Below are 47,261 nucleotides of genomic sequence, written 5' to 3' on the forward strand. Positions count from 1 at the left end.
CCGGCTGCTTGCATGGGCACGAGCCCATGCNAGCGCATCCGAAGCATCCACTCATCCCGATTGCACTCCAATGCGATCTCCAAAAAGACTTTGAACAGGTTCTAAGAAAAAGGGCCGCCGGTTGCCCGGCGGCCTCTGCGCTGCAGAGCGGCTCGGACGCGGGTCAGTGGCTGACCTGGCCCAGAAAAGCGCGGATGCGGTCGTTGGCCGGGTTGCCGAAGAACTCCTGTGGCGGCGCGTCGTGCGCAATGCTGCCCTGGTCGAAGAACATCACCCGGTCGGCCACCTCGCGGGCAAAGCCCATCTCGTGGGTGACCACAATCATGGTCATGCCGCCTCGCGCCAGGCCGCGCATCACGTCCAGCACTTCCTTGACCATCTCGGGGTCCAGCGCAGAGGTGGGCTCGTCAAACAACATCACCTTGGGCTGCATGGCCAGGGCCCGCGCAATGGCCACCCGCTGCTGCTGCCCGCCCGACAGTTGCCAGGGGTACTTGTGCGCGTGGTCCTGCATGCCCACGCGGCGCAGCAGTTGCATGGCTTCGTCGTTGGCCTGGGTGCGTGGGGTGCGGCGAATGCGACGGGGCGCCAGGGTCACGTTGTCCAGCACGCACATGTGGCCGAACAGGTTGAACTGCTGGAACACCATGCCCACTTCGCAGCGCTGGCGCTGCAGCGTGCTGAGGTCGTCGCAGACCTCCACGCCGTCGATGGTGATGCGCCCGCTGTCGTGGGGCTCCAGTCGGTTGATGGCGCGCAGCAGGGTGCTCTTGCCCGAGCCCGATGCGCCAATGATCACCGTCACCTCGCCAGTGTGGAACACGGTAGAGACGTCCTTGAGCACCTGGTGTGCGCCAAAAGACTTGCACACCCGCTCGGCCACGATGTAGGGCTTGGGTTGAACGTTCGGGTTCACAGATTGCGCCCTTCCACGTCAAAGCGGTACTCGACGGCATTGGAAATTTGCGTGACCAGCGTGGTCAACAGCAGGTAGGTGATGGCCACCGTGGTCAGCGTGGCAATGGGCTGGAATGTGGCCGACTGGATGCGGTTACCCACGTTGGTCAGTTCCACCACACCAATCGCATAGGCCAGCGAGGAGTCTTTGAGCAGCGCCACAAAGTTGCTCACCAGCGGTGGCAGCGAGATCTTGAACGCCTGCGGAAACACCACGTCCAGAAACACATGCACCCGTCCCAGGCCCAGCGCCCTGGCCGCCTCGGTCTGCCCGCGGGGCACGGCCAGCAGGCCTGCGCGCAGTGCTTCGGCGTTATAGGCGCCCACGTTCAGCCCCAGGGCCACCACGGCCGCGGCAAAGTCGGGCAAATTCAGCCCCGGCACCAGCACCGGAAGGGCAAAGTACACAAACAAAATCTGCACCAGCAGTGGCGTGCCGCGGATGGCCCAGATGTACACGCCAGCAACCCAGCGCACGGCAGTCCAGCGGGCCGTGCGGGCGAGCGCCGCCGCCGTGCCCAGGGCCAAGCCCACGGTACCGCTGACCAGCGTGAGCCACAGCGTGGTGCGAGCACCCTCAGAGAACGCCTGGGCGTTGGGGCCGATGGGGTCAGGGAAGAACGACAACACGTGGCCGAGCAGCGAGAGGGCCAGCACCATCAGCACCAGCGCTGCGACCAGCGTGGCATTGCTGCGCTGATGTCGGGACCAGCTTTGTGGCCAAAGAGCGAGAAGCATGGATCAGACGACCGGAAGGTCTTGGTTGGAATCGGGCCAGCGGCAGGACCAGGGTGACGCCGCTAGAAACAGCAAAGGGTGCGCCAAGGGCCAGGCCCTGCGCACCCCATCACGTATTTTTAACTCAGTTGCAGCGCACGTCTTCTTTGAAGTACTTCTTGGAAACCGTGGCGTAGCTGCCGTCGGCCAGCACTTCGGCAAACGCCTTGTTCCAGGCATCGGCCAGGTCGGTGTTGCCCTTCGCCATTGCGGGGGCGATGCGTTCGATGAACAGCATGTCGCCCAGCTTGAAACCGGCCTTGGCGTTCTTGGCGGCGGCTTCCTTGGCCACGAACTTGTCGCTGACCCACGCGTCCACGCGCTTGGAAATCAGGGCGCGCTGGGCGTCGGTGTCCTGCGGAAAGTTCTTCACTTCCTTCACGCCGCTGACCTTTTTCACTTGCTCGAGGTAGCTGGTGCCGGTCTGCACGGCCACCACCTTGCCCGAAAGGTCCTGGGCGTTGCGGATCTTTGCGTCCATCGCCACGATGATGCCGCCCGAGCAGTAGTGGGGGTTGGCAAACGTGACAGCCTTGGAGCGCTCTTCGGTCACGCCGTGCGATGCGATCACGGCGTCCCAGCGGCTTTGGCCCAGGCCGGTCAGCAGCGCGTCAAACCCCAGGGTCTTCCATTCGAGCTTCAGGCCCATCTTCTTGACCACCAGCTCGGCCACTTCCACCTCGAAACCCGTGAGCTTGGTGCCTTCAAAGAAGTTGAACGGCGCGAACTGGCCTTCGGTGGCCACGATGATCTTGCCGTCTTTCTTGATTTCATCCAGCGTGCGGGCCTGGACGGCGAGGGCGGCGCACAGCGCCACGGCGGTGACAACGGCAGACTTGAAAAACTTCATGGCAGGGTTCCTGTGGGGGTGGTTCAGGTACAAAAAATCCGGCATGCGGGTAGGCAGGCCGGAGCGGGTGAATGCAGGCATCGCCAACAGCGATGGGCCTCGTCATCAAACGGAAATGCGCAGAAATTATAGGACGGGCGTTCGCATTCGGGCCATGCAGGGCAACCCCGATGACCTCGGGGCGCCCTGGTGGTAGGCCTGCCCAGCTTAGCAAGCATGATGCCATCCGGGGGCACGAGCCCCTTCGGGCCTCCGCTAGCGCAGGAACGCGTCGTAACCCGTCTTGAGGATCAGCGTGCTCACCACCACGATGAAGATGCCACGCACGAAACCCGTGCCGTGCTTGAGCGCCAGGTGTGTGCCCAGCAGGCTGCCCACCACATTGGCGATGGCCAATGTCACCGCAAAGTGCCACCACACATGGCCCTTGGCGGCAAACAGCGCAATGGCGGCGACGTTCGTGGCGCAGTTGAGCAGCTTGGCCGAGGCCGAGGCGTTGAGGAAGTCATAGCCTAGCAGCCGCACGAACAGGAAGACAAAAAAGCTGCCGGTGCCCGGGCCGAAGAAGCCGTCATAAAAGCCGATGAGCACGCCGATCAGGCTGGCCACGAGCACTTCGGTGCCGCCCGCAAAACGTGGGGTGTGGTGCCGCCCCAACTCCTTCTTGGCCAGCGTGTAGACCAGCACCCCCAGCAGCACCAGGGGCAGCAGCTTGCGGAGGAAATCGGCCGACATCACCGTGACAGCCCAGGCGCCGGAAAACGAGCCCGCAAAACCCGCAGCGGCGGCAGGCAGCATGGCCGACCAGCGGACCTGCACGCGGCGGCTGTACTGCCAGGTGGCCATGGCCGTGCCCCACACCGAGGCGGCCTTGTTGGTGCCCAGTAGCGTGGCCGGGGGTGCCCCGGGAAAAGCCGCAAACAGCGCCGGCACCATCACCAGCCCGCCCCCACCCACGATCGCATCCACAAAACCTGCCAGCAGCGAGGCCAGGGTAATAAAAATCCATTCCATCGCAGGATTTTCGCAGCTTGTCTGCTATGGATTCAGGACCTCCCAAGGCATTGGCGAAAGGGAGGCCAGCGTGGAACAGGCAAGAAAAAGGCGCTGGGATCGCCAGCGCCTGGAAAAAAAACCGCACCTCGTTGGGTGCTTGAAATTTGATTATTGGTAGAAAGGATGTCTCCTCGGGCCCCTCGCTTGGCACACCGAAGCGCGCTTTCGAGTGCCGCAACTGTAACGACTGCACTTCGCTGGTGCATTGGGGGTTTCCCGCCCCCGTTGTGGGGCGGTGAACGCGCCGCAGGGGGGCGAAAACAGGGTGTTTGGGTTGGCACGGCTCGTGCAATTGCGCTTGTAACAATTTGCGAAAGGGAGCCGCCATGCGGGCAGTCAACCACCGGTTCTTTGTGGTCGTGTCGTTGTGTCTGGGCCTGTGCGCCAGCGCATTGGCCCAGACGGCGCTCGATGCAGCGGGTGCGGTGGCGGCAGTGCCATCCCCGCCCCTGACCCGCCCCGGGCTGGTGGCGCAGACCACCATCAGCGCGGCAGGTACCGCGTGGATGATGACCTCCACGGCGCTGGTCCTGCTGATGACGCTGCCGGGCATTGCCCTGTTCTACGCGGGCATGGTGCGCAAGAAGAACGTGCTCAACACCATGGCCAGTGTGGTCGCCATTGCGGCGCTGGTCAGCCTGCTGTGGTTTGGGGCGGGCTACTCGCTGGCCTTCACCCCGGGCAGCCCTTGGCTGGGGGGATGGGAGCGCATCGGCTTTGCGGGCCTGGACTTTCAGCTCGCTGGCGGCAAGCTGGCCGTGAGCCATGTGGCACCGCACATCCCCGAGTCGGTGTACGCCATGTTCCAGCTCACGTTTGCCATCATCACCGCCGCGCTGCTGGTAGGGGCGTTTGTCGAGCGCATGCGGTTTTCCGCCATGCTGATCTTCATCAGCCTGTGGACCCTGCTGGTCTACGCCCCGGTGGCGCATTGGGTGTGGGAGCCAGGGGGCTGGCTGGCCCAGATGGGCGCGCTGGACTTTGCCGGGGGCTCGGTGGTGCACGTGAATGCGGGCGTGGCCGGGCTGGTGTGTGCGTGGTTCCTCGGGCGGCGCACTGGCTACGGGCGTGAGCCGTTCGAGCCCTACAACCTGGGGCTCACCATGGCCGGTGCGGGCCTGCTGTGGGTGGGCTGGTTCGGCTTCAACGCGGGCTCTGCTGTGGCCGCCGACGGGCGCGCCGGGCTGGCGATGGCGGTGACGCACCTGGCCGCAGCGGCCGGGGCCTTGTCGTGGATGCTGGGCGAATGGGTGGTGCGCGGGCGGCCGTCCCTGCTGGGGCTGTGCTCTGGCCTGGTGGCGGGGCTGGTGGCCATCACGCCGGCGGCGGGGTTTGTCACGCTGCGCTCGGCGGTGGCGATTGGCCTGGTGGCCGGGCTGGCATGCTACTGGGGCGCCACGGGGCTCAAGCGCCTGCTGCGCGCCGACGATTCGCTCGATGTGTTTGGGGTGCATGGCATCGGCGGCATCGTGGGCTCGCTGCTCACCGGCGTGCTGGCCAGCCGCACCGTGGGGGGCGTGTCTGGCAGCCTGCTCACCCAGGCCATTGGCGTGGGGGCGGTGATGGCCTACAGCCTCGTTGCGACCGCCGTGCTGTTGTGGATCACCAATTTCGCCGTGGGCCTGCGGGTGGATGAGCAGAGCGAGCAGACCGGGCTCGACATCGCACAGCACCGTGAGCGCCTGGGGAGTTAATGAAGTCCACCCCCCTGAGGCCCTGCGGGCCTTCCCCCCGCTCTCGCATTGCTGCGCAATGCGGGCAGGGGGACGCAGCCAGCGCGGCGGGGCGGCCCTTGCGCGGCTGCCCGCGCTTGGGCCGCGCCGGTTTCATACGCTGCGGGTGGTGCGCAGCGCCATGGATGACTGAAATGCCATAAGGAGCCGACCATGCCCGATTCCGACAAGCTCGCCATTGCCGCCCATTTGCATGTGCTGCTGCGCCGCAAGACGGGGCGCGTGACCGACACCGAATGGATGGCGGCCAACGCCGAATATGCGCTGGAGATCGTGCGTTTCGCACGCCGGCGTGCCCAGGAGGACAACGTTCCAGAGCTGGTCGAGTGGGCCGACCGCCTGGACCTGGCCATCCATGCCGCCCCACCCGCTGCGCCGCGCCGTCCCTTGCTGGATGTGGCCACGCAGGCCGTGCGCCAGCGCATGGCGCCGCCGCCCGCACCTGAGCCAGCGCCCGAAGTGCCTCGGTATGTGGGGGGAATCCGCTGACCGCGCTGCGGCCGTGTGGCCGGGGTATGACCGGGGCTGGGCGGGATCAGTGCGCTGCCGCGCCCTGCACGAACAGGCCCGCCGTGGGCAGCAGCCCGACCAGCTTGTCGTCGCCATAGGTGCGCATCACCTGCGAGATGACGACCTGGTAGCCGTTGAGCCACTGCGCTTGCGCCGCCTTGGCCTTCAGGTGGGTGGGGTGTTGCATCAGGGCCTGCAGGGCCTCGAGCGATTGCCAGTAATACACGTTGGACACGAGGCCCTTGCCCGTGTCCTCCCACGATTCCTCGCCCAGGTAGCCGTCGATGGAGCGGGCGGCGGTGGCAATCGCCTCGTCCAGGCGGTGGAAGGCGTCGTCGAACTGTTTGGTGGCAAAGATGAAGGTGGAGGAGTACATGGGCGCGATGGTACCCACGCTTATGCCGCGCGCCGCGCCTGGATGATCCACTCCGCTGCCTTCTCGGCCAGCATCAGGGTGGGCGAGTTGGTGTTGCCGCTGGTGATGGTGGGCATCGCCCCTGCATCCACCACCCGCAGGCCCGCAATGCCGCGCACGCGCAGTTGGGAGTCCAGCACCGCCATCGGGTCTTCATCCCGCCCCATCTTCGTCGTGCCCACGGGGTGGAAGATCGTGGTGGCAATGTCACCGGCCAGGCGCGACAGGTCTTCGTCGCTTTCAAACTGCACGCCGGGCTTCCACTCCTCGGGCTGGTACTTGGTCAGTGCGGGCTGGGCCACGATGCGGCGCGTGACACGCAGGCTGTCGGCGGCCACCTGGCGGTCTTCGGCGGTGCTCAGGTAGTTGGGCGCAATGGCGGGGGCGGCCTTGAAGTCGGCGTTCTTGATGTTCACCGTGCCCCGGCTTGTGGGGTTGAGGTTGCACACGCTGGCCGTGAAGGCCGGAAAGCTGTGCAGCGGCTCGCCAAACGCGTCAAGCGACAGCGGCTGCACGTGGTACTCGATGTTCGGGTAGGGCTGGTCCGCGCTGCTGCGCGTGAAGGCTCCCAGCTGCGAGGGCGCCATGCTCATGGGGCCACTGCGTTTGGTCGCGTATTCGAGCCCGATCTTGGCCTTGCCCCAGAGCGAGCTGGCCATGGTGTTGAGCGTGGCCACGCCGTTGACCTTGAACACCGCGCGGATCTGCAGATGGTCTTGCAGGTTGGCGCCCACGCCGGGCAGGTCGTGCACCACGTCGATGCCGTGCTGGCGCAGCAGCGCGGCGGGGCCGATGCCCGACAGCTGCAGCAGCTGCGGTGAGTTGACCGCGCCCGCGCTCAGGATGACCTCGCCTGAGGCATGCGCCGTGACCATCTCCTGGCCGTCCCACACCAACACGCCGGTGCAGCGCTTGCTGCCGTCGGGCTGCGTCTCGATGACGAGCTTGGCGGCCTGCGCGCTGGTCCACATCTCGAAGTTGGGGCGGCCGTAGCACGTGGGCCGCAAAAAGGCCTTGGCCGTGTTCCAGCGCCAGCCGCTTTTCTGGTTGACCTCGAAGTAGCCCACGCCTTCGTTGCTGCCGCCGTTGAAGTCGTCGGTGGCGGGGATGCCGGCCTGCTGCGCTGCCTGGGAAAACGCGTCGAGCACATCCCAGCGCAGGCGCTGCTTTTCGACCCGCCACTCGCCGGTGCTGCCGGTGACCTTGTTGCCGTGCAGGCGTTTGAAATTTTCATTCACGCCGCCGGGCTGGTCCAGGCGCCAGTGGTCCTCGTGGCGGCGGAAGTAGGGCAGGGCGTTGTCCCAGCGCCAGCTGGCGTCGCCGGTCAGCTCGGCCCACTGGTCGTAGTCGCGGGCCTGGCCGCGCATGTAGATCATGCCGTTGATGCTGCTGCAGCCGCCCAGCGTCTTGCCGCGCGGGTAGCGCAGCGTGCGGCCGTTCAGGCCCGCGTCGGGTTCGGTGTTGTAGAGCCAGTCGGTGCGCGGGTTGCCGATGCAGTACAGATAGCCCACGGGGATGTGGATCCAGTGGTAGTCGTCCTTGCGGCCGGCTTCGATCAACAGCACCCGGTAGCGGCCGTCGGCGCTCAGGCGGTTGGCGAGCAGGGCGCCGGCCGTGCCGCCGCCAATGATGATGGTGTCAAACGTGGTGTGGTCGCTCATGGGCAGGGGGCGGTGGCAATGTGTGGAAGGAGACGGAGGGCCATTGTGCGGACGGCGCCGGGTGTGTCGAGAGGGTCAGTGCCTATTGCTATTAAATGTATAGCTATCAGCGCTTATTGATAAAGCGCTGGCGGCCTGTTTGATATTAATTTCACGCATTCTTGGCCCACCTGTGCTTGGCGCACGGCCTGTGCGGGCATAAATCCTACGCGCCGCCTGCCGCTGGCTCCGCTACCATGCACCCTCCCTTTCATTCTTGGCGGCCCGCGCTGCCCAGTTCATGACCGACCCCGCTCCTCGCATTGTTAGCGCCGATACGCCCCAGGGGCCTTGTGCGCAGCTGCATGGGCGCTGGGGCGCGGCCGAGCTGGGAACCGGGGCGCAGTGGGAGGCCGTGTCGGGCCAACTGCGCAGCCACCCGGCCGCACCCACGCTGGGCTGGGACCTGACGCAGCTGCAGTGGCTGGACCACGTGGGCGCCCAGTTGCTGTGGAACCACTGGCAGCATGCCTGGCCCGAGCGCCTGGCCTGCACCGACGCACAGCGCGACATGCTTGCGCGCGTGGCGCAGTTCACCTGCACCGCGCCGCCGACCGAGCCCTGGCGGCTGGGCGAGCAGGTGGACCACCTCGGGGTGCTGGTGCTGCACGGCGTGGACCATGCCCGCCACATGCTCGAAATGGTCGGCCGGCTGGTACTGGACCTGGGTCGCCTGGCGCGTGCCCCGCGCCGGGGTCCGTGGCGCGACGTCTCTGGCCACCTGTACCGCATGGGGGCCACGGCCCTGCCCATCACGGCGCTGGTAGGCTTTCTCATCGGCGTGGTGCTGGCCTACCTGATGAGTCTGCAGCTGCGGCAGTTTGGTGCTGAGTCGTTCATCGTCAACATTCTGGGCATCTCGCTCATCCGCGAGCTGGGGCCGATGCTGGCCGCCATCCTGGTGGCAGGGCGCTCGGGCTCGTCGATCACCGCGCAGATCGGCGTGATGCGCGTGACCGAAGAGCTCGATGCCATGCGCGTGATGGGCATTCCCCACGGCTTTCGGCTGGTGATGCCACGCACCATTGCGCTGGCGCTGGCGATGCCGCTCATCAGCGTGTGGACCACGCTGGCCGCGCTGGCGGGCGGCATGCTGGCGGCCGACGTGGCCATGGACATCTCGCCGGGCTACTTCGTGCAGGCCCTGCCCGCCGCCGTCAAGATCGGCAACCTGGGCCTGGCCATGGCCAAGTCGGTGGTGTTTGGAGCGTTCATCGCGCTCATCGGCTGCCACTGGGGCCTGCGCGTGAAGCCCAACACCCAGAGCCTGGGCGAAGGCACCACGGCCTCGGTGGTCACGTCGATCACCATGGTCATCATCGTGGACGCTTTGTTTGCGGTGGCTTTCAAAAACATCGGCATATGACTGAGCGCATCGCCAAGCCCGAACACATCGCCGTCGCGCCCGGCGAGCCGCCCATCGTGGACGTGCAAGGCCTGTGGACGGTGTTCGGCAAGGGCGACGAAGCCTTCACCGTGCACCAGGACCTGAACTTCACCGTGCAGCGTGGCGAGATGCTGTCGCTGGTGGGGGGCTCGGGCACGGGCAAGACGGTGCTGCTGCGTCAGATTTTGGGCTTGGCCCGGCCCACGCGCGGGCAGGTCACGGTGCTGGGCCGCCCTGCATCGGAGATGGGGCGCGAAGGCGCGGCCAGCCGTGTGGGCATGTTGTTCCAGCACGGCGCGCTGTTCTCGGCCTTCAACGTGCTCGACAACGTGGCATTTGCGTTGCGTGAACAAGGCACCTTGCCCGACGATCTGGTGCGCGATGCCGCGCTGGTCAAGCTGCAGATGGTGGGCCTCAAACCCGAGCACGCCAGCCGCATGCCGGCGGACCTGTCGGGGGGCATGGTCAAGCGCGTGGCGCTGGCGCGCGCGCTCATCATGGACCCGCCGCTGCTGCTGCTCGACGAACCCACGGCCGGGCTCGACCCGAGCAGCTCCGACGACTTCTGTGCCTTGCTGCGCGAGCTGCGGGCCGCACTGGGGCTCACGGTGGTCATGGTCACGCACGACCTGGATACGCTGTTTGCGCTGAGCACCCGCGTGGCCGTGCTGGCCGATAAAAAGGTCATCGTCACCGGACCGCCGCACGAGGTGGCGCATTTCCAGCACCCGTTCATCGAACACTTCTTCCTGGGTGAACGTGGCCAGCGCGCCATGGCCCCGGTGCAATCCGTGGAGCACGCCGTGGCACAGACCGCCGTCGCGCCCACGCCCGACAAGGAACCCACCTGATGGAAAACAAATCCCACGCCCTCGCCGCAGGCATCTTTGTGCTGGTGGTGGCCGCCATGCTGGCGGGCCTGGCCATCTGGCTCACGCGCGACAGCGCCAACTACGAGCAGTACGAGCTGTCCACCAAGGACGGCGTGAGCGGGCTGCAGCCCCAGGCCGCCGTGCGCTACAAGGGCGTGGCCGTGGGCAAGGTCACGCGCATCGGCTTCGACCCGCAGGTGACGGGCAACGTGCTCATCCGCATTGCGGTCAACGAGCAGGCGCCCATCAGCCCCACCACCTTCGCCGTGCTGGGCTACCAGGGCGTGACGGGCCTGGCCCACGTCCTGCTGGACGACGCAGACAAGCCCTACCCCGAGCTGCCTCCGGGCCCCAGCGGCCTGCCGCGCCTGCCCATCAAGCCGTCGCCGTTTGGCAAGCTCGCCGAGCAGGCACCCGCCATCCTCGCCCAGGTGGACGAAGCCACGCGCCGCATCAACCAGCTGCTGGGCGACACCAACCAGCAGAAGCTGACGGAGGCCCTGGGCAACATTGCCCAGGCGGCAGGCAGCGTGAACACATTGACCCAGCGGCTCGATGCCACCGTGGCCCAGCGCCTGGACCCGGCCCTGGCCGCGCTGCCCCCGCTGGCCAGCGATGCCCGCAAGACCCTGCAGTCGCTGCAGCAGGCCGGCGCCAGCGTGTCGGTGCTGGCGGCCGACGTCAGCAAGACCACGCAGCGCCTGGGGGCCGAGGGCGGCCCCATCGACCAGATCACCATCGGCACGCAGTCCCTCGCCCGCGCGGCCGACCAGTTCAGCACCACCACGCTGCCGCGCCTGAACCGTGCCGCCGACGACACCTCGCGCGCGGCGCGCCAGCTCAGCCGCACAGCGGGCGGCGTCACCGACAACCCGCAGCTGTTCATCTATGGGTCTGGCCGCATCCCGCCCGGCCCGGGTGAACAGGGCTTTGCCGCACCGTGAGGAGCGTTTATGACCAATACTATTAAAAACATAGCTGCTAACGCATATCAGTCAAGCGCTAGAGGTCTGTTTGCCTCTATTTTTTCTGTGGTGGTGCTCGGCATCGCAGGCTGCTCGGCGCTGCCCAGCCCGCCATCGCGCCCCGCACTGTATGACTTTGGCCCCGGCGCACTTGCCCCGGTGCCCACCGACCGCCGCGCGCCCCTGCCACCCCTGGCGCTGGCCGATGTGGAGGCCCCCGGCCTGCCCGAAGGGAGCAATGCCGTGCTCTACCGCCTGGCCTATTCCGACACCCAGCAGCTGCGCCCGTACAGCCAGGCCCGCTGGAGCCAGCCGCCTGCGCAGTTGCTGCAGCAGCGCCTGCGTGAACACCTGGGCCAGCGGCGTGCGGTGCTCAAGGCCGACGATGCTGCGGCCCAGGCACGCGATACGGCCCAGGGCAACCGGCTGCCTTCGGTGTTGCGCGTGGAGCTGGAAGAGTTCAGCCACATCTTCGTCCAGCCGACCGAGAGTGCGGGCGTGGTGCGCCTGCGCGCCACGGTGGTGGACCTGACGCTGTCTGGTGAAGTGCTGCGCGGCCAGCGCGTGTTCATCGCGCGCACCCCCGCGCGCAGTGCCGACGCAGCGGGCGGCGTGGCCGCACTGGCCGAGGCATCCACCCAGGTGGCGCAGGAACTGGCCGCGTGGGTGGAACAGGTGGGCGACGTCCGCCAATGACGCGGCGGGGCAGCCCGCCGGGCTGAGCCGCAAGACGCTGCACAGACTTGCCCCAAGGAGCGCGGCGGGGCGCAGGCCATGGAGCGGGTGTTTCCTTGGGGGGAGTCTCCCCAATCGCTGGACCGAAGTCCAGCGCATCGCGCATGTCTGGGTGGTGTGCTGGCGTGGGCACGGGCACATTTCCAACGGCCGCCGCAGTGCGTACCATGTCGCTTCCCGCATCCAAAAATCACACAACACATCGAGAGGGACGCCATGTTCATCGTCTGGGGGAAGAAGCTCGTCTATCGAAAACTCGGCCATGTGGCCGATTTTTGTCCCATCTGCCGCAAGCCGCGCCCGTTCGTGCTGCGGCGCCTGGGGTCTGCGGGGCACGTGTACTACATCACGGTGAGCCAGGGAGAGCTGGTGGGCTACGAGCGCACCTGCGTGCGGTGCGACACCTCGTTCAGCGCCGAGCCCACCCATTACGCTGCAGTGGCACCCAAGCCCGCGCCTTTGCCCGAGTTGGCCCGGCAGACCTTTCCGGACCTGGAGCAGGCCTGGAAGGAGCGGCTGGACCTGGAGCGGCAGTTGCGCGCAGACCCGCGCGCCCTGCACGCCGATGACCGCAAGGCGCTAATCCGCAGCCCATTTCTGCTGCTGTCGCCCAAGGTCGAAAAGCGTTTTGCATCCACCCATTTCGACAAGGAGGTCGGCATCTCCGCCCTCGTCGCGCTGGGCCTGATGATTGCAGGGCCCGCCATCGTGCACAAGCTGTTTCCCGACTCGTCCGACCTGGCGGTGCTGGTGTTCATGGCCCTGGGCGTGCTGCTCGTGATCGTGCAGATGGTGCTGGCGGGCGGGCGGTTCATGCGGCGCGAGGTAGTGCCGGTGCTCGCCCAGTGCCTGCGGCCCCTGCAGCCCACACCCGGTGAGTTGCAGACCGTGATGGCAGAGCTCAAGACCTTGCGGCACAAGATGGCCAGCAAGCTCAAGCTGGCGGAACTGATCGCGCACATCCGGGGCCCGCAGGGCGCCGCCGGGGCGCGCGGCTGAATCAGGTCCTTGGAACGTCGGTACGCAGGCGGGGCGGGACGGCGCACTCCCGCTGTGGTGCTGCGGCCTACGGCTGGGGTTTTTGGGGGGGCTTCGACACAGGCGCAGCGGCCACCGAAGGCTGCCCCTCGATTCCCGTCACCACCCGCGCATAGCGCGCAAAGCTCCAGTACGCCCAGGCCCAGTCCAGCAGCACCACCAGGCGGTTGCGAAAGCCGATCAGGAAGTAGACGTGCGCGAAGAGCCAGAACAGCCACGCGAAGTAGCCTGAGAACCGCACCGGCCCGGCGGGCGAGGTGAGGTCCACCACGGCGGAGTTGCGGCCGATGGTGGCCAGGTTGCCGTAGTCGCTGTAGCGGAACGGCTGCGCGGGCTGGCCGCTGAGCCGGCGCAGGATGTTGGCGGCGGCGGCCCGGCCCATCTGCTTGGCGCCGGGGGAGACGCCGGGAACGGGGGCGGGCTCGTGGCCGGGCGCGTGGCTCTTGGCCGCAGCCAGGTCGCCGATCACGCTGATCTCGGGGTGGCCGGGCAGCGTGAGGTCGGGCGCCACGACCACGCGGCCAGCGCGGTCGGTGGTGCAACCGGTGGCCTCGGCCAGCTGGCGGCCCAGCGCAGAAGCGGCCACGCCCGCAGCCCAGACAATGCATTTGCTCTTTATTTGATAGCTATTTGCGCCTGATGAATCAGCGCTGGATGGCGATTCGACCATCAGTCCCTCGGCGTCAATGGCGGTAACGCGGGCGTTGAGGCGCACTTCCACCCCCAGCTTTTCCAGCTGCTCCCTGGCGCGCTGGCTCAGCGTCTCCGGCATGGACTGGAGCACACGGGCGCCGCCTTCGAGCAGGATGATTTTTGCGCTGGCCGGGTCGATGTGCCGGAACTCGCCCGGCAGCGTGTGGCGTGCGATCTCGGCCAGGGTGCCCGCCATCTCCACGCCCGTGGGGCCCGCGCCGACGACCACAAAGTTGAGCCAGTCGGCGCGGCGCACAGGGTCCGTCTCTTTTTCGGCGGCCTCGAAGGCCAGCAGGATGCGGCGGCGGATCTCGAAGGCATCGTCCAGCGTCTTGAGCCCGGGCGCGTGGGTGGCCCAGGCGTCCTGGCCGAAATAGCTGTGCGTGGCACCGGCCGCGACGATGAGGTGGTCGTAGGGCAGTGGTGCGGAGGGATGGGGTCCGCCCTTCAGGTGCACGGTGCGTGCCGCCACATCGATGTGCGTGACCTCGCCCAGCAAGGTCGTGACGTTGGGCTGCTGGCGAAACAGGTGGCGGATGGGCGCCGCGATGGCCGGGGCCGACAGCCCGGCGGTGGCGACCTGGTAGAGCAGGGGCTGAAAGAGGTGGTGGTTGGTCTTGTCGATGAGCGTCACGTCCAGTGCGGCACCACGCAGCGCACGGGCGGCTTCAAGGCCGCCGAAGCCGCAGCCGATGATGACAACACGGGGACGGGGCGAGGGAGCGGAGGAAGTGGTCATGCCCCCATTATTGGGGCTCGCAGCTTCCGGGCGGCCAGTGAAACTGGCGCCGCCTTGGGCAAGGGCAGCAAGCCACGGCCCGCCCCGAGCGGCGCAGCCGCTCGGGGGATGTTTCACATCAAGCCATAAAGCCCAGGTTGGTCGGGTAGTCGGCCCCGCCGAAGTGGCTCAGGTTGGGCAGCACACCCGGCAGTTCGCTGTTGCTCACGCCAAACCAGCTGGCCAGCGTGGCCGCGTATTGGTCCACCGAGGTGCTGGGCAGCAGGCGACCCTGGCCCACATGCCATTGGTCGTTGGCATCGGCGGTGTTGGTGATGCTGACCGGGGGGGCCTTGCCGTAGAAGGCCTTGCCTTTGACTGCGCCACCCACCATGAGATGGTGGCTGCCCCAGCCGTGGTCCGAGCCGTCGCCGTTGGAGCTGAGCGTGCGGCCGAAGTCCGAGGCCGTGAACGCCGTCACCTTGTCGGCTACGCCCAGTTCGACGGTGGCGTTGTAGAACGCGGTCATGGCTTCGCTCACGCGCTGCATGAGCGTGGGCTGCTGCGAGATCAGGTTGTCGTGCAGGTCGAAGCCGCCGAGCGACACCATGAAGACCTGCCGTTTGCTGCCTAATGTGGTGCGCGCGCCGATGAGGCGGGCGACCATCTTGAGCTGGTCGGCGAGCGAATTGCTGGAGGGGAAGGCCGTGGCCAGGTTGACCCCGGCCAGCCCCGAGGTGATGGAGGCTTCTGCGCCCACGGCCCGCGCGGTGACGCGGTTGTATTCGTTTTCCAGCGTCTGGCCGCTGTTTTGCTGGATCAGCGAGCTGAGTGCCGCGCGCACGGCCGTGGAGCCATAGACGTTGTTCTTGACGCCGTTGATCGCGATCGCGCCGTTGGTGCTGACCTGGTACTGCAGCGCGGAGTCACCCGAGAGGAACACCGCATTGCCCGTGACGGAGATGCAGGTGAACAGCGAACTGCCGTTGGAGGACAGCGCCAGGTCGCCGATGTTGCCGCCCCAGCCCACGGTGGAGCCTTCGGGCGAAGACGACTGCCAGACCGACTGCTGGTCGTTGTGCGAGAACAGCTTGGGGGGCAGCGGGTACAGCGTGCGGTTGCTGCTGCTGTACTGCGCACGGGTGAGTGGCACCACCAGGGGACCCACGTTCAGCTGCACGGCGGCCTTGCCGGTGTTGAACAGGTTCGTCAGCCCGGTCATCGCGGGGTGCAGTGCGTACTGCCGCCCCCCGGCCAGCGGCGTGGTGGGGGTGAGCAGCGTGGGTGTGAGCGCGGACTTGGCCAGGGCGATGCCACCGGCCGTCTGGCCGGCCCCGCCGCCACGGATGGCGTTGTACTTGTTGTAGCTGTCGTCGTCGTAGGTGATGACAGTGTTGCCGTAGTCATTGCCGCCGTACAGGAAGACGCAGACCAGCGCCTTGTAGTCCGTGGCCGTGAAGGCTGCGACCTCGCCAACGGCCGCGAGATTGAGCGCAAAGGGCAGGGCCGTGCCCGCCATGCCCAGCTGGGCCGAGCGGCGCAGGAAAGCGCGGCGGGAGTGGAGTTCGGGTTGGAGGAGATGCATGGCGGCGCGCCTTATTTCTGGATCAGGTATTCGGCCGAGGCCATGACGAGGAAAATCGCGGCCGCCACGCGGTCGCGCTTGGCGTTGTCCGCGCTCGCGGCCGTGACGGCCGTGGTCTTGAGGGCATCCGCGATGAGCTTGATGGTGGCCGCAGACAGTTGGCCGCCTGTCATGAGCAGGTTGACCCGGTCGACCAGCGCGTCGGCATCGGCCACGATGGCCAGTTCGTTGGTGTAGGCCGCCTTGATGTCGACGCCGTTGTTGCTGGTGCTGCCGTTGTTGGGCAGGTCTGGCGCGTTCACGAAGATGCCGTTGCGGATCACGCCCTGCATGTAGTTGAGGTAGCCGCCCACGCTGCTTTCGTTGACGAGCTGGAACTCCGGCGCCACGGCGCCCGCCGTGGCCAGAGCGGTCGAGGGCGGCACATAGCCCGGCCGGAAGAAGTTGAACACCGACGGCGAGCGCAGCGGGCTCTGCGCCAGGCGCGAACCCGCCGAGCTGAGGTCGCCGATCTTCCAGCTGCCATATTGCGAAGCGATGCCGAACGTGCGGCCCCACTGCACGAAGCGCAACATGGGTTCGCGCAGCCGGCCGAACATGGCGTCCGTGAGCCCGGCGGGCCCGCGGGCCTCGTTGTCCAGCAAAACCGCCTTGACCACGGCGCGCATGTCGCCGCGCACGCCGACACCGTTGTTGTTGAAGGCGGCGGCCACGCGGCTCACGTAGCCCGGCGATGGGTTGCTGGTGACCAGGCGCTGGATCAGCTGCTTGCCGATGAACGGCCCCACGTTGGGGTGGTTGAAGATGGTGTCCAGCGCGGTCTTGAGCGCCGCCGCGCCGGGGGTGCCGGCGGCAACGGTGGTGCCCAGGAAGGTGGCGGCCAGCGTGGAGTGCCGCGACTCGGTGAGTGCCATGGGCAGCCGCGTGAAATGGGTGCTGGGCACGGTGCGCGTGGTACCCGGCACGGTGGTCTGCACGTTTTGCGACTGGTCGTAGTCGTAGCCCGTGAACACGCGTGCCAGGTTGGTGATGTCGCTTTGGGTATAGCTGTCGACCACTTGGCCCGAGCCATCGCGCTTGGCCGTGCCGTCCTGGTTGAGGTCCACGAGCCCGATGGACATCAGCTGGAGGATCTCGCGCGCATAGTTCTCGTCGGGCTGGCGGCCCGTGGAGGGGTTTTCCTTCTGGTTGCCGCGCGTGTTGAGGTAGTAGCCCATCGCGGGGTTGAGGGTCACGTCCTCCAGCAGCTGGCGGAAGTTGCCGAAGGCATTGGCCACGAGCTGGTCCCAATAGTGGGCGATGGCGTGGCTGCGCCAGCTGAAGTCCAGGCCCGAGAGCGATACCACGCAGATTTCGGACAGCGCGAGGGCCACGCGTTTGCGCAGCCCGTCGGTGGACGTCATGAGCTGCTGCCAGATCATGCAGTCGCCCGGGTAGGTGTTGTCGTAGTACGACGTGGTGTTGTCCACCGTGTTGTAGCCGCGCTGGTTCAGCCAGTCCCACCCCTTGGTGCCAACAGGCAGGCTGAACTGGTTGTTGATCCAGCCGTCGTAGGTGCCGGCACGCAGGGTGGCAATCTCGCCCGTCGAGGCCGAGAACTGCGCTTGCAGCAGGAAGCGGGCCGCCTCCGAATCGGTGCCGGCCTTTGTGTACGTGTAGGAGCCCGCACCCGGGGCCGGTGGAGGCGGCGGGGGCGGTGGAGTCGATGGCCCCGGCGCGGGCGTGGGCCCGGGCGCCGGTGCAGGCCCGGGGGAAGGGGGAGTCGTGGGGCTGGGTGTGGGGGCCGGGCCGGGGGTAGGGGCCGGGCCTGGCGTGGGGGTCGGTGTGGTCCCTGGAGCGGGCGTCGCGGGCGGGCTCACGGTGTCATCGGCTGCGTCGCCGCCACCGCAGGCTGCCAGCGCCACGCTGGCCATCAGGGCGGCGAGCGTGGCTTCCTTGGGCAACGGGGCCGGGCGTGGAGCCGCCTGCGCGGTGTCGATTCCCTCTGCAACTTCGGCAGGCGCCGCTGCGCGAGGTTCCTCTTTCATCAGTGTCATGGTGGGTCTGCTAGTTGTTGGTAGCGGGAGCAACACCACACGCAGAGCTATCAGTCGCCCTGCATGCATGGACGGTGCGCTTCGGTAGCTCTGCCATGGATGCCAAGGCCTGGTCCAAGTGTATGGATTTGCAACTGAGAGCCTGTTGGGTTAAATCGTTATGAATGACTACAACAGTCACCAAATGCAACGGTTTACGCAAAGAGGCTGGTTTCGACTAGGGCGTATTCCCGCCGGATCTTGCTGCGCACCCTGCGGCGGCTTGTCCGGCAGCGGTGTAGTCCAGAGGCCGACGTTCGCTGCCACCGGGAGCCTACGCGCGGCGCACTGCAGTGTTTCTACAGTGGGCTCATCGCTGTCCGGCACCGTTTACCGCCATATCGGTGGCATGGCCGCAGCGAGCCACTCTCAAGGATGAAGACCATGAATGAAGACACCGTCAAGGGCAACTGGAAGCAGTTCAAGGGCAAGATGATTGAACAGTGGGGCAAGCTCACGAACGATGACTTTGACGTCATCGACGGCAAGCGCGAGCAGTTCCTGGGCAAGCTGCAAGAGCGCCAGGGCATTGCCCGCGATGCCGCCGAAAAGCAGCTCAAGGAGTGGCAGGACCGCCACCCTGACTTTCGCTTCAACGACTGACCGGGGTCTGGTGCCGGGGCCAGCCCCCTGCGCCTGAGCCGCACGGGCAACCAGCAGACGGCCGGCGCACCTTCGCACCGGCCTGCTCCCTATCCCCTACCTATCCAATTCGAGGAGAAACCCATGAAATTCGCACGAACTCTGATCGCTTCCGTGGCTGCTGGCCTGCTGGCAACCTCTGCCTTCGCCATGACAGCCCCTGAACACAAGGCCGCCAAGGACCAGATCTCGGCCGCCTACAAGGCCGACAAGCAAAAGTGTGATGCCCTGTCGGCCAACGCCAAGGACATCTGTGTGAAGGAAGCCAAGGGCAAGGAAGACGTGGCCAAGGCCGAGCTCGAAGCCCAGTACAAGCCCAGCGCAAAAGCCACCCAGAAAGTCGCCGAAGCCCGTGCTGACGCAGCCTACTCCGTCGCCAAGGAAAAATGCGATGACCTGAAGGGCAATGAAAAGGATGTCTGTGAAAAGGACGCCAAGGCTGCCCATGTGAAGGCCAAGGAAGATGCCAAGGTCGCCGCGGTGCAGGCCAAGCCCGCGGACAACGCTGCCGAAAAGGGCGCCGCCGTGGCGGAGGCCCGCAAGGATGCCAACGCAGAAAAGAACGACGCCAACTACAAGGCCGCCAAGGAGCGCTGCGATGCGCTGTCGGGTGATGCCAAGTCCAAGTGTGTGGACGACATGAAGCGCATGTACGGCAAGAGCTGATCCCCTGTGGACCGCACAGTGGCCGGTACTCCCAGCCGCTGGCAGTCTTAAAAATGCCCCGCCCCGTGCGGGGCATTTTTTGTTGTGGGGGCCGAATGGTGCCGCGCGGTTGGCGCCGAACTGACCTGCATCAACACGCCCTGTTGGCTGGCGGCCTAAGCTCGTGCCCTGTTTTTGTCTCGCTGCAAAGGGATTCGCATGGCACAACTCGAATGGTCGGACGCGCTGGCCCTGGACCTGCCCCTGATGGACGACACCCACCGCGAATTCGTGGATTTGTTGGCCGCCGTGCACCGGGCCGAGGATGGGCAGTTGCTCTCCGCCTGGCACGCTCTCGTCGAGCACACCGACCACCATTTTGAGCAAGAGGATGCCTGGATGGCGTCCACCCGCTTTGCCTCGGGCAACTGCCACAGCATGCAGCACAGGGTGGTGCTGCAGGTCATGCGCGAAGGGGTGGTGCGGGCCGAGCAGGGCGACCTCCAGGTTCTGCGGGTGATGGCCAGCGAGCTGGCGCTGTGGTTTCCGCAGCACGCCCAGAGCATGGACGCGGCGCTGGCCCTGCACCTGCGCCGCGTGGGGTTTGACCCGGTCTCGGGCGTGGTGCATGCGCCTCACGCGCTGCCGGGCGAACTGATCCAGGGTTGTGGTGGATCGACCTGCTCCGATACCTCGGCCGGTGTTGCCGCCGCCGAACCCGCAGCGATGGCCTGAGCTCGTGAACACATTTTGAGAGCCGGGCGCACAGCGCCGCTGCCTGCCGGTCCGCCCACGCGGCCAGCCATGGCGCGGCGCAAGCGTGCTTTCACCCGTGCGTGGGCTGCGCCGGTGTGGCATGCTGGCAAGTCTCTAGGCAAAGGTGGGCGGCATGACCGCTTTGCTCCATGGCCGAAATCTCTTCCACGGTGGCGCTGTACGACGGCGCCGCAAGCCTGCAGGCCCTGCAGCGCTACGGCATTCTCGACACGCCGATGGAGCCTGCCTACGATGAGTTGGCCGAGATTGCGGCCCATGTGTGCGAAGCCCCGGTGGCCCTGATCAGCCTGCTGGACAGCCACCGCCAGTGGTTCAAGGCATCGGTCGGGCTCCCGCTGCGGGAAACCCCGCTGGACCAGTCCGTGTGCCGCTACGCAGTGCGGCAGCCCGGTGTGTTCATCGTGCCCGACCTCGCGCAGGATGCGCGTTTTGCCCACTTCAGCATCGTGACCCAGGAAAACCCCTTGCGTTTTTATGCCGGGGCGCCTCTGGTCACGCCCGATGGTTATGCCCTGGGCACGCTCTGCGTGCTGGACCACCGGCCGCGCCAGCTGTCCCAGAAAGCGCAGGACATGTTGTCCGCACTGGCGCGCCAGGTGATCCGCCTGCTGGAGCTCAAGCGCGCCAACGACCGCCAGGGCCAGATGCTGGTGGAGCTGGAAGAAGCGCGCCGCCAGATGGCCGTGCTGGCCCATACCGACGTGCTCACCACCCTGGCCAACCGCCGCTCGTTCACAGCGCGCCTTGTGCAGGAGCAGGCCCTTTTGCAGCGCGACGGCGAACCCGCCTGCCTGCTGATGATGGACATCGACCACTTCAAGCGTGTCAACGACGTGCACGGCCACCATGTGGGTGACCAGGCCTTGCAGCTTGTGGCCACGCTCTGCCGCGACGTGTTCCGCGCGGCCGATGTGGTGAGCCGATGGGGTGGCGAGGAGTTTCTGGCCCTGTTGCCCGCCACCCGGGTGGACCAGGCCCAGGCGGTGGCGCAGCGCGTGCATGCCGCGCTGGCTGCCCACCCGGTGCCTGGCGTGGAGCCACCGCTGGTGCTGACGGTGAGCATGGGGCTGTCCAACTTTGATCCCCTGCGCCCGCTCGACATCACCCTGCGCGCGCTGGATTCGGCGCTCTATGCCGCCAAGCGCGAAGGCCGCAACCGCACGGTGGTGGTGTAGGGCCCTGCGCAGCGATTTGCTTCCATTTTGATAGCTAATAGTGCTTTTCTCTAAAGCGCTGGAGCCAATTTTCATCAAAATTCCAGCATTGCCTCAGTGTCTCAGTGCCCCGGGCTGCGGGGCAGCAGCAGGGCCGCCATGCGCCAGGACAGATCCCGCAGGGCCCGGCGCATGGCGGGTGAATCCTGCACACCCACAGGGCTGGGATCGCTGCGCGGGCAAAACGCGGCCTCCAGCACCTGCTGCTTGGCGCTGACCAGCGCCACCCGGTCTTGTGCCCGCAGGGCGGCCATCAGCTGGTCGCGGTGGCGCTGCACGCGCTCGGCCTCTGCCAGTGTCAAGGTAGGTGGGTGCGCCCCGGCGCCTGCCGCCGGGCCGGCCAGGTGCTGCGCCCAAGACCGGGGCGTGGTGTGTGTTGTCATATGGCGCTCGCTGGGGGCGTGGTGGGGCGGGCAACGGGTGGGGCCGTGGGGCGGCGTGGCGGGGTGGTGCCCTGCGACAGCCCGTACCAGTTCACCTTGCGGGTCGCCACCATCACGGCCGCCAGCACCAGGAACAGCGCAATCGCACCCACCGCCAAGGCCGTTTGCTCCAGCTGCAGCAGCACGTACAGCAGCCCATACAGCACCGCGATGCCCCCGCCCAGCGGAATGCCCCGCGCCAGGCTGCCCAGCATGTGGCTTGCGTAGTAGGCGAGCAGCAGCACGCAGGCGCTGGCGGCCACGGCGTACGAGATGCCAAACGGCAGGTGCTCCGACAGGCTCACCAGCAGCAGGAAGAAGCTGCACAACGCGCTGCCCACCAGCAGGTACTGCACCGGGTGCACGCGCAGCTTCTTCATCAGCTCGAACAGGCCCACGGCCACGAAGGTCAGGGCAATGAACAGCACGCCGTACTTGGTGGCGCGGTCAGACAGCGAATAGGAGTTCACAGGGTCGATGAAGGCCACGCTGAAGCTGTCGGCGCAGTCGCCGGGGGTGGCTTCCCCGGGCACGTAGTCGCTGCGGTTGCCGTCGTCCGAACCCCCCAGGCAGATGCGCTTGCCGTTGGCGATATCGGCCTGCGCCGTGGTGGCCAGCGACGACAAGCGCCACTGGGCCGAAAAACCGGTCTTCTTGACCTCGCGCTCCGCCGGCAGAAAGCGGCCCCCAAACGAAGGGTGGGGCCAGCCACTGGTCATCTGCACTTCGGTGTTGCCGCCCAGCGGCACGAAGGCCAGGCGCTCGGTGCCCACCAGTTCCAGGTCCAGCGTGGCGGTCAGCCCGTCGGCCTTGCCGCGCACCGCTTCAGGCAACACGGCGTGCAGGCCCCGGCTGTAAGTGGGGTGGAAGGTGCCGGGCTTGAGGGCCAATGCATGCGAGTCCATGGTGAACTGCGCGGTGCGGATGCCGCGCGCATCCCCCACGGCCATCATGACGATGGGGGCGCCGCAATGCATGCGCGAGTTTTTCATGCTGCTCTGCGGTACCAGGCTTGCCAGTGACCCCCATTGCGCCGTCACGTGGGCCTTGAGGTTGAAGGTGTTCACCTTGTGCAGCCCGCGCGCACGTTCTTCCATCGCGGCGCCGGTGGTGAGCTTGAGCTGCTCGGGCATGGCGGTCAGCAGGAACTCGCGGCGCTGCTCCACCATGCGGCGCTCGTCGCCCTTGCCGGTCTCTACCTCCCAGCTCTCCACACAGGCGCTGTGGATCATCGGGCCCATCAGCGTCTGCGGCCCGGCCAGGCTTTCGGCCACGCTCTGCGCGGTGATGCTGCGGTAGCGCAGCCGGTCGCGCACCACGTCTTCGATCATGCCGAGGCCAAAGAGCAGCAGCACGGTGATGGCGGCCAGCGCGGCCAGTTTGGTGAACAGGGGGTGTTTGAACAAGAGATCCTCCACAAATGATGTTGTGGGGGCAGTGTTGTGGCCCGGTGTGAGGGCGCTATGAAGTTTGTGAGGCCAGTGTGAAGTCGGGGCTGCCCGTATCGCCATGACCTGCCAGGTCATCGACGGCCGCGCCCCTTGCGCCTACAAACGGCGCATTGCAACGAGGGGTTCGGCATGCGTCATGTGGTTCCGGTGGTCCTGGTCTTGGTGGCAGTGGTCCATGCCCTGCCGCTGGTGGGCGTGCTGGGGGCGGGCAAGCTGGCGCAGCTGTACGGCACCCCGGTGCAGGATGCAGGCATGGAGTTGCTGCTGCGGCACCGGGCCGTCCTTTTCGGGCTGCTGGCCGCCTTCATGGGGTATGCCGCCACGCGAGCCGAACTCCATCGGCTGGCCCTGGTGGCGGGGCTGGTGAGCGTGGTGTCTTTTCTGCTGCTGTCGTGGCTGCAGCGCGGCAGCGGCCTCAGCGCTCCACTGGTGATGGTCGTGCGGGTGGATGGGGTGGCGCTGGCCTTGCTGGTGGTGGCCCTGGCTGTGCACCTGCGCCGCTCGCATTAGCTGGCGGGAAACTCCAGTGCCACCCACAGTCCGGGCACTGTGTTGCGCACCACCATCTGTCCCCCGTGCAGCGCCATCACCCGCCGCACAATCGCCAGCCCCAGTCCCGATCCACTGCGCTCCCCGCCCGGCCGCGCGGTGGTGAAAAAGCGCTCGCCCAGGCGCGGCAGCGCGTAGTCGGGCACGCCGGGGCCGCTGTCCTGCACGGCCACCGTGGCGCCGTCTAGCTCCACCCGCACCGTGCTGCCCGCAGGTGCAAAGTCGATGGCGTTGTCCAGCAGGTTGGTCAGCGCCAGCGTCACCAGCTCGGCCTCCCACGGGCCGCTGGTGCCGTGCCCTTCCAGTGCCAGGCTGATGCCGCGCTGCCCGGCGCGGGCGCGGGTCTGGGCAATGGCGGCCTCGGCGCAGTCGTGCAGCGCCACGGGCGCGCGGCCTTCGGCATGGTGGCGCTGCTCCAGCTTGGACAGCTCCAGCAGCCGGTCGATGATGCGCTGCAGGCGCTCGCTTTGCTGCACCACCTGGGTCGCGAATTCGGCGCGGTCGGCGGCGGGCAGGTCGTCCTGCAGCAGCTCGCCCGCGCCGCGGATGGCTGCCACGGGGCTTTTGAGTTCGTGCGTGAGGGCGCGCACATAGCCTTCGATGTAGTCGCGCCCTTCCAGCCGGGCGCGCATGCGGTCCATGGCGCGGGCCAGGTCGCCCAGTTCGCCCGGCACCTCGGGCACGGCCAGCGCCGTGGTGGGCGGGGTGCCGGGATCATGGCGCTCGCCATCGGCCGGGCCCTGCACGCTCAAGGCGTAGTCGCGCAGGCGGCGCACGTTCCACACCATCCACAGCGTCACCGCCACGCCCACGGCTGCCGAGAGGGCCAGCAGCAGCAGCCCGCCCATGAACACCTTTTGCTCGGCGCGGTCGATGAAGCGCTGCACGGTGCGCGTGGGTTTGGCCACGGTCAACACACCGGCGATCTTGCGGCCCTCGGGCGCCTGCACATAGATGGGGGCGGCCACATGCATCACGCCGCTGGTGTCGTCGTCCTCCACATCGCGCGTGGAGCGCGCGCCGTACTCGCCCCGCAGCGTGCGGGCCACGTCGCGCCACTGCGAGTAGTCGGCGCCGATGGCGCGGTTCTCCGAGTCGAACAGCACACGTCCCGTGGTGTCGGTCACATAGATGCGGTAGTCCAGTGACTGCTTGGAGAAACCCCAGATCGCTGCATCGATGGGCCGCGTGGCGTAGCGGCGCACATGCTGCGCAAACGGGCTGGTGCTGCTGTTGTCGGCCCCCGCCGCCAACCGCCCGGCCGCCAGGTCGTCGCTGGCCAGCTCGGCCAGGATGTTGGCCGTGTCCACCATCATGTCCTCCATCACCTCGCGCACGCTGGGCTTGATCTCGGCCATGAACACGCGCAGTACAAAAAACGCGGCGATGCCGTTGATCAGGAAGAAGGCGAACAGCAGGCGGATGCCCAGGCGCATGGGGCAGTTCTCTTAAAAAATCTTGACCGGCAAAGCGTCTCAGAAGCTCTGAGTATCGGTATGGAGCAAGACGATGTGGGGGACGGGCAGTGCGTAGCACGCCTGGTGGACATGCTGGTCAGATCGTACAGGCGGTTGAATCGCAAGGTGAATTTGGCCAGGAAGCGCGATGCGGGCTTCCTGTGCGTGATGCTGCGACCCAGTCCTTGCCATCTGGCACGGGATGCACCGTGGAGACGCAAAGCCTGTTGCACGGCCCACAAAAGTTGCAAACGCGCAACGTTTTCGCTCGAAAACAGATCGTTGCGACCGGGCTGCTCCAGTGATCCCGTTCTACCCGCTGTTACCGCTTGAGACATGTCACCTAGGCTGAACCCGGAGCTGCCCACGGTGTGGCGTGGGCTTCTGCCAATTTCATGCAGCAACAGGAGACAAGTTATGAACAAAATGCGTGCCCTATCAGCGGCCGTGCTTGGGTGCTTTTCGTCGTTTGGCATGGCGCAAAGCGCAGCGGACGGGAGCAGTGTGACGATGTACGGCATCGTCGACGTTGGCATCCACCATGTCACCGGAGCACCCGGCGGCTCTAAGGCCAGCCTTACCAGTGGGAACATGCAAGGTTCGCGCCTCGGATTCAAGGGAAATGAAGACCTGGGCGGTGGATACCGCGCCGTCTTCACGCTCGAATCGCGGCTCGAAGTTGACACCGGTGCACTGAGCAACCGCCCCATTTCCCAAGGTCGGCTGCCGGACCGACTCAGCAACGCTGGATCGTTGGGCCTGCCCGCTGCGCTTCAGCCTGCTGTGTCCGCAGTGGCCGCCCAGATCGGTAATTCCGTGGGCGTCAACTTGGGCAACAACTTCTTTGATCGGCAAGTATTCACCGGCCTGATCACCCCGTTCGGTGCCTTCACATTCGGGCGACAGTACACACCGGGCTACTTGGCCAACGCCAACTTTGACGCGATGAAGACCGAGTCCAGCCTGTCACTGGGACAGTTGGTGGCGATTCCGGCTTCGTTCGATATCCGCGTGAGCAACTCACTCCAGTACGGTCTGCAATTGAACGGATTCACCGCCACCGCGATGTACGCAGCCGGGGAAGTCGCTGGCCGTTCGAGCGCTGGGCGGCTGTGGGGTGCCATGGCCATGTACAACGGCAACGGCTATTCGTTCGGCGGCGGTTACAACACACGCAACAACGAACTGGGTGAAAAGTCGCTGACGACCGCTGTCCTCGGCGCGACGCTGGATGTCGGGCCGGGCACCCTGTCGGGCCAATTCAGCGTCATCAAGGACGACCATCCCACCAACCTGTCCGGCATTTCCGCAGTCCTGTCTGCCAACCCCGCCACGGTACCTGTGGCCGGGCTGGTGCAAAACGCGTTCATCCAGGGCTTCCGGCAAGACGCACGCCTGTTCCAGGTTGGCTACCGCATCACCAGCGGCGTGCATGCCGTGACCGTGGCCTACAACAACATGAACGACAAACGCCCGTTTAATGCGGATCGCGCTTCGTATGGCGTGGCGTACACGTATGCACTGTCCAAGCGCACCGACCTGAACGCCGTACTCACACACCTGAACAACAAGAACACGTCGCAAGACATGTTGGGGGGCAACGGATTCCTGGGCGGCGTTGCGGCATCGCCTGGGAAAGACGTGAATAGCCTGGCACTGTCGATTCGCCACCGTTTCTGAGGCCTGCAGGGCTGGGGCGCTCAGGGCGCAGCGTTGCTCTGCCTCTGCATCCCCAACCCACCGGGTGACCCGCCCGTCCAGCCTGCTGCCCAAGCATGCACAGTTTTCAGTGGCAGGCAGGATATGGCCTGCACACCCTGGGTCGTGAGTAGCGGCGGAGTTGTGGATGCCTGTTGAGGGGATGCCTTGGACGCTCTCTCGCTTGAGGGCACGGTCTGGGTGCGCACTGCATCTTTGGGTGCCGAGGGGGTTGCCCACGTTCCATGCGGTGAGGTTGTCACTTGGATCGTCACGCTCCATTCCAGCGCGGTGCGCGGGGCTTCATTTCCTTCATCCGTAAGTACGTACATTTGCATGGACTCAACCGACGGGCCCATTGGGAATCAAAGATCGATGCAATACCCCATGCCCCGGTGCGTGCTGATGTATTCGCGCGCAGGGTCCAGCTCGCGCAGCTTGGCGCGCAGGGTCTTGATGTGCGTGTCCACCGTGCGGTCGGTGCTTTCGCTGTCGTCGCCCCAGGCGGCGGCCAGCAGGGCGTCGCGCGAGTGGATGCGGCCTGCGCCGCGCAGCAGGTGGGACAGCAGGCGGTACTCGCGCCGGGTCAGTGGCAGGGCCTGGCCGCGCAGGCTGATGCGCTGGCCCGTCTCGTCGTCGTGGAACAGTGCGGCGGCCGTGGCGGCGGGCGCTGCCGGGTGGCCGTTGCCGTTTCCGTGACCCGCGCGGCGCAGCAGCGCCTTCACGCGCGCGGCCAGTTCGCGCGGGCTGAAGGGTTTGGTCAGGTAGTCATCGGCGCCCAGTTCCAGGCCCAGCACGCGGTCGATTTCTTCGCCGTGGGCGCTGAGCATGAGCACGGGCAGGGCGGCGGTGGGCGGCGCATTGCGCACGTCGCGCAGCAGGTCCAGTCCACTGCCGTCGGGCAGACCCACGTCCAGCACCAGCAGGTCAAAACGTGCGCGCTGCAGCTGCTGGCGCGCATCGTTCACCAGCAGGCTGTGCGTCACCAGCAGCCCGTCGCGTTCCAGCGCATAGGCCACGGTGCGGGCAATAGCGGGGTCGTCTTCGAGGAGCAGCAGCCGGGCAGACATGGACGGTCAGCGCGCGATCAGTACGGGGAAAATCTTGCCCAGCCCGTCGGCCATCACCTCCACCGCCAGCGCGGCCAGGATCAGGCCCATCAGCCGGGTCATCACGTTGATGCCGGTCTTGCCCAGTACGCGCGCAATCGGGTCGGCCAGCGAAAAACACACCGCGGTGGCCAGCGCGATGACCACGCCGTAGCCCACCAGCGTGGCGGTCTGCCACACGCCTTGCGCGCGGTCGGCATAGATCACCACGGTGGACATGCTGGCCGGGCCGGTGAGCAGCGGGATGGTGAGTGGCACCACGGCAATGCTGCTGCCCGCTGCTGCCTTCTCGGCTCCTTCTTCGTATTCATTGGTGCTGGGCTTGGCCTCAGCGGGCTGGGCGTTGAGCATGTTCATCGCGCTGATGAGCAGCAGCATGCCGCCGCCCACCTGAAAGCTCTGCAACGAGATGTTGAAAAAGTCGAGGATCTGCAGGCCCAGCAGCGCACAGGCCGCAATCACGCAGAACACGCTGAAGCTGGCCACCCGGATGGTGCGGCGCCGCTGCGCGTACGAAAAGCCCTGGGTGTAGTGGATGAAGAACGGCACGATGGCCAGCGGGTTCACGATGGCCAGCAGAGTGATAAGAGGTTTCAGGTCCATCAGCGTCCTCCAGAGACTTCGAGCAATGACATGGTGGTGTAAGGCGAAGCATCCGACATCAGCCACACGATGGCCTCGGCCACTTCTTCGGCCGTGCCGCCGCGCAACATGGGCACCTGGTGGGCCAGGTCGCGCACGCGGTCGGGCAGGCCGCCGCTGGCGTGGATGTCGGTCTCGATCAGGCCCGGGCGCACGGCGTTCACGCGGATGCCTTCGGCCGCCACCTCGCGCGCCAGGCCGATGGTGAAGGTGTCGATGGCGCCCTTGGCCGCCGCGTAGTCCACATACTGGTGGGCCGCGCCCAGCCGCGCGGCGGCGCTGGAGACGTTGACGATGCTGCCGCCCGCGCCGCCGTGGCGGGTGCTCATGCGGCGCACGGCCTCGCGGGCGCAGATGAAGCTGCCGATCACGTTGATATCGAACATGCGGCGTAGGCGCTCCACGCTCATTTCGTCCACGCGGGCGGGCACATCGACCACCCCGGCGTTGTTGACCAGCGCAGTGATGCGGCCCAGTTGCGCATCCACGGTGGCAAACATGGCCAGCACCTGGGCTTCATCGGCCACATCGGCCTGCACGGCCAGCGCGGTGCCGCCTGCGGTGCGGATCTGCTGCACCACCGCATCGGCGGCGGCCTGGTTGCCCTGGTAGTTCACCGCCACCGCCCAGCCCTGGCGTGCCGCCAGCAGGGCGGTGGCGGCGCCAATGCCTCGGCTGGCTCCGGTGATTAAGACGATCTTGTCCATGAAATCGGGGTCTCCTGCAAGAATGGCGCATTGGAACAGGTTCTCGGCACATCGGGCAGGGCCCGATGTGCCGGGAGCGCAACGCGTGAGCCCCTTTTTTCTTCAAGGAGATGGCAGCATGGGACAGTTTGTGGATCTGACTTCCAGCGATGGGTTGGTGTTTCCGGCCTGGGTGGCCCAGCCCGATGCCGCATCGCGTGGCGCCGTGGTGGTGCTGCAGGAGATTTTTGGCGTGAACTCGCACATTCGCGCCGTGGCCGACCGCTTTGCGGCGCGTGGCTATCTGGCGGTGGCGCCTTCGACCTTCCACCGTGTGAAACCCGGCGTGGAACTGGGCTACACCGGCGACGACATGCAGGCCGGCATGGGCCTGAAGGCGGCGGTGGAGGCGCTGCCCGCCCCTGGCGTGATGCCCGACATCCAGGCCGCTATCGACTACGCCGCTGCGCAAAGCGGCCGCAAGGTGGGCATCGTGGGCTTTTGCTGGGGTGGACTGCTCACCTGGCGTGCGGCTTGTACGCTCACCGGCCTGTCGGCCGCCGTGCCCTACTACGGCGGCGGCATGACCAGCCCCGACGAAGCCGCGCGCCAGCCCCGCGTGCCCGTGCTGGCCCACTTTGGCGAGCGCGACCACTGGATCCCGGTGGACAGCGTGCAGGCCTTTGCCCGCGCCCAGCCGGGTGCCGAGGTGCACATCTACGCAGCCGACCATGGCTTCAACTGCGACCAACGCGGCAGCTACGACGAGCCTGCGGCCATGACGGCGCGTGATCGCACACTGGCGTTCTTCGACAAACACCTCGCATGAATTGGAATCCCCCCTGAGGCGCTGCGCGCCTTCCCCCAAGGGGGACGACGCCGTCGCTGCGGGGCGGCCCTTGTTTGGCGTCTCTGGCGGGGGCGCGCCCATTGCAGGCGCCAGGGCGCAGCGATGAACTGCTCAATGTTTGGAGGCCGCCATGGCGAGTTCGACGTATATCCAGGTTTTGAGGCAAATTTGGCCGCTACCGCTTGCCTGTAAATCGATGGCGGCTATTGTTTTAATAGCATTTGGATTTCAGGCCTACGCGGCCGACTACACCGGCCCCCTGTTCGATGCGCACCTGCACTACAACGAGGAAGCGTGGGACGGCAAAACCGGCCCCCACCCGCCCCCTGATGTGCTCGCGCGCATGAAGGCCAGCGGCGTGCGCGCCATCGTGGCCAATTCGCGGCCCAACGCGGGTTCGCTCACCCTGGCGGGCCTGCCGCAGACGCGTGAGGCGGGTGTCACCGTCGTGCCCTTTGTGCGGCTGTACCGCAACCGGGCGGACTACACCGGCTGGTTTGCCGACGAGAGCATCTACACCATGGTGCAGACCGAGCTGGCGCGCGGCACGGCGGCGGGGCCGTATCGGGGCATTGGCGAGTTCCACCTGTACGACAGCGCCAATGCCAACGGCCCCGTGGCCCAGAAGCTCATGGCCCTGGCCGAAGAGCGTGACCTGGTGGTGCTGGCCCATGTGGATGATGTCGCCATCGACCTGCTGATGGCCCACACCCCGTCGAAGGGCCAGAAGGCGCGCCTGATCTGGGCCCACACCGGCATCGGCGGCGCGCCGGTGGAGCGGGTGGATGCGCTGATGGCGCGCTACCCCGGCCTGGTGGGCGAACTCTCGTACCGCCCCGGCTTGGTGTGCGACGACAACCAGTTGTGCCCCGCTTGGCGTGCGCTGCTGCTCAAGTACCCCACGCGCTTCGTGATCGGCTCGGACACCTGGGTCAACCAGCGCTGGCAGCACTACGAAAACCTGATGCAGGGCTACCGCCAGTGGCTGGGCGGCCTGCCTACCGATGTGGCGCGCAAGGTGGCGTGGGACAACGGGGTGGGGTTGTTTGGCGTCACGGCGCTGCGCTGATCTTGCGACCCACGGTCCCAGCCCCCATCGCACCCCGTGCTACCGGCTGATACGCCCGCGCGATGGCCCAGCCCCCGGTGCACGCGGCGGCGGTGGCGGGAACCACAGGGTGAACACCGTCGGATGGCCTGGGGCGCTGCGCACGTAGACCAAGCCTCCATGTAATTCCATTGTGCTTTTTACGATGGCCAGCCCCAGGCCAACGCCGGGTGCTTCTTCGTTGCTCTGACTTTCGACCCGGTATGCGCGTTCAAAAATCCTGGCTTGGTGCTGGAGGGCGATGGGTTCGCCCTCGTTGGAGACCGAAATATGGCAGCCACCATTCGATGCCACCGATCCTGAGAGCGCAACCGTGCTGCCTGGGCGGGCATGGCGAATGGCATTGGTCAGCAGGTTGCCGGTGGCGCGGGTGAGCAGGGTGTCATCAGCCCAGACATGGGCGCTCTGGTCCACCTGGAGCGCCAGCTCCAAACCCCGCTCCTGGGCGAGCAGTTCGAAGAAGGCTGCGGTGGCCCCCAGCCGTTGCTCCAGCGGGATGAAGGTGGCATGAACGGCGCTTTGCTGGCTCTCGGCGCGCGCGAGGAACAGGATGTTCTCGATCATCCGCCCCATGCGCTCATACGCTGGCACGGCCGACTCGATCACCGCACGGTATTCCTCCGCACTGCGGGGGCGGTCCAGCGTCACCTGGGCAACCATCAGGAGGCGGTGGATGGGAGTGCGCAGATCGTGCGCAATGTCGGACGACACACCCGACAGGCGGGTGAAGGAATCCTGCAGCCGGTCGAGCATGTGGTTGAACGCGCGGGCCACGGGTTCCAGCTCGGCAATGTTGTTCTCGGGGGCCAGCCGTTCGTGCAAGGCGTGGGCGCTGATGCGGTTGGCCGTGTTGGCCAGGCGGTGGGCCGAGGACAGGATGAGCCTGGCCGTGCACCAAGCGAAGAGGCTCGCGGCCAGCGCGCCGACGCCCAGCGTGATGGCAAAAACACGCCATGAGCGCAGGGCAAAGGCATGGCCCCGCGCGTGCAAATCCTCTGCAGGGATATGGACCATGCCTCCGTTGCTGGCGAGCAGAGGCTGGAGGTCGTTGAAATCCTGGCCCAGCAGGTAGATCACCATCCAGAAGCTGGCCGTGATCAACAGCAGGGTGATCGAAGAAATCGCCAGCGCGATCTTCAGGGGCAGAGAGCGCCGCAGGAAAGTCCTCGCCCTAGGCGTTGTTTCGGAGTTCGAGGACATAGCCGACGCCCCTGACGGTGTGAATGAGCTTCTCGGCGAAGGGCTCGTCGATCTTGGCGCGCAGTCGGCGCACCGCCACATCGACCACATTGGTGTCGCTGTCAAAGTGCATGTCCCACACGTTTTGCGCGATCAGGGTGCGCGATACGACCTGCCCGGCATGGCGGGCCAGGTAGTCCAGTAGCACGAACTCCTGGGTGGTGAGGTCAATGCGCAGCGTGCCTCGCTTGACGCGCCGGCGCGCGGTATCGACCTCCAGCTCGCCCACGCGCAGCACGCCCTCTGGTGCGGACATGGGGGCGCGGCGGCGCGCGACCACCTGGATGCGTGCCAGCAGTTCGGAAAACGCAAAGGGCTTGACCATGTAGTCGTCGGCACCCAGCAGCAGCCCCTTGACGCGGTCTTCGACCTCGTCGCGGCCCGATATGAAAAACACCGGTGTCTGTTGTTGTGTGCGAATGCCCTGCAGCACATCCCAGCCGCTGGCGCCCGGCAGCCCCACATCGAGCAGGATAAGGTCGTAGTGCCCAGAGGTGGCCAGGTGCAGGCCTTCCACCCCGTCGAATGCCGTGTCTACGACATGGCCATGCTCGGTCAAGCCCTTGTACAGGTAAGCAGCGGTTGATCGTTCGTCTTCAATAGAAAGCAAGCGCATGTGACGAGATCCCGGCGGTTTCTCAAGGGACAAAAAGGTGGAGTGCAGACTGACGGAGGGAAGCTGCGGATTGACTTTGGTGGATTGTTGAAGGTGCGTGTGGATTTGAGAAGCTTGCTGGATCGAAATGCACTGTTGCGAATTCACGAACAGTCGTGAGAGCTTGTGTGCGGTCTCGCGGGAGGATTGGTTTGGAGCGCGACCATGATCCTCGCGGATGCTTCTGGTGCGCCGTTTGCGCTAGCCCTTGTGCAATCAGCGGTTGTGTCCCATCACCCGATTTCGCGGCAACCTTTCGGGCCGTGGTGTTTGCAGTCGGTCTCTGCTGTTGCAGCGGTTTTGCACGTCCAAGCTATCTACTGCACACCGTGTCTGGCGTACCCATCCCGCCAAACCGCTGCACGCCTCCCGGGGGATCGCAAACAGCCTTTCAATTCGGAGGGAGTGTGGCACCTGTGAAACGGCGTTGTCCCAAACCGAGGGGGGGGTGCATGCATGTCCCCCGTGGTTGCGCTCTGCGGTCTGTGGGCACGAGGGTGCAATGCCTACGCTTGCACCATGTCCTGCCAACAAGGCGTGGGACATGACTCCGATTGAACCCACTTAACAAGGATGACCATGAAAAAATTCGCCACATTGGCTGTGCTTGCAGCCATCAGCGCAACCTCTTATGCACAATCGTCTGTCACGCTGTTTGGCGTGGCCGACGTGGCGGTTCAGGTGGGCCGCGGCAGTGAGACGAACCGGACCAGCGTGGGCAGCGGCGGTCTGGCTTCCAACCGCCTCGGTTTTCGAGGTATTGAAGATCTTGGTGGTGGCATGAAGGCTGGCTTCTGGCTGGAAGCCGGTTACAACCTGGACGACGGTACAGGCGTCGGCAACACCTTCAACTTCAACCGTCGCTCGACCATCAGCCTGATGGATGACCTCTGGGGCGAAGTTCGCCTGGGCCGTGATTTCACTGCGACCTACAACAACATCTACGACGCATTCGGCGACAACGGCGTCGGCGCTCTTCTGAAGACGACTTCGCTGGGCAGCAACTACGGCTATGCCATGCAGACGCGTACCAGCAATTCCGTGTCGTACTTCACGCCCAGGAATCTGGGTGGGTTCTTTGGCCAGGTGCAGTACTACCGTGGCGAGGCCGCCAATGGCTCCAATGACGGCAATGGTTATGGGTTGCGCGCTGGCTATGAAAACGGCCCCCTCAATGTGGGCGTGAGCTACGGCTCGGTGTCCAGCCTTGGTGCGTATGGCGACGTGACGAATGCCAACATCGGAGGTTCTTACGATTTCGGTGTGGCCAAGCTGCTGGTTGAAGCTGGGCAGGATGAGTCCAAGGCCCGCGACGAGAAAGCTCGCCACTACATGATCGGCGCAACGGCTCCCGTGGGCAGCGTTGGCCTGGTCCGCGCTTCGTGGTCCCGCGTCAGCGTTCAGGACACCAATGTGCAGGCGAACAAGTTTGCCGTGGGGTACGTGCACAACCTGTCCAAGCGCACTGCCCTGTACACCACCTTCGCGTACCTGAAGAACAAGAACGGTTCTGCGCTTGCACTGAACGGTGCCAAGACCAGTGCAGGTGACAACTCCAAGGGCCTGGACTTCGGCCTGCGCCACACGTTCTAAGACCCCAGGCGGTCTTCCTCTTGCCCATTGCGATGGGCAATTGTCTCCAAGGTAAACGATTGGCCCGCATCCCCCAGGGGATGCGGGCTTTTTTGCATGGGTCGCGGGCAGGCCAGGCGGTTCATTACAGAGATGTCATGTGCGCGCAATCCCGCTGTCAGGCGTGCGTTTCTATTCTTCAAACCTGTCCAAAGCAAGGGGTGTTTGCCAGTTTGCGTGCCAAAAGCCGCTTTGGTGTGCCGCCCCCGCAACACGTTGAAGAGAGCCAAGCATGCGCCGACAAGACATTCAATTGCTGACCCTGGCCCGCCAGGGCGATCCCGCCGCCCGCAGCAAAGCGGGCCGACGTTATTTGGTGGGGGGCGATGGCTTCCCGCGCCATGTGGCCACGGGGATCGAGTACCTCTCACACCCCAGCGTCCGTGAGCTGCCAGAAACCGCGTGTGCCATTGCAGAGAGTTTGCCGCTGCAGGACTTGCTGGACCTGAAACAGGAAGATGCATTGCACAAGGCTGCCGCTGCGGGAAGCCCCTTGGCGCAGTTCAAGCTGGGCGTGTGGATGGCGTTGACGCGCAGCTCCGTCACGGCGGGGCAGTCGTGGCTGGAGACCGCCGCCGCAGCCGGGCACGTCGAGGCCTGCCAGGTCATGGCGGCCGTGGAGGGTGCACGCTCGGACCGCGCCCTGGAGGCGATGGTGGAATCGATCCAATCCAGCGCCGCAGTGGACGTGGTGCAGGTCGCGGTGATCGCTGCGCGCCAGGCGCGTGAAGAAGGGGGACTGGACCAACTGGTCGATTGCCTGCGGGTGGCGCTGATGGTGGCGCCGCGCTTGACACACGCCCTGTCGGACCTGGTCGTGGCGGCGGTCTTGTGGGCCGAGCGCGAGAAACACTCCTTGCGCGGGCTGGCTCCTGACCAGATTGAGGCCAGTCTGGAGCTGGCTGTCGTACGCGGGGATCGGGACGCTGCGTGCCTGCTGGGCCGTGCGCGTTGCGGAATTGACAGCGGCACGCTGGCGCCAGCGCGGCTGGCCACGTCGCTGAACCTGCGCAAAGGCGTGGCCTTGTTGTTGCGCGCTGCGGACGCGGGCCGGGACGATGCATGGCTTGCCCTGTACGCGACGCATGCAGACCACCGCTCGTCGGTATCCAACCCGCAGATGGCCCGCTTCTTCCTGGAGAAAGCGGCAATGGCTGGGCAGTCCGAGGCGCAGCGCAAGCTGGGGGCTTTGATACTGCGCGCGTCGAACTCGGTGGTGGAGTCGGAGCAGGCCATTGCGTGGCTGCATGCCGCTGCCAACCAGGGCGATACGCACGCGCAGCGCCTGTTGGGCTCACTGGTGCTGCCGCTGCAGGGGAGTGAATCCGTAGCGCGCGAGGCGATTGAGCAAGTGCGTCAAGCCGATCCCTGGCTGGCCGTGCGGCTGACGCTGGCGCGCGACTTTGGTTTGACCAAGCTGGAGGCCTTGAGTGTCGACCCCGTCGAGGGCCGTCGGCCATGGGGGTTGCTGGTGGGGCAAAACCCGTTTATCGCGCAGGCCCGTTTGTCCGCACCGCGTGCCGTGCCGGCATTGACACCCCTAGCGCTGCAGAACCTGGCGCGCGCGGCAGCATTGTTCGAACAATCGCGCGGTGACGGCAATGCCTTTGAGGGGGATCTGCGCCGCCGCTCGGTGCGCCAGCGGCGGGTATTTGAACGCCTCCATTTGTCCGAAGACCTCTTTTTTGCTACCGCTTCCTCGCGCAGGCTGGAGGCCTTCCGTCTGGGGCCGAAATGGGCTTTTCGCGCACGGCAACCACTGGCCCTGGCATTGGCAGGTTGACGGCTGCGTGGCCGCTGGTGCGGTGAACGTCGGGCGGGAAGGGCTTGTGCTGCTGTGTCAGCTGCGGGCTTTTGCTGGCACGGTCACCTCGTCCTCGCCAGATACCGCTTGCGCCAGAACAGCATCACCAGCGACAGGGCGATGAACACCATCGACCCCAGCGCCCACCAGAACCCATCGGCCTTGTGGATGAGCGGCAAGAACTCGAAGTTCATGCCGAAGATGCCCGCTATCAGATTGAGCGGCAGGAACACCGCCGTCAGCGCCGTCAGCGTGCGCATGATGTCGTTGGTGCGGTTGCTCTGCACGCTGAAGTGCATCTGCACGGCGGTTTCGGTGCTTTGCTCCAGCCGGCGCACGTGGTGCACCACACGTTCGATGTGCTCCAGCACATCGCGGCTGCGCACCTTGAGCAGGTCCAGCTCGCGCAGGCCGAGCGGGGTCTCGGGCAGGGCCCAGGTTTCCAGCGCGTCGATCCAGTCCTGCACGGCGGTGCGCTGGTCTTCGCAGATCTCGTCCAGCATGTGCAGCGACAGGCGGGCTTCGAGCAGCGATGTCCAGTTCACGTAGCGTGCGCGGGGCTTGAGCAGTTCGTTTTGCCAGTGGTCGAGCTGGCGCGTGAGTTCGCGGCGCAGGTCCAGGTAGCCATCCACCATCAGGTTGACCACGCGCAGCATCAGGTCGGCCGGGCTGGTGGGCACGCGGGCGCCGGGCACGGGGCTGCTGCGGCCCTCGCTGGGGCTGGTGGGCAGGGAGGCCAGCAGGCGTGTGGCATAGGCGTCGCGCACCGCGCAGTCTGCGGGGTGCACGGTCAGCAGCAGCTGGTCGAACACGGCAAAACCCACCGGGCTGGTGTCGATGCGGCGCAGCACGGGCGGGCCGCTGCGTTTGAGCGATGGGGGCGCACCGGCGCCCGCCGCGCTGGGTGCGTCCGGGGCGTCGCCATTCAAGGTGGCCAGGCGGCGGAACACCAGCAGGTCGTATTGCGAGGTGTAGTCGTAGTGCGAGGGCAGTTGTGCGTTGAGCAGGTCGGACACGTGCAGGTCCACCAGCTGCAGCCCCACCAGGGTCTGCAGGCTCGCCTGGATCTCGGCCAGCCGCGCCTGGAAGGCCGGGCGCGCGCAGGCGATCCAGACAAAACCCTGGGCGGGCATCTGCGTGGGCAGCTCGGTGAGCTCCTGCACGCCGCCGCTGTGGATGTGAAAAATACGCATGCGACCCCGGTTGAGCAATAAAAAATGCCTCTAGCGCTTTTCCATCCGGCGCTAATTGCTATTATTTCCGGAGCAAACGCGCAGCATCGCGCGCGAAGTAGGTCAGCACACCATCGGCGCCTGCGCGCTTGAAGGCCAGCAGGCTTTCCATCATCACGGCGTCGTGATCGAGCCAGCCATTCGCGGCAGCGGCCTTGATCATGGCGTACTCGCCGCTGACCTGGTAGGCGAACGTGGGCACGTGGAACTCGTCCTTCACGCGGCGCACGATGTCCAGGTAGGGCATGCCGGGCTTGACCATCACCATGTCGGCACCTTCGGCGATGTCGATGGCCACCTCGCGCAGGGCCTCGTCGCTGTTGCCGGGGTCCATCTGGTAGACGTTCTTGTCGGCCTTGCCTAGGGCGCCGCGCGTGCCCACGGCGTCGCGGAAGGGGCCGTAGAAGGCGCTCGCGTACTTGGCGCTGTAGGCCATGATGCGGGTGTGGATATGGCCTTGCACCTCCAGCGCCTCGCGGATCGCGCCAATGCGGCCATCCATCATGTCGCTGGGCGCGACGATGTCCACGCCCGCCTCGGCATGCGTGAGTGCCTGGCCGGTGAGGATCTCCACCGTCTCGTCATTGATGATGTAGCCGGTGGCGTCCAGCACGCCGTCCTGGCCGTGGCTGGTGTACGGGTCCAGCGCCACATCGGTCATTACGCCCAGGGCGGGGAATTCCTTCTTGAGCGCCCGCACCACGCGCGGGATCAGGCCGTCGGGGTTCAGCGCCTCCTTGCCGTCGGGCGTCTTGAGCGACGGGTCAATCGCCGGGAACAGCGCCAGCACCGGAATGCCCAGTTTCACGCAGTCCTCGGCCACCGCCAGCAGCAGATCCAGGCTCAGGCGGTCCACGCCGGGCATGGAGGTCACGGCCTCGCTGCGGCCTTGGCCCTCGTGCACGAACACGGGGTAGATCAGGTCGTGTGGCGTGACGGCGTTTTCGCGCACCAGGTTGCGCGTAAACGCATCGCGGCGCAGGCGGCGCGGGCGGTTCTGGGGGAAGGGGGCGGGGCTTTGGAGATGCATCGCGAGATTATCCCCCTGAGCCGCTGCGCGGCTTCCCCCAAAGGGGGACGCACCCCTGGGCTGGCGAAGCTGGATCCACGGGTGCACTGGCATGGGGCGCGCCGGTTTCAAACATCATTGCGACGCCCTCTCACATTGAAAATGCCGCTTGTAACACCCCTTGCCCGGTGCTAAATTGGCGCCGGGCGGCTTGCTGCCCCCCGCTTTCCCTCCCTGAGCGGGGCCTCGGGTTGCAGCGATGCAAAACAGGCTTTCCCGGCCCGGCGGATTTGCCGGGCTTTTTTTTGGCGCGGCCCTGGGCGGCCGGCACGGGCCCTTAAACTGCCTCCATGCTCTGGGTCAAAGCCTTTCACATCGTCTTCGTGGCCAGCTGGTTTGCTGGCCTTTTCTACCTGCCGCGCATCTTCGTCAACCTGGCGATGGTCGCGCCGGGCTCGGCCGCCGAGCGTGACCGCCTGCTGCTCATGGCCAGGAAGCTTCTGCGCTTTACCACGCTGCTGGCCGTGCCCGCGCTGGCGCTGGGCGCGTGGCTGTGGATGGGCTACGGCATCGGCCGGGGCCCTGGCAATGGCTGGATGCACGCCAAGCTGGCGGTGGTGCTGCTGGTGATCGGCTACCACCACGCCTGCGGCGTGCTGCTGCGCAAGCTGGCCAACGGCACCAGCCGCAGGAGCCATGCGTGGTTCCGCTGGTTCAACGAGGTGCCCGTGGTGCTGCTGCTGGTTGCGGTGGTGCTGGTGGTGGTCAAGCCGTTCTGACATGGAACACCCCCCTGAGGTGCTGTGCGCCTTCCCCCCGCTCTCGCAGCGCTGCGCACTGCGGGCAAGGGGACGACGCCCTCGCAGCGGGGCGGCCCTTGTTTGGCGTCCTGCGCTTGTGCTGCGCCCGTTGCATGCGCTGCGGGCCACAGTGCGCACTGAACAGCCCATAGCCTGAAAGCGGTGTCGGTGCCCAAGACCTCCGCCTGGCCCCTGGCGCTGATCTACACGGCGCTTATCGTCTTTGCCAGTCTGTTTCCGTTTGACGGCTGGCGCGCCCAGGGCATTGACCCCCTGGTGTTCCTGCTGGCACCGTTGCCCCCGCCGTATTGGACGGGCTTTGACATCGCCACCAATGTCGTGGGTTATGCGCCGCTGGGTTTTTTGCTGGTGCTGGCCATGTTGCGCTCGGGCTGGGGGCGTGGCGCCGTGCTGCTGGCCACGCTGGTGGGCATGCTGCTGTCGCTGGCCATGGAGTTCCTGCAGATCTACCTGCCCCGGCGCGTGCCCTCCAATCTGGACTTGCTGCTCAACGCGGCGGGCACCCTGGCGGGGGCGCTGAGCGCCGCGCTGCTGGAGCGCCTGGGCGCCATCGACCGCTGGAGCGATTTCAGAGGGCGCTGGTTTGTGCAGGACGCCAGCGGCGCCATCGTGCTGCTGGCCCTGTGGCCCCTGGCGCTGCTGTTCCCGGCGGCCGTGCCGTTCGGGCTGGGGCAGGTGCTGGAACGGCTGGAGGCCGCGCTCATCGAGGTGCTGGAAGACACCCCCTTTCTGGAATGGCTGCCGCTGCGCGAGGCTGTGTTCGACCCCCTTTCGCCCAGCGGAGAGCTGCTGTGCGTGACGCTGGGCCTGCTGGCCCCGTGCCTGCTGGGCTACTGCGTGATCCGCTCCGTGGGCCGGCGCGCGCTGTTTGCCCTGGGTGTCGTCGCCGTGGGGGTTACGCTGACCGCGCTGTCGGCGGCCCTGAGCTGGGGCCCCGTGCATGCCTGGGAGTGGATGGGCCTGCCCACGCGGGTGGGCGTGTGGGGCGCGCTGGCGCTGGCGGTGCTGCTGCTGGCCCTGCCCCGGCGCGCCTGCGCCGCCGTGCTGCTGGTGGCCCTGGTCTGGCACCTGGCGCTGCTCAACCAGGCGCCCACCAGCGCCTATTTTGCGCAGACGCTGCAGATCTGGGAGCAGGGCCGGTTCATCCGCTTCTACGGCCTGGGCCAGTGGCTGGGGTGGTTGTGGCCCTATGCCACGCTGCTTTATGTGCTGCTGCGTGTGTCGAGGAGAGAGGGCGCTCCCTGAGCCGCCTTCCCCTCTCTCGCGGCGTGGGTTCGTAAAATGCAGGGATGAGCGACACCACCACCGCACCGGCCGCAGCGCCCGGCTACTACCAGCGCCACATCTTCTTCTGCCTGAACGAACGCACCAACGGTGAGGACAGCTGCGCCCACCACAACGCCCAGGCGGGTTTTGACCGCTGCAAGGCCCAGGTCAAGGCGGCAGGCCTGGCGGGGGCCGGCAAGGTGCGCGTGAACAAGGCCGGCTGCCTGGACCGCTGCGCGGGCGGCCCTGTCGCGGTGGTCTACCCCGAGGGCACCTGGTACACCTATGTGGACGCGGCTGACATTGACGAGATCGTCGAATCGCACCTGAAAAACGGCCAGGTGGTGGAGCGCCTGGTCACGCCGGCGGAACTTGGCCGCTGAATGCGCCTCCATCCGTCTCGTCGATCCGTTTTTGAATTATTTTGGCTGCTAGCGCTTATCCATCAAGCGCAAGCAGCTATTAATTTGGTAGTAAATCCGTGAATGCCCAGACCGAACGCCTGACCCTGTCCGGCCTCGCAGGCGCCATCGAGGCCGTGCGTGACGCTGCCACGCTGGCCGACGGTGTTGCGGCGCCCCGTGGCGTGGCCATCATTGCGCACCCCCATCCGCTGTTTGGCGGCACCATGGACAACAAGGTGGTGCAGACGCTGGCGCGCGCCTTTGTGCAGTGTGGCTGGACGGCCGTGCGCTTCAATTTTCGCGGCGTGGGCGCCACCGAAGGCGTGTACGACGAAGGCCAGGGCGAGCTGCAGGACCTGCTGGCCGTGGTGGAGCAGGTGGCGCCTGCTGCCGCTGGCCAGCGGATTGCGCTGGCGGGATTCTCGTTTGGCGCATTTGTCACCAGCCATGCGCTGGCCGCCCTCTGGCCGCAGGGTCGCGTGGACCAGGCGGTGCTCGTGGGCACGGCAGCCAGCCGTTTTGCCGTTGCCCCAGTGCCGCTCGATGCCCATCTGCGCACCCTGGTCGTGCACGGCGAGCACGACGACACTGTGCCGCTGGCCGCTGTGATGGACTGGGCGCGGCCCCAGATACTGCCTGTCACAGTCATTCCCGCAGGGGGGCATTTCTTTCACGGACAATTGCCGCTTCTGAAAAATCTGGTGGTGCGCCACCTGCAATCGGGGGGCTGAACGCCCTGGCCCATGCCGGTTCGCCGGGCGCTCGCGCCGTGCGCATGGCCCGTCCCCTCCCTCTCTTCCTCTTTTTTTAAGCCTCTCCAGCCCCTTATTGCCCATGAAACGAATTTTGTCCGCGCTGCGATCCCTGGCCGTCTTTGCTGCCGTGGCGCCAGCCGCCTTCGGAGCCCTTGCCCAGGCGCCCCAGCCCCCTGAAATTGCTGCGCGCACGTATCTGCTGGTGGACGTCACGGCCAATCAGGTGCTGGCCGCCAAGGACATCGACGCCCCCGTGGAGCAGGCCTCGCTGACCAAGCTCATGACGGGCTACCTGGTGTTCGACGCCCTGCGCGCCAAGAAAATCGCGCTGGACCAGAAGCTGCCCGTGAGTGTGCGCGCCTGGAAGATGCCCGGCTCGCGCATGTTCATCGACCCCAAGATGCAGGTCCCCGTGGAAGACCTCATCAAGGGCATGATCGTCCAGTCGGGCAACGACGCGACCATGGCCCTGGCCGAGGGCGTAGGCGGCACGGCCGAGAACTTCGTCAAGCTCATGAACGACCAGGCCCAGGCCCTGGGCATGAAAGGCACGAGCTACAAGAACCCCGAAGGCCTGACCGAACCCGGCCACACCACCACGGCGCGCGACCTCTCGGTGCTGGCCGTGCGCCTGATGAAGGACTTCCCGGAGTACATGCACTACTACTCCACCAAGCAGTACAGCTACCCGGGCACCCCCGCGTCGAACGGCAGCAACCGCAACTCGCTGCTGTTCCGCGACCCGACGGTGGATGGCCTCAAGACCGGCCACACTGCGGCCGCCGGCTACTGCCTGGTGGCCACGTCCAAGCGTGAGTTCCCGGGCGTGGGTCAGCGCCGCCTGTTGTCCATCGTGCTCGGCGCCGCCAGCGAAAACGCGCGCGCGAACGAAAGCCAGAAGCTGCTGAACTGGGGCTATACCGCGTTTGAAGCCGTCAAGCTGTTCGACGCCGGCAAACCCGTGGCCACGCCCGCCGTCTGGAAGGGCACGGAAAACACCCTCAAGATCGGGCGCGAGGATGCCATCGTGGTGGCCGTGCCTGCGGGCAGCGCCGGCAAGATCACCACCCAGATCGCGCGCCCTGATCCGCTGGTCGCTCCATTCACCAAGGGCCAGTCCGTGGGCACCCTGAAGGTGGTCCTGGGCGAGCAGGCTCTGGCCGAAGTGCCCCTGGTGGCGCTGGAAGGTGTGGAGCAGGCGGGCATCCTGGGGCGTGCCTGGGACGCGATCCGGCTTTGGATTAAATAGGGGGCAACCCCCTGAGGCGCTTTCGCGCCTTCACCCCTCCTCTCGAATGGCTGCACCATTCGGGAAGGGGGACGCAGCCAGTGCGGCGGGGCGGCCCTTGCACGGCTGCCCTCACATTTGCCGTGCGCTTTCGACGGCCGTCGGCAATGGCAGGTTCAGGCCATCCGTGTGGCGTGGTTTTTTGAGAAAGCCGCTGCGGCTTGCCTCTTTACCCCCTTGCTGCTACATTAGAAGGCTTTTCGGAAATTCCGAAGGGTTTCACGTTTTCGTTTTTTACGTTTAGGGACGTATTCATGCCAACCATCAATCAACTAGTCCGTCAGGGGCGCGAGGTCGAAAAGATCAAGTCCAAGAGCCCTGCGATGGAAAACTCTCCCCAGCGCCGCGGTGTGTGCACCCGTGTGTACACCACGACGCCTAAGAAGCCTAACTCCGCTCTGCGGAAGGTCGCCAAGGTTCGCCTGACCAACGGTTTCGAAGTCATTTCCTACATCGGCGGCGAAGGCCACAACCTGCAAGAACACAGCGTCGTGCTGGTTCGCGGCGGTCGTGTCAAGGACCTGCCCGGTGTGCGTTACCACATCGTGCGCGGTTCGCTCGATTTGCAAGGCGTGAAAGACCGCAAGCAATCGCGCTCCAAGTACGGTGCCAAGAAGCCCAAGGCCAAATAAGCCCTGGCGGTTGTGTCTCCATCGGTGTTTGATTCGCCAGGCAGGCGCAGTCAAACGAAGTGACCCCAAGCGCGGTGTGTTCCGTGTGGGTCGAGTAAGTGGGGTTCTGAATGAATCTCGCGGTGTCTGAAAAGATGCCAACTGAAGCAATATGAGGTGAAAAAATGCCACGTCGTCGCGAAGTCCCCAAACGTGAAATCCTGCCGGATCCTAAGTTCGGCAATGTAGAGCTGTCCAAATTCATGAACGTGATCATGGAAGGCGGCAAAAAGGCGGTTGCAGAGCGCATCATTTACGGTGCCCTGGAACTGATCGAGAAGAAGCACCCTGACAAGGACCCGCTGGAAGCCTTCACCGTTGCCATCAACAACGTGAAGCCCATGGTCGAAGTGAAGTCCCGCCGTGTGGGCGGTGCCAACTACCAAGTGCCAGTCGAAGTGCGTCCTGTCCGTCGCCTGGCCCTGTCCATGCGCTGGATCAAGGAAGCTGCCCGCAAGCGCGGCGAAAAGTCGATGGCCCAGCGTCTGGCCAACGAGCTGCTTGAAGCGACCGAAGGCCGCGGTGGTGCCATGAAGAAGCGTGACGAAGTTCACCGCATGGCCGAAGCCAACAAGGCATTCAGCCACTTCCGCTTCTAAATCGACGCATCGCTTCGTCGTCAAGCGCAAGGCTGCCGGCATTTTTGCCTGCAGCCTTGTGGCGATTGAGGCGGTCACAAAATTGACGGGCTGCAGCGCCACAATGGCGGCCCCGTCCCCCGAATAACACGACCCATCCAAGGATCCACCATGGCTCGCAAGACTCCCATCGAGCGCTACCGCAATATCGGTATCTCGGCCCACATTGACGCTGGCAAGACCACGACCACCGAACGTATTCTGTTCTACACGGGCGTGAGCCACAAGATTGGCGAAGTGCACGATGGCGCTGCCACCATGGACTGGATGGAGCAAGAGCAAGAGCGCGGCATCACGATCACCTCGGCTGCCACAACCTGCTTCTGGAAGGGTATGGACAACTCCTACCCTGAGCACCGTTTCAACATCATCGACACCCCCGGCCACGTGGACTTCACGATTGAAGTGGAGCGTTCCATGCGCGTGCTCGACGGCGCCTGCATGGTGTACTGCGCCGTGGGCGGCGTGCAGCCCCAGTCGGAAACCGTCTGGCGCCAGGCCAACAAGTACAAGGTGCCACGTCTGGCATTCGTGAACAAGATGGACCGTACGGGTGCCAACTTCTTCAAGGTCTATGACCAGATGAAGCTGCGCCTGAAGGCCAACCCCGTGCCCGTGGTGATCCCGATCGGCGCGGAAGATAAGTTCACCGGCGTGGTCGATCTGCTGAAGATGAAGGCCATCATCTGGGACGAAGCATCCCAGGGCATGAAGTTCAGCTACGAAGAAATTCCTGCTGACCTGCTCGAATCGGCCAAGGAATGGCGCGAAAAGATGGTGGAAGCTGCTGCTGAAGCCTCTGAAGAGCTGATGAACAAGTACCTCGAAGAGGGTGACCTCTCCGAAGACGAGATCAAGTTCGGTCTGCGCACCCGCACCATCGCTACGGAAATCCACCCGATGCTGTGCGGCACTGCGTTCAAGAACAAGGGTGTGCAGCGCATGCTGGACGCCGTCATCGACTACCTGCCAGCACCCACGGACATCGCGGACGTGACGGGTACCGACGAAGACGAAAACCCCGTGACCCGCAAGGCGGATGACGGCGAAAAGTTCTCGGCACTGGCGTTCAAGCTGATGACCGACCCGTTCGTGGGTCAGCTGACCTTCGTGCGCGTGTACTCGGGCGTGCTGACCAAGGGCGACACCGTCTACAACCCGATCAAGGGCAAGAAGGAACGCATTGGCCGTATCGTGCAGATGCACGCGAATGAGCGTCAGGAAGTCGAAGAAATTCGCGCCGGCGACATCGCTGCCTGCGTGGGCCTGAAGGACGTGACGACTGGCGAAACGCTGAGCGACATCGACTCCCAGATCATTCTGGAGCGCATGGTGTTCCCTGAGCCTGTGATCACGCAGGCTGTGGAGCCCAAGACCAAGGCCGACCAGGAAAAGATGGGCATTGCCCTGCAACGCCTGGCCGCTGAAGATCCATCCTTCCGCGTGAAGACCGATGAAGAATCGGGCCAGACGCTGATCGCCGGTATGGGCGAGCTGCATCTGGAAATCATCGTGGACCGCATGAAGCGTGAATTCGGCGTGGAAGCCAACGTGGGCAAGCCCCAGGTTGCCTACCGTGAAACCATCCGCAAGACGGTGGAAGAAGCCGAAGGCAAGTTCGTGCGCCAGTCCGGCGGTAAGGGCCAGTACGGTCACGTCGTGCTCAAGATCGAACCCAACGAAGCTGGCAAGGGCATCGAGTTCGTCGACGCGATCAAGGGTGGTGTGGTTCCTCGTGAATTCATCCCTGCGGTTGAAAAGGGCATCAACGAAGCCGTCACGCAAGGCGTGCTGGCTGGCTACCCCGTGGTGGACGTCAAGGTCACGCTGCACTTCGGTTCGTACCACGATGTGGACTCGAACGAACTCGCCTTCAAGATGGCTGCCATCTTTGGCTTCAAGGAAGGCTGCCGCAAGGCTGGCCCGGTCATTCTGGAACCCATGATGGCCGTGGAAGTGGAAACGCCTGAAGACTACGCCGGCAACGTGATGGGTGACCTGTCCTCGCGCCGCGGCATGGTGCAAGGCATGGAAGACATTCCTGGCGGTGGCAAGGCCATCCGCGCCGAAGTGCCTCTGTCGGAAATGTTCGGCTACTCGACCACGCTGCGTTCCGCAACGCAAGGTCGCGCCACGTACTCGATGGAATTCAAGCACTACAGCGAAGCGCCTCGCAACGTGTCGGAAGCCATCATGGCTGCACGCGCCAAGTGATGCGCTTTGGATGAAGGCCTGCCCTGGCAGGTCTTCATCCTTGATTTTTGATTAAAAATGGCCGTTGGCGCTTGTCTATCAAGCGCAAATAGCTATTAAAACAGTAGCAATATTCTTGCAATCTGCGACCCGGTGCCGTCCTGTTGCCCTGTGCGGGACGAACCAGCAATCGGGTGCAGACGTTAAACCCCAACACAGGCATTGCTCTTTGGAGATTCAAAATGGCAAAAGGTAAATTCGAACGGACCAAGCCCCACGTCAACGTGGGCACGATCGGCCACGTGGACCATGGCAAGACGACGCTGACGGCAGCGATT

Annotated in this window: 45 protein-coding genes; 26 read left to right on the plus strand and 19 right to left on the minus strand. The window is 65.7% G+C overall.

Going from position 1 to position 47,261, the window contains the following annotated elements:
* Positions 1 to 163: 163 nt before the first annotated feature.
* From ASE52_RS19230 to ASE52_RS19245, 4 genes are all read right to left on the minus strand, one after another.
* Positions 164 to 916 (minus strand): amino acid ABC transporter ATP-binding protein, encoded by a 753-nt coding sequence (locus tag ASE52_RS19230; protein WP_057228379.1) that lies wholly within the window; start codon positions 914 to 916, stop codon positions 164 to 166.
* Positions 913 to 1,695 (minus strand): amino acid ABC transporter permease, encoded by a 783-nt coding sequence (locus ASE52_RS19235; RefSeq protein ID WP_057228381.1) that lies wholly within the window; start codon positions 1,693 to 1,695, stop codon positions 913 to 915. Before ASE52_RS19235 ends, ASE52_RS19230 begins: the two co-directional genes overlap by 4 nt.
* 124 nt (positions 1,696 to 1,819) lie before the next feature.
* The gene (locus tag ASE52_RS19240) at positions 1,820 to 2,584 is read right to left on the minus strand and encodes an ABC transporter substrate-binding protein (RefSeq protein WP_010467071.1); all 765 of its coding nucleotides are present in this window, start codon (positions 2,582 to 2,584) and stop codon (positions 1,820 to 1,822) included.
* Positions 2,585 to 2,839: 255 nt separating this feature from the next.
* Positions 2,840 to 3,598 carry a TSUP family transporter gene (locus tag ASE52_RS19245; protein WP_057228383.1) on the minus strand — a complete coding sequence of 253 codons (759 nt, stop codon included), beginning with the start codon at positions 3,596 to 3,598 and terminating at the stop codon, positions 2,840 to 2,842.
* A gap of 368 nt (positions 3,599 to 3,966) precedes the next feature.
* On the opposite strand from ASE52_RS19245, the gene ASE52_RS19250 reads away from it, so the two are divergent.
* Both ASE52_RS19250 and ASE52_RS19255 read left to right on the plus strand, forming a co-directional pair.
* Positions 3,967 to 5,334, plus strand: a complete 1,368-nt coding sequence (locus tag ASE52_RS19250) for an ammonium transporter (RefSeq protein ID WP_140426281.1) — start codon at positions 3,967 to 3,969, stop codon at positions 5,332 to 5,334.
* Positions 5,335 to 5,526: 192 nt separating this feature from the next.
* Positions 5,527 to 5,862, plus strand: a complete 336-nt coding sequence (locus ASE52_RS19255) for a hypothetical protein (RefSeq protein ID WP_057228385.1) — start codon at positions 5,527 to 5,529, stop codon at positions 5,860 to 5,862.
* A gap of 46 nt (positions 5,863 to 5,908) precedes the next feature.
* Here the strand turns inward: ASE52_RS19255 and ASE52_RS19260 are convergent, their stop codons facing one another.
* The gene (locus tag ASE52_RS19260) at positions 5,909 to 6,259 is read right to left on the minus strand and encodes an antibiotic biosynthesis monooxygenase (RefSeq protein WP_057228599.1); all 351 of its coding nucleotides are present in this window, start codon (positions 6,257 to 6,259) and stop codon (positions 5,909 to 5,911) included.
* Positions 6,260 to 6,279: 20 nt separating this feature from the next.
* Positions 6,280 to 7,959 (minus strand): GMC family oxidoreductase N-terminal domain-containing protein, encoded by a 1,680-nt coding sequence (locus ASE52_RS19265; RefSeq protein WP_057228387.1) that lies wholly within the window; start codon positions 7,957 to 7,959, stop codon positions 6,280 to 6,282.
* A gap of 280 nt (positions 7,960 to 8,239) precedes the next feature.
* Between ASE52_RS19265 and ASE52_RS19270 the strand changes: the two genes are divergently transcribed.
* The 5 genes from ASE52_RS19270 to ASE52_RS19290 all read left to right on the plus strand — a co-directional run bounded on the left by ASE52_RS19270 (position 8,240) and on the right by ASE52_RS19290 (position 12,956).
* Complete coding sequence (locus ASE52_RS19270) at positions 8,240 to 9,364, plus strand: ABC transporter permease (protein WP_057228602.1); 1,125 nt, start codon at positions 8,240 to 8,242, stop codon at positions 9,362 to 9,364.
* The gene (locus tag ASE52_RS19275; RefSeq protein ID WP_057228389.1) at positions 9,361 to 10,236 is read left to right on the plus strand and encodes an ATP-binding cassette domain-containing protein; all 876 of its coding nucleotides are present in this window, start codon (positions 9,361 to 9,363) and stop codon (positions 10,234 to 10,236) included. Before ASE52_RS19270 ends, ASE52_RS19275 begins: the two co-directional genes overlap by 4 nt.
* Positions 10,236 to 11,201 (plus strand): MlaD family protein, encoded by a 966-nt coding sequence (locus tag ASE52_RS19280; RefSeq protein WP_010467087.1) that lies wholly within the window; start codon positions 10,236 to 10,238, stop codon positions 11,199 to 11,201. The genes ASE52_RS19275 and ASE52_RS19280 overlap by 1 nt, the downstream gene beginning before the upstream one ends.
* 9 nt (positions 11,202 to 11,210) lie before the next feature.
* Complete coding sequence (locus ASE52_RS19285; RefSeq protein ID WP_029414394.1) at positions 11,211 to 11,918, plus strand: ABC-type transport auxiliary lipoprotein family protein; 708 nt, start codon at positions 11,211 to 11,213, stop codon at positions 11,916 to 11,918.
* Positions 11,919 to 12,173: 255 nt separating this feature from the next.
* Complete coding sequence (locus ASE52_RS19290) at positions 12,174 to 12,956, plus strand: hypothetical protein (RefSeq protein WP_057228391.1); 783 nt, start codon at positions 12,174 to 12,176, stop codon at positions 12,954 to 12,956.
* A 67-nt stretch (positions 12,957 to 13,023) separates the two neighbouring features.
* Here the strand turns inward: ASE52_RS19290 and ASE52_RS19295 are convergent, their stop codons facing one another.
* From ASE52_RS19295 to ASE52_RS19305, 3 genes are all read right to left on the minus strand, one after another.
* The gene (locus ASE52_RS19295) at positions 13,024 to 14,427 is read right to left on the minus strand and encodes an NAD(P)/FAD-dependent oxidoreductase (protein WP_057228393.1); all 1,404 of its coding nucleotides are present in this window, start codon (positions 14,425 to 14,427) and stop codon (positions 13,024 to 13,026) included.
* A 118-nt stretch (positions 14,428 to 14,545) separates the two neighbouring features.
* On the minus strand, positions 14,546 to 15,991 hold the full coding sequence (locus ASE52_RS19300; RefSeq protein ID WP_057228395.1) for a DUF1501 domain-containing protein: 1,446 nt from the start codon (positions 15,989 to 15,991) through the stop codon (positions 14,546 to 14,548).
* Positions 15,992 to 16,002: 11 nt separating this feature from the next.
* Entirely contained in the window at positions 16,003 to 18,027 is a 2,025-nt protein-coding gene (locus ASE52_RS19305; protein WP_057228397.1) for a DUF1800 domain-containing protein, read from the minus strand.
* Positions 18,028 to 18,450: 423 nt separating this feature from the next.
* Between ASE52_RS19305 and ASE52_RS19310 the strand changes: the two genes are divergently transcribed.
* The 4 genes from ASE52_RS19310 (at position 18,451) to ASE52_RS19325 (ending at position 21,305) form a co-directional block, all read left to right on the plus strand.
* Positions 18,451 to 18,669 carry a CsbD family protein gene (locus ASE52_RS19310; protein WP_010467098.1) on the plus strand — a complete coding sequence of 73 codons (219 nt, stop codon included), beginning with the start codon at positions 18,451 to 18,453 and terminating at the stop codon, positions 18,667 to 18,669.
* A gap of 123 nt (positions 18,670 to 18,792) precedes the next feature.
* A complete protein-coding gene (locus ASE52_RS19315) occupies positions 18,793 to 19,374 on the plus strand; it encodes a hypothetical protein (RefSeq protein ID WP_010467099.1) in 582 nt (193 codons plus the stop codon).
* 198 nt (positions 19,375 to 19,572) lie between these two features.
* Positions 19,573 to 20,088: a hemerythrin domain-containing protein gene (locus ASE52_RS19320; protein ID WP_057228398.1), complete on the plus strand. Its 516-nt coding sequence runs from the start codon at positions 19,573 to 19,575 to the stop codon at positions 20,086 to 20,088.
* A gap of 170 nt (positions 20,089 to 20,258) precedes the next feature.
* A complete protein-coding gene (locus ASE52_RS19325) occupies positions 20,259 to 21,305 on the plus strand; it encodes a sensor domain-containing diguanylate cyclase (protein WP_057228399.1) in 1,047 nt (348 codons plus the stop codon).
* Positions 21,306 to 21,406: 101 nt separating this feature from the next.
* On the opposite strand, the gene ASE52_RS19330 is transcribed toward ASE52_RS19325, so the two are convergent.
* Both ASE52_RS19330 and creD read right to left on the minus strand, forming a co-directional pair.
* Positions 21,407 to 21,727, minus strand: coding sequence for a hypothetical protein (locus tag ASE52_RS19330; protein WP_081474711.1), 321 nt, complete (start codon positions 21,725 to 21,727; stop codon positions 21,407 to 21,409).
* Positions 21,724 to 23,172 (minus strand): cell envelope integrity protein CreD, encoded by a 1,449-nt coding sequence (gene creD, locus ASE52_RS19335; protein WP_057228401.1) that lies wholly within the window; start codon positions 23,170 to 23,172, stop codon positions 21,724 to 21,726. The genes ASE52_RS19330 and creD overlap by 4 nt, the downstream gene beginning before the upstream one ends.
* 174 nt (positions 23,173 to 23,346) lie before the next feature.
* Here creD and ASE52_RS19340 point away from each other — a divergent pair, with 174 nt between their 5' ends.
* Positions 23,347 to 23,727 (plus strand): hypothetical protein, encoded by a 381-nt coding sequence (locus tag ASE52_RS19340; protein ID WP_057228403.1) that lies wholly within the window; start codon positions 23,347 to 23,349, stop codon positions 23,725 to 23,727.
* Here the strand turns inward: ASE52_RS19340 and creC are convergent.
* Complete coding sequence (gene creC / locus ASE52_RS19345; protein ID WP_057228407.1) at positions 23,724 to 25,202, minus strand: two-component system sensor histidine kinase CreC; 1,479 nt, start codon at positions 25,200 to 25,202, stop codon at positions 23,724 to 23,726. The genes ASE52_RS19340 and creC overlap by 4 nt on opposite strands.
* Before the next feature lie 438 nt (positions 25,203 to 25,640).
* Between creC and ASE52_RS19350 the strand changes: the two genes are divergently transcribed.
* Complete coding sequence (locus tag ASE52_RS19350) at positions 25,641 to 26,903, plus strand: porin (RefSeq protein WP_057228409.1); 1,263 nt, start codon at positions 25,641 to 25,643, stop codon at positions 26,901 to 26,903.
* A 383-nt stretch (positions 26,904 to 27,286) separates the two neighbouring features.
* Here ASE52_RS19350 and ASE52_RS19355 read toward each other — a convergent pair whose 3' ends face one another.
* Genes ASE52_RS19355 through ASE52_RS19365 form a run of 3 tightly spaced genes read right to left on the minus strand, consistent with a single transcriptional unit; the run spans position 27,287 to position 29,379 of the window.
* Positions 27,287 to 27,991 carry a winged helix-turn-helix domain-containing protein gene (locus ASE52_RS19355; RefSeq protein ID WP_057228411.1) on the minus strand — a complete coding sequence of 235 codons (705 nt, stop codon included), beginning with the start codon at positions 27,989 to 27,991 and terminating at the stop codon, positions 27,287 to 27,289.
* 6 nt (positions 27,992 to 27,997) lie between these two features.
* Positions 27,998 to 28,633 (minus strand): MarC family protein, encoded by a 636-nt coding sequence (locus ASE52_RS19360; RefSeq protein ID WP_057228413.1) that lies wholly within the window; start codon positions 28,631 to 28,633, stop codon positions 27,998 to 28,000.
* Complete coding sequence (locus ASE52_RS19365; RefSeq protein WP_057228415.1) at positions 28,633 to 29,379, minus strand: SDR family oxidoreductase; 747 nt, start codon at positions 29,377 to 29,379, stop codon at positions 28,633 to 28,635. The genes ASE52_RS19360 and ASE52_RS19365 overlap by 1 nt, the downstream gene beginning before the upstream one ends.
* A gap of 118 nt (positions 29,380 to 29,497) precedes the next feature.
* Here ASE52_RS19365 and ASE52_RS19370 point away from each other — a divergent pair, with 118 nt between their 5' ends.
* Both ASE52_RS19370 and ASE52_RS19375 read left to right on the plus strand, forming a co-directional pair.
* Complete coding sequence (locus ASE52_RS19370; RefSeq protein ID WP_057228417.1) at positions 29,498 to 30,187, plus strand: dienelactone hydrolase family protein; 690 nt, start codon at positions 29,498 to 29,500, stop codon at positions 30,185 to 30,187.
* Positions 30,188 to 30,404: 217 nt separating this feature from the next.
* On the plus strand, positions 30,405 to 31,277 hold the full coding sequence (locus tag ASE52_RS19375; protein ID WP_057228419.1) for an amidohydrolase: 873 nt from the start codon (positions 30,405 to 30,407) through the stop codon (positions 31,275 to 31,277).
* Between the two features lie 39 nt (positions 31,278 to 31,316).
* Here ASE52_RS19375 and ASE52_RS19380 read toward each other — a convergent pair whose 3' ends face one another.
* Both ASE52_RS19380 and ASE52_RS19385 read right to left on the minus strand, forming a co-directional pair.
* On the minus strand, positions 31,317 to 32,516 hold the full coding sequence (locus tag ASE52_RS19380) for a heavy metal sensor histidine kinase (protein WP_158004179.1): 1,200 nt from the start codon (positions 32,514 to 32,516) through the stop codon (positions 31,317 to 31,319).
* Positions 32,488 to 33,171 carry a heavy metal response regulator transcription factor gene (locus ASE52_RS19385; protein WP_057228422.1) on the minus strand — a complete coding sequence of 228 codons (684 nt, stop codon included), beginning with the start codon at positions 33,169 to 33,171 and terminating at the stop codon, positions 32,488 to 32,490. Before ASE52_RS19385 ends, ASE52_RS19380 begins: the two co-directional genes overlap by 29 nt.
* Positions 33,172 to 33,789: 618 nt before the next feature.
* Between ASE52_RS19385 and ASE52_RS19390 the strand changes: the two genes are divergently transcribed.
* Both ASE52_RS19390 and ASE52_RS19395 read left to right on the plus strand, forming a co-directional pair.
* On the plus strand, positions 33,790 to 34,803 hold the full coding sequence (locus ASE52_RS19390) for a porin (RefSeq protein ID WP_057228604.1): 1,014 nt from the start codon (positions 33,790 to 33,792) through the stop codon (positions 34,801 to 34,803).
* A 271-nt stretch (positions 34,804 to 35,074) separates the two neighbouring features.
* Entirely contained in the window at positions 35,075 to 36,625 is a 1,551-nt protein-coding gene (locus ASE52_RS19395) for a sel1 repeat family protein (RefSeq protein WP_140426283.1), read from the plus strand.
* Positions 36,626 to 36,708: 83 nt separating this feature from the next.
* Here the strand turns inward: ASE52_RS19395 and ASE52_RS19400 are convergent, their stop codons facing one another.
* On the minus strand, positions 36,709 to 37,839 hold the full coding sequence (locus ASE52_RS19400; RefSeq protein ID WP_057228427.1) for a magnesium transporter CorA family protein: 1,131 nt from the start codon (positions 37,837 to 37,839) through the stop codon (positions 36,709 to 36,711).
* 61 nt (positions 37,840 to 37,900) lie between these two features.
* Positions 37,901 to 38,908 (minus strand): porphobilinogen synthase, encoded by a 1,008-nt coding sequence (gene hemB / locus ASE52_RS19405; protein ID WP_010467124.1) that lies wholly within the window; start codon positions 38,906 to 38,908, stop codon positions 37,901 to 37,903.
* A gap of 329 nt (positions 38,909 to 39,237) precedes the next feature.
* Between hemB and ASE52_RS19410 the strand changes: the two genes are divergently transcribed.
* From ASE52_RS19410 to ASE52_RS25320, 9 genes are all read left to right on the plus strand, one after another.
* Positions 39,238 to 39,666 carry a CopD family protein gene (locus tag ASE52_RS19410; RefSeq protein ID WP_010467126.1) on the plus strand — a complete coding sequence of 143 codons (429 nt, stop codon included), beginning with the start codon at positions 39,238 to 39,240 and terminating at the stop codon, positions 39,664 to 39,666.
* 189 nt (positions 39,667 to 39,855) lie between these two features.
* Positions 39,856 to 40,953 (plus strand): VanZ family protein, encoded by a 1,098-nt coding sequence (locus tag ASE52_RS19415; protein WP_057228605.1) that lies wholly within the window; start codon positions 39,856 to 39,858, stop codon positions 40,951 to 40,953.
* Positions 40,954 to 40,997: 44 nt separating this feature from the next.
* Positions 40,998 to 41,357 (plus strand): hypothetical protein, encoded by a 360-nt coding sequence (locus tag ASE52_RS19420; RefSeq protein ID WP_057228429.1) that lies wholly within the window; start codon positions 40,998 to 41,000, stop codon positions 41,355 to 41,357.
* Between the two features lie 98 nt (positions 41,358 to 41,455).
* Positions 41,456 to 42,109, plus strand: a complete 654-nt coding sequence (locus ASE52_RS19425; RefSeq protein ID WP_057228431.1) for an alpha/beta hydrolase — start codon at positions 41,456 to 41,458, stop codon at positions 42,107 to 42,109.
* 103 nt (positions 42,110 to 42,212) lie between these two features.
* Positions 42,213 to 43,382 (plus strand): D-alanyl-D-alanine carboxypeptidase family protein, encoded by a 1,170-nt coding sequence (locus tag ASE52_RS19430; protein ID WP_057228433.1) that lies wholly within the window; start codon positions 42,213 to 42,215, stop codon positions 43,380 to 43,382.
* A gap of 293 nt (positions 43,383 to 43,675) precedes the next feature.
* Positions 43,676 to 44,053 carry a 30S ribosomal protein S12 gene (gene rpsL, locus ASE52_RS19435; protein WP_007851137.1) on the plus strand — a complete coding sequence of 126 codons (378 nt, stop codon included), beginning with the start codon at positions 43,676 to 43,678 and terminating at the stop codon, positions 44,051 to 44,053.
* Positions 44,054 to 44,217: 164 nt separating this feature from the next.
* Positions 44,218 to 44,691: a 30S ribosomal protein S7 gene (gene rpsG, locus ASE52_RS19440; protein WP_005798541.1), complete on the plus strand. Its 474-nt coding sequence runs from the start codon at positions 44,218 to 44,220 to the stop codon at positions 44,689 to 44,691.
* 150 nt (positions 44,692 to 44,841) lie between these two features.
* Positions 44,842 to 46,944 (plus strand): elongation factor G, encoded by a 2,103-nt coding sequence (gene fusA, locus ASE52_RS19445; protein WP_057228435.1) that lies wholly within the window; start codon positions 44,842 to 44,844, stop codon positions 46,942 to 46,944.
* A 221-nt stretch (positions 46,945 to 47,165) separates the two neighbouring features.
* Positions 47,166 to 47,261 (plus strand): GTP-binding protein (locus ASE52_RS25320; RefSeq protein ID WP_033470817.1); only part of this gene is annotated, 96 nt, incomplete at its 3' end.

This window comes from Acidovorax sp. Root275 (assembly GCF_001428965.1).
GTDB lineage: Bacteria > Pseudomonadota > Gammaproteobacteria > Burkholderiales > Burkholderiaceae_C > Acidovorax > Acidovorax radicis.

Bases quoted from the DNA above. Each gene is read 5' to 3' on its own strand.
- ASE52_RS19390 (WP_057228604.1), top strand. From the start codon at position 33,790: ATGAAAAAATTCGCCACATTGGCTGTGCTTGCAGCCATCAGCGCAACC.
- ASE52_RS19350 (WP_057228409.1), top strand. From the start codon at position 25,641: ATGAACAAAATGCGTGCCCTATCAGCGGCCGTGCTTGGGTGCTTTTCG.
- ASE52_RS19395 (WP_140426283.1), top strand. From the start codon at position 35,075: ATGCGCCGACAAGACATTCAATTGCTGACCCTGGCCCGCCAGGGCGAT.
- ASE52_RS19385 (WP_057228422.1), bottom strand. From the start codon at position 33,171: ATGCGCTTGCTTTCTATTGAAGACGAACGATCAACCGCTGCTTACCTG.
- ASE52_RS19315 (WP_010467099.1), top strand. From the start codon at position 18,793: ATGAAATTCGCACGAACTCTGATCGCTTCCGTGGCTGCTGGCCTGCTG.
- ASE52_RS19360 (WP_057228413.1), bottom strand. From the start codon at position 28,633: ATGGACCTGAAACCTCTTATCACTCTGCTGGCCATCGTGAACCCGCTG.
- ASE52_RS19310 (WP_010467098.1), top strand. From the start codon at position 18,451: ATGAATGAAGACACCGTCAAGGGCAACTGGAAGCAGTTCAAGGGCAAG.
- ASE52_RS19245 (WP_057228383.1), bottom strand. From the start codon at position 3,598: ATGGAATGGATTTTTATTACCCTGGCCTCGCTGCTGGCAGGTTTTGTG.
- ASE52_RS19255 (WP_057228385.1), top strand. From the start codon at position 5,527: ATGCCCGATTCCGACAAGCTCGCCATTGCCGCCCATTTGCATGTGCTG.
- creC (WP_057228407.1), bottom strand. From the start codon at position 25,202: ATGCGCCTGGGCATCCGCCTGCTGTTCGCCTTCTTCCTGATCAACGGC.
- ASE52_RS19300 (WP_057228395.1), bottom strand. From the start codon at position 15,991: ATGCATCTCCTCCAACCCGAACTCCACTCCCGCCGCGCTTTCCTGCGC.
- fusA (WP_057228435.1), top strand. From the start codon at position 44,842: ATGGCTCGCAAGACTCCCATCGAGCGCTACCGCAATATCGGTATCTCG.
- ASE52_RS19235 (WP_057228381.1), bottom strand. From the start codon at position 1,695: ATGCTTCTCGCTCTTTGGCCACAAAGCTGGTCCCGACATCAGCGCAGC.
- ASE52_RS19400 (WP_057228427.1), bottom strand. From the start codon at position 37,839: ATGCGTATTTTTCACATCCACAGCGGCGGCGTGCAGGAGCTCACCGAG.
- ASE52_RS19420 (WP_057228429.1), top strand. From the start codon at position 40,998: ATGAGCGACACCACCACCGCACCGGCCGCAGCGCCCGGCTACTACCAG.
- ASE52_RS19325 (WP_057228399.1), top strand. From the start codon at position 20,259: ATGGCCGAAATCTCTTCCACGGTGGCGCTGTACGACGGCGCCGCAAGC.
- ASE52_RS19355 (WP_057228411.1), bottom strand. From the start codon at position 27,991: ATGTCTGCCCGGCTGCTGCTCCTCGAAGACGACCCCGCTATTGCCCGC.
- ASE52_RS19265 (WP_057228387.1), bottom strand. From the start codon at position 7,959: ATGAGCGACCACACCACGTTTGACACCATCATCATTGGCGGCGGCACG.
- ASE52_RS19320 (WP_057228398.1), top strand. From the start codon at position 19,573: ATGGCACAACTCGAATGGTCGGACGCGCTGGCCCTGGACCTGCCCCTG.
- ASE52_RS19290 (WP_057228391.1), top strand. From the start codon at position 12,174: ATGTTCATCGTCTGGGGGAAGAAGCTCGTCTATCGAAAACTCGGCCAT.
- ASE52_RS19275 (WP_057228389.1), top strand. From the start codon at position 9,361: ATGACTGAGCGCATCGCCAAGCCCGAACACATCGCCGTCGCGCCCGGC.
- rpsG (WP_005798541.1), top strand. From the start codon at position 44,218: ATGCCACGTCGTCGCGAAGTCCCCAAACGTGAAATCCTGCCGGATCCT.
- ASE52_RS19305 (WP_057228397.1), bottom strand. From the start codon at position 18,027: ATGACACTGATGAAAGAGGAACCTCGCGCAGCGGCGCCTGCCGAAGTT.
- ASE52_RS19365 (WP_057228415.1), bottom strand. From the start codon at position 29,379: ATGGACAAGATCGTCTTAATCACCGGAGCCAGCCGAGGCATTGGCGCC.
- ASE52_RS19410 (WP_010467126.1), top strand. From the start codon at position 39,238: ATGCTCTGGGTCAAAGCCTTTCACATCGTCTTCGTGGCCAGCTGGTTT.
- ASE52_RS19250 (WP_140426281.1), top strand. From the start codon at position 3,967: ATGCGGGCAGTCAACCACCGGTTCTTTGTGGTCGTGTCGTTGTGTCTG.
- ASE52_RS19280 (WP_010467087.1), top strand. From the start codon at position 10,236: ATGGAAAACAAATCCCACGCCCTCGCCGCAGGCATCTTTGTGCTGGTG.
- ASE52_RS19240 (WP_010467071.1), bottom strand. From the start codon at position 2,584: ATGAAGTTTTTCAAGTCTGCCGTTGTCACCGCCGTGGCGCTGTGCGCC.
- ASE52_RS19260 (WP_057228599.1), bottom strand. From the start codon at position 6,259: ATGTACTCCTCCACCTTCATCTTTGCCACCAAACAGTTCGACGACGCC.
- ASE52_RS19295 (WP_057228393.1), bottom strand. From the start codon at position 14,427: ATGACCACTTCCTCCGCTCCCTCGCCCCGTCCCCGTGTTGTCATCATC.
- ASE52_RS19380 (WP_158004179.1), bottom strand. From the start codon at position 32,516: ATGTCCTCGAACTCCGAAACAACGCCTAGGGCGAGGACTTTCCTGCGG.
- ASE52_RS19375 (WP_057228419.1), top strand. From the start codon at position 30,405: ATGGCGGCTATTGTTTTAATAGCATTTGGATTTCAGGCCTACGCGGCC.
- ASE52_RS19370 (WP_057228417.1), top strand. From the start codon at position 29,498: ATGGGACAGTTTGTGGATCTGACTTCCAGCGATGGGTTGGTGTTTCCG.
- ASE52_RS19285 (WP_029414394.1), top strand. From the start codon at position 11,211: ATGACCAATACTATTAAAAACATAGCTGCTAACGCATATCAGTCAAGC.
- ASE52_RS19340 (WP_057228403.1), top strand. From the start codon at position 23,347: ATGCGTCATGTGGTTCCGGTGGTCCTGGTCTTGGTGGCAGTGGTCCAT.
- ASE52_RS19430 (WP_057228433.1), top strand. From the start codon at position 42,213: ATGAAACGAATTTTGTCCGCGCTGCGATCCCTGGCCGTCTTTGCTGCC.
- hemB (WP_010467124.1), bottom strand. From the start codon at position 38,908: ATGCATCTCCAAAGCCCCGCCCCCTTCCCCCAGAACCGCCCGCGCCGC.
- ASE52_RS19270 (WP_057228602.1), top strand. From the start codon at position 8,240: ATGACCGACCCCGCTCCTCGCATTGTTAGCGCCGATACGCCCCAGGGG.
- rpsL (WP_007851137.1), top strand. From the start codon at position 43,676: ATGCCAACCATCAATCAACTAGTCCGTCAGGGGCGCGAGGTCGAAAAG.
- ASE52_RS19330 (WP_081474711.1), bottom strand. From the start codon at position 21,727: ATGACAACACACACCACGCCCCGGTCTTGGGCGCAGCACCTGGCCGGC.